Source organism: Verrucomicrobiia bacterium (genome assembly GCA_036405135.1).
GTDB lineage: Bacteria > Verrucomicrobiota > Verrucomicrobiia > Limisphaerales > JAEYXS01 > JAEYXS01.
Window position 1 is genome coordinate 173014 of record DASWYF010000037.1, and the last position, 43752, is coordinate 216765.

32 protein-coding genes are annotated in these 43752 nt (G+C 55.9%); 11 read left to right on the forward strand and 21 right to left on the reverse strand.

What is annotated here, in order from left to right; genetic code table 11:
- Window positions 1-56 precede the first annotated feature (56 nt).
- Together VGH19_18505 and VGH19_18510 are read left to right on the forward strand one after the other, a co-directional pair.
- Window positions 57-929 carry an adenylate/guanylate cyclase domain-containing protein gene (locus VGH19_18505; protein ID HEY1173367.1) on the forward strand — a complete coding sequence of 291 codons (873 nt, stop codon included), beginning with the start codon at window positions 57-59 and terminating at the stop codon, window positions 927-929.
- Between the two features lie 113 nt (window positions 930-1042).
- Window positions 1043-1846, forward strand: coding sequence for an IS5 family transposase (locus VGH19_18510; GenBank protein HEY1173368.1), 804 nt, complete (start codon window positions 1043-1045; stop codon window positions 1844-1846).
- A gap of 511 nt (window positions 1847-2357) precedes the next feature.
- On the opposite strand, the gene VGH19_18515 is transcribed toward VGH19_18510, so the two are convergent.
- Window positions 2358-3329, reverse strand: a complete 972-nt coding sequence (locus VGH19_18515; GenBank protein ID HEY1173369.1) for a hypothetical protein — start codon at window positions 3327-3329, stop codon at window positions 2358-2360.
- A gap of 63 nt (window positions 3330-3392) precedes the next feature.
- On the opposite strand from VGH19_18515, the gene VGH19_18520 reads away from it, so the two are divergent.
- The 3 genes from VGH19_18520 (at window position 3393) to VGH19_18530 (ending at window position 6048) form a co-directional block, all read left to right on the forward strand.
- Complete coding sequence (locus VGH19_18520) at window positions 3393-3695, forward strand: hypothetical protein (GenBank protein HEY1173370.1); 303 nt, start codon at window positions 3393-3395, stop codon at window positions 3693-3695.
- Window positions 3692-4363 carry a hypothetical protein gene (locus VGH19_18525; GenBank protein HEY1173371.1) on the forward strand — a complete coding sequence of 224 codons (672 nt, stop codon included), beginning with the start codon at window positions 3692-3694 and terminating at the stop codon, window positions 4361-4363. The genes VGH19_18520 and VGH19_18525 overlap by 4 nt, the downstream gene beginning before the upstream one ends.
- A gap of 383 nt (window positions 4364-4746) precedes the next feature.
- The gene (locus VGH19_18530; GenBank protein HEY1173372.1) at window positions 4747-6048 is read left to right on the forward strand and encodes a hypothetical protein; all 1302 of its coding nucleotides are present in this window, start codon (window positions 4747-4749) and stop codon (window positions 6046-6048) included.
- 6 nt (window positions 6049-6054) lie between these two features.
- On the opposite strand, the gene VGH19_18535 is transcribed toward VGH19_18530, so the two are convergent.
- The 12 genes from VGH19_18535 to VGH19_18590 form a co-directional block, all read right to left on the reverse strand.
- Window positions 6055-9204, reverse strand: a complete 3150-nt coding sequence (locus VGH19_18535) for a type I restriction endonuclease subunit R (GenBank protein ID HEY1173373.1) — start codon at window positions 9202-9204, stop codon at window positions 6055-6057.
- A 41-nt stretch (window positions 9205-9245) separates the two neighbouring features.
- Window positions 9246-10343 carry a hypothetical protein gene (locus VGH19_18540; protein ID HEY1173374.1) on the reverse strand — a complete coding sequence of 366 codons (1098 nt, stop codon included), beginning with the start codon at window positions 10341-10343 and terminating at the stop codon, window positions 9246-9248.
- Window positions 10344-10507: 164 nt separating this feature from the next.
- Window positions 10508-11455, reverse strand: coding sequence for a DUF1848 domain-containing protein (locus VGH19_18545; protein HEY1173375.1), 948 nt, complete (start codon window positions 11453-11455; stop codon window positions 10508-10510).
- Entirely contained in the window at window positions 11452-12408 is a 957-nt protein-coding gene (locus tag VGH19_18550; protein ID HEY1173376.1) for a hypothetical protein, read from the reverse strand. The genes VGH19_18545 and VGH19_18550 overlap by 4 nt, the downstream gene beginning before the upstream one ends.
- On the reverse strand, window positions 12405-13775 hold the full coding sequence (locus tag VGH19_18555) for a restriction endonuclease subunit S (protein HEY1173377.1): 1371 nt from the start codon (window positions 13773-13775) through the stop codon (window positions 12405-12407). Before VGH19_18555 ends, VGH19_18550 begins: the two co-directional genes overlap by 4 nt.
- Window positions 13765-15408: a class I SAM-dependent DNA methyltransferase gene (locus VGH19_18560; protein HEY1173378.1), complete on the reverse strand. Its 1644-nt coding sequence runs from the start codon at window positions 15406-15408 to the stop codon at window positions 13765-13767. The genes VGH19_18555 and VGH19_18560 overlap by 11 nt, the downstream gene beginning before the upstream one ends.
- Window positions 15409-16115: 707 nt before the next feature.
- Window positions 16116-20393, reverse strand: coding sequence for a DNA polymerase IV (gene dinB / locus VGH19_18565; GenBank protein HEY1173379.1), 4278 nt, complete (start codon window positions 20391-20393; stop codon window positions 16116-16118).
- A gap of 50 nt (window positions 20394-20443) precedes the next feature.
- Window positions 20444-21070 (reverse strand): transcriptional repressor LexA, encoded by a 627-nt coding sequence (gene lexA / locus VGH19_18570; protein ID HEY1173380.1) that lies wholly within the window; start codon window positions 21068-21070, stop codon window positions 20444-20446.
- 141 nt (window positions 21071-21211) lie between these two features.
- A complete protein-coding gene (locus VGH19_18575; protein ID HEY1173381.1) occupies window positions 21212-21646 on the reverse strand; it encodes a hypothetical protein in 435 nt (144 codons plus the stop codon).
- The gene (locus tag VGH19_18580) at window positions 21646-22980 is read right to left on the reverse strand and encodes a hypothetical protein (GenBank protein ID HEY1173382.1); all 1335 of its coding nucleotides are present in this window, start codon (window positions 22978-22980) and stop codon (window positions 21646-21648) included. Before VGH19_18580 ends, VGH19_18575 begins: the two co-directional genes overlap by 1 nt.
- 417 nt (window positions 22981-23397) lie before the next feature.
- On the reverse strand, window positions 23398-24351 hold the full coding sequence (locus VGH19_18585; GenBank protein HEY1173383.1) for a DUF72 domain-containing protein: 954 nt from the start codon (window positions 24349-24351) through the stop codon (window positions 23398-23400).
- 69 nt (window positions 24352-24420) lie between these two features.
- The gene (locus VGH19_18590; GenBank protein HEY1173384.1) at window positions 24421-25377 is read right to left on the reverse strand and encodes a universal stress protein; all 957 of its coding nucleotides are present in this window, start codon (window positions 25375-25377) and stop codon (window positions 24421-24423) included.
- A gap of 400 nt (window positions 25378-25777) precedes the next feature.
- Here VGH19_18590 and nirK point away from each other — a divergent pair, with 400 nt between their 5' ends.
- The 3 genes from nirK to VGH19_18605 are packed head-to-tail and all read left to right on the forward strand — an operon-like array spanning window position 25778 to window position 28765.
- Window positions 25778-27304 carry a copper-containing nitrite reductase gene (nirK, locus tag VGH19_18595; GenBank protein ID HEY1173385.1) on the forward strand — a complete coding sequence of 509 codons (1527 nt, stop codon included), beginning with the start codon at window positions 25778-25780 and terminating at the stop codon, window positions 27302-27304.
- 19 nt (window positions 27305-27323) lie between these two features.
- The gene (locus VGH19_18600; GenBank protein ID HEY1173386.1) at window positions 27324-28148 is read left to right on the forward strand and encodes a formylglycine-generating enzyme family protein; all 825 of its coding nucleotides are present in this window, start codon (window positions 27324-27326) and stop codon (window positions 28146-28148) included.
- Entirely contained in the window at window positions 28145-28765 is a 621-nt protein-coding gene (locus VGH19_18605; GenBank protein HEY1173387.1) for an SCO family protein, read from the forward strand. Before VGH19_18600 ends, VGH19_18605 begins: the two co-directional genes overlap by 4 nt.
- A gap of 141 nt (window positions 28766-28906) precedes the next feature.
- Here VGH19_18605 and VGH19_18610 read toward each other — a convergent pair whose 3' ends face one another.
- From VGH19_18610 to VGH19_18625, 4 genes are all read right to left on the reverse strand, one after another.
- On the reverse strand, window positions 28907-30034 hold the full coding sequence (locus VGH19_18610; GenBank protein ID HEY1173388.1) for a glycoside hydrolase family 99-like domain-containing protein: 1128 nt from the start codon (window positions 30032-30034) through the stop codon (window positions 28907-28909).
- A 290-nt stretch (window positions 30035-30324) separates the two neighbouring features.
- Complete coding sequence (locus tag VGH19_18615; protein ID HEY1173389.1) at window positions 30325-31245, reverse strand: sensor histidine kinase; 921 nt, start codon at window positions 31243-31245, stop codon at window positions 30325-30327.
- Between the two features lie 181 nt (window positions 31246-31426).
- Complete coding sequence (locus VGH19_18620) at window positions 31427-34030, reverse strand: PAS domain-containing protein (GenBank protein HEY1173390.1); 2604 nt, start codon at window positions 34028-34030, stop codon at window positions 31427-31429.
- Window positions 34027-35859 carry a PAS domain-containing protein gene (locus VGH19_18625; protein HEY1173391.1) on the reverse strand — a complete coding sequence of 611 codons (1833 nt, stop codon included), beginning with the start codon at window positions 35857-35859 and terminating at the stop codon, window positions 34027-34029. The genes VGH19_18620 and VGH19_18625 overlap by 4 nt, the downstream gene beginning before the upstream one ends.
- 240 nt (window positions 35860-36099) lie before the next feature.
- On the opposite strand from VGH19_18625, the gene VGH19_18630 reads away from it, so the two are divergent.
- Window positions 36100-36384: a hypothetical protein gene (locus tag VGH19_18630; protein HEY1173392.1), complete on the forward strand. Its 285-nt coding sequence runs from the start codon at window positions 36100-36102 to the stop codon at window positions 36382-36384.
- A 220-nt stretch (window positions 36385-36604) separates the two neighbouring features.
- Here VGH19_18630 and VGH19_18635 read toward each other — a convergent pair whose 3' ends face one another.
- The 3 genes from VGH19_18635 to VGH19_18645 are packed head-to-tail and all read right to left on the reverse strand — an operon-like array spanning window position 36605 to window position 40042.
- The gene (locus tag VGH19_18635; GenBank protein ID HEY1173393.1) at window positions 36605-37117 is read right to left on the reverse strand and encodes a hypothetical protein; all 513 of its coding nucleotides are present in this window, start codon (window positions 37115-37117) and stop codon (window positions 36605-36607) included.
- A 7-nt stretch (window positions 37118-37124) separates the two neighbouring features.
- Complete coding sequence (locus VGH19_18640; protein ID HEY1173394.1) at window positions 37125-38945, reverse strand: hypothetical protein; 1821 nt, start codon at window positions 38943-38945, stop codon at window positions 37125-37127.
- A 20-nt stretch (window positions 38946-38965) separates the two neighbouring features.
- Window positions 38966-40042 carry a hypothetical protein gene (locus VGH19_18645; GenBank protein HEY1173395.1) on the reverse strand — a complete coding sequence of 359 codons (1077 nt, stop codon included), beginning with the start codon at window positions 40040-40042 and terminating at the stop codon, window positions 38966-38968.
- Window positions 40043-40485: 443 nt separating this feature from the next.
- On the opposite strand from VGH19_18645, the gene VGH19_18650 reads away from it, so the two are divergent.
- Both VGH19_18650 and VGH19_18655 read left to right on the forward strand, forming a co-directional pair.
- Window positions 40486-41448: a hypothetical protein gene (locus VGH19_18650; protein HEY1173396.1), complete on the forward strand. Its 963-nt coding sequence runs from the start codon at window positions 40486-40488 to the stop codon at window positions 41446-41448.
- 108 nt (window positions 41449-41556) lie between these two features.
- Window positions 41557-42570 carry a hypothetical protein gene (locus tag VGH19_18655; GenBank protein ID HEY1173397.1) on the forward strand — a complete coding sequence of 338 codons (1014 nt, stop codon included), beginning with the start codon at window positions 41557-41559 and terminating at the stop codon, window positions 42568-42570.
- 617 nt (window positions 42571-43187) lie between these two features.
- Here VGH19_18655 and VGH19_18660 read toward each other — a convergent pair.
- The coding region (locus tag VGH19_18660) for a hypothetical protein (protein ID HEY1173398.1) at window positions 43188-43752 on the reverse strand (565 nt) is incomplete at its 5' end.

A 43752-nucleotide genomic window follows, 5' to 3' on the forward strand; every position in this document is an offset into this window, starting at 1 on the left:
TTCGCCCTCGATGATTGTTTCCTTTAGGAATAATTCAGGCAAAGCACGCTAAGGGAATGGCAAGCGGCTGGCTGGAAATCTCTGATGGCAGGAAAATTCCGATCGGGGTCAATTGTTCGATTGGCCGTGATCCAGGTAATAGTGTCGTGTTATCCAGCAATTTGATCTCGCGCCGTCATGCTATGATCCATTTGCAATCGGAAGGCGAGTATTGGCTTGTGGATTTGGGCAGCCGCAACGGGGTAATGCTCAATGGCCGTCGGGTCGCCCAGCCGGTGGCGCTAACCGACGCCGATGCTTTGGAGATTGGCGGCCACCAGTTCGTCTTTCGCCAGCCAGCCAGTTCCGGCAAAACGGCGCCGCCGTTTGAAGTGGGGCTTACGGCAGACCGGACAGTGGGCAACCACACCGCAGCCCAGCTTTGGATATTACTGGCGGACATCAAAGATTTCACCCCCCTTAGCCAGACGATGCCGGGTGACCAACTGGCCAAGCTGGTCGGAGTCTGGATCGCACAGTGCAAACAGGCGGTAGAGAACCACGGTGGCGAGATAAACCAGTATTTGGGAGACGGTTTTATGGCTTTTTGGCCGTCGCCTATGACCGAACAACAGGGCATTCTGGCCTCGCTGGGGGAACTGGAGGCATTGCGCAAGCAAACAACGCTTCAATTCAGGCTCTTGCTCCACTTCGGGGCTGTGACGATTGATCATTCCATAAGTGAAGGCAAAAACAGCTTGATCGGACCTGAAGTCAACCTGGCATTTCGTATGGAAAAGATTGCGGGCAAGCTGGGGGTTGATTGCATGGCCACGGCTGGTGCCGCCCGCAAGCTGGAAGGTTTTTGCCAGTTGATTCCGTTGGGTGAGTTCGAGTTGAAGGGCTTTGAAGGCAAGCATTCCACTTACAAAGTAGAGCTTGCTGGTTAGCCGATGCGGAAAATAGGAAGATACTGTAACAAGAGAGTTAGCTTAGAGCCTGTCATGAACTTTTGGGAGGAAAAGTCTGTACAATGTAAATACATTCTGAGCATAAGCTTGGAATGGCGAAGGAACGCAAAGGATATCCGAGTGATGTGAGCGATGAGGAATGGGCTTTTAGTGCGCCGTATCTGACCTTGATGAAGGAGGATGCGCCACAACGTAAATATGCCCTGCGCGATCTCTATAACGGTTTGCGCTGGTTCATCCGGGCAGGCTGTCCGTGGCGGATGATGCCCAATGACCTGCCGCCGTGGACGGCGGTGCAGCAACAGACCGAGCGGTGGCTGGCCGCCCAATGCTTTGAGCGCATGGCCGAGGATTTGCGGTTGCTGCTACGCTTGTGGGAAGAGCGCGGGGGGCAGCCGACGGCGGCCATCTTCGACAGTCGTACGTTGCAATCAACGCCGGAGAGCGGTGCTCGGGCCGGATATGACGGAGCCAAGAAGCGCAAGGGCAGCAAGGTGCATGCGGCAGTGGATACACTGGGCCATCTGCTGGCCTTGAAGGTGACGCCAGCCAACGAGCAGGACCGGGCCCAGGTGGGCGAACTGGCACAGGCCGTACAGGAGGCCACCGGTGAAAATGTTGCGATCGGCTATGTGGATCAGGGCTACACAGGTGAGGAACCAGCCGCCCAGGCGGAAGCCAAAGGCATCCGCTTGGAAGTAGTCAAACACCACGAAGCCAAGCGCGGGTTTGTGCTCCTGCCACGCCGCTGGGTGGTGGAACGGTCCTTTGCCTGGGCCGCACGTTTCCGACGGCTGGCGCGTGATTACGAACGGCTCGCTTCAACCTTGGCTGGCTATCACTGGCTCGCCTTTACCATGCTTATGCTCCATTCGCTGTTTATTCAAAGTGCATGACAGGCTCTAGAGCGATTGGGAAGCGAACTCAGTAAGTGCCTGAATTTGCTTTTCCGGCTTTCACTTTTTTATTTTCAGGCTGGTCCGGGAACCCGAAATGGTGTCCTTGGCGTAGTGCATCCCGCCACGGTTGCTCATCTTCACCAATCGATAACACGCTTTCATCGCTCTTGCAGTATGGCTCAAGAGCGGTTCCGGAACCAAAAGGATAGGGCTGACCTAAAGCCGGATTAGACCGGATTCGGCAAAACTAGGATTTTTGGCGCGAGTTTTGGTGTGAATCGGACCTCCGTTGCGTTTGTAACCTGCTAAGGCACAAGCACTTAACAGTTGGAGGCGAGGGTCGGAATCGGTGCTGAAACCGATGTTTTAACCAGCAATTTGCCACGGTACACCGCGGAATCAACTGGAATCGGCGTCTATCCGAAGGTGCCGGTTTTCAGGGTCGTGGTGTACGATTTGGTATGCGCTGTAATCGTCTAGATGAACTAGTTGTTTCAATCAGGCGTCTTCAATCGGCAACATGTGACGGAGGATAATCGGCGCTTTGGATGGCGATCGCAAAATCTCCGAAAGCTATGGCAAATCTGCGACGCCAAGTAGCTTTACGAGCCGCTGACTGAGGTATTGCCAATAGTGGTTTTCCATCATCCGATGATAAAGATTGAACCTCGCCAATCAATTCTTTGGCCACCGACTGCCACTGATCACGAGTGCGCGTAGAATACGGCTCCAATCCAGTGATTTTCTTCTGCATGATCACATCGCCATGCTCGTATTGCCCTGAGCGAATCAGTCTAACGTAGATGTTCAGAATATGGGCCGAACAATTTATATCCGTGTTAAGAACGCCTTTTTTCCCCCAGATTGAGGAGCCAAAACCAAGCCTCCTCAGATTCGCCAGACTCTCTTTGTCCATCTTTCCACTGAATCCAACGATGACCGGCCAAGAGATGTCGTGATTTAAGAACTCCTTTACTTCTTTTGGTGCGGCCATGAGTGCAGCGGCCAGTTCAACGGTCGCAATCTTTGCGAGAATCGCAAGAATTGCTAATGATCGTCCCTCCCCGCGTCTAGCTCGAGTTCCCAAATCTTCAAAAAAGCTAAAATGAGCGATGATCTTGTTGCGCAAGCTCTCGTGCTTCGCACCATTACCTAGGAGGAGCCATGGCATGCGATTATCCGAGAAAATCAGTTGCCGGGAAAAATCATCCCGTTGGGGTCCAAGAGAGGCCTGGAAGAATTCGCCAAAGCTCATCTTCCTGATTCGAGTGGATTGAATTGGAGCAGTCGGTTTTTTGCGTGCGGTCGGTTTAGGCTTTGAGTTTGCAACCTCTTTAAGTGGGGATTTCATGAAGCGGAGTTTCAACGTCAGCAACAGCGCAATACAACAAGAAAATGTAACCTGCGCGAAAGAGAATGAGGTTGTAACTGAATTTTTGAATGAGCAGCGGATATGACATTTTTTGAACATCGATGTCATAACGCACAGCAAGCTATCTGGGGTAGCTTCACTCGTGGCAAGCCCGTGGCAAGCCAGCTATTTATGAAATCCGATTACGATAATCAGATACCCGGCGTTCTGCAAATGGTGAGATTGCCAGCGCGCCTGACGACATCACAGGCGGCTATCGTACTCGGAATGCATGCAGATCACATAGGATGGCTAGTTGGCGCGAAACTGCTCAATCCACTAGGAGGTGTAGCACCTGGAAAAGCAATGTACTTTGCATCCAAAGAAATTGAGGAGCTGGCGCTGAATGTGCGTTGGCTAAACAAATCGAGTCGAGTGATCACTGCTCGAATCTCGATCAAGAACAAAAACTCCGACACTAGAAAAAATCTATGAAAGAAAAACTAGAGATCGCGATCATACAACTAAGCCGCATTGAATTGCTGCTGGGGCGCATGGGTAAAAGAGCACTGCTCTTCATTATGCTTTCCGCGCGCATCCTTTGCATGATGCGCATGACCTGCGCCCACGGTGAGTACACGAAAAACATCGAGCTGGCAGCAACAATCTCACCACGTGAATGCCGGAGAAGGTGTGCGGGGTTCAAGTTTCTGGTTGTTAACGTGATGCATAAAGAATTCTGTTTGGCCACTATTCAGTCATTGACGATCAGGGAGATCTCATTGGCGCTAAAACACATCAACTCTCTAAAGGCACTTACCACCGATTCACGTCATCCGAGGAAAACGTGCGATCGCAAATGCGACAGTAAGAAGCAGTTGCACGGGACCATCCGCGCCATTGCTCGGGCGATTCGTCGGCTGGATCCTCAGAATTCCGATGCGGTACTGATATTGTTTCAATACTTGCAAAGGCGAGGAACCAAAGGCCTTGAGCGGTTGGGTGCACCCTTCCATCCAAAAGTTCCCAACAGATTGCCTCTTGAAAAGAAGGAAACCGCTCGCAAGACGTCCGTTTCAACTACTGAACTACCACCAATACCGCGCATTGCGCTTGTGTTGGATAATGAACAGCAACTCTCGTTGCCAATCGAGAACAACTAGCCCGAACAACTAACAATAATCCGCATCCATGAAAAAGCGAGGTCGCCCAAAAACCCCAACCCCCAGATCTCATTCAGTGGTAATATACCTGACTGAGACAGAGCTGGGATGCTTGCAGAGTACTCTGATTAAAAACAAATCGCTTAGCGCCCAGTTGAGAAACCGTGTTTTGGGAAAGCAACCGAAGGCCAATGACCCTGTTAATGTTGCAGAGCGAATCTTCATGAGGGTGGGGACAATCAGAAGACTGTGTGCTGAGCTCTGCCTGGCCATCGAACTCGGCTCCTCCGGTGAGAGTGTCAAAAGCAACCTTTACCGAATGACAGAATTGTTGCTGCAGCTCCAAGAAGAAATCGTCTGCCGATCAGAATAGATACTACCGTGTGAAAGCGAATATTCATCTGACCCAGCAAATCGCCATTACATGCGACTATGTTTTCGAGAGAATAGGCGCCACTTACTTGCTCAGTAATATTGGCACCCAATCGATTTCAGAGATCAAGGGGTACCTGTTGGCACATTGCCGCTTGAGAGATGACTTGGCGGTGCAGTGTGTTCACATTTCTTTGCGACAACGTCGAGGAGAGGATCTAGAAGATAAGGGCTGGCGTTGTGTCAGTGCAGACTTGATACAACAACTGTCACTTACAGACTATCCATTTGTCGTTGTGAGGCACCCAGGAGAGCACGTGCATGTTGTAGCAGCAGTTTCTGGTTTCCATTGTCAACGTTGGAGAGATTCTTTCTCCCGATTACGCGCTATTGGTTCCACGAAAGAAATTGAGTGTCGTCATGACCTTACTGAGACGCCTGGGATTGGGAATGTGCCTCGAAATTCCCGACCATTGTTGGCACTAAGCGATGATCGAAAAGGCAAAGGCTCCGCTGAAAAACATTTTATCTCATCCGTCATAACACGTGCGTGGGAAACCAGCACCACGTTATCAGGATTTAGAACGGAGTTGTCCTCACAACGGGTCCGAATGAAGTATGTACGCCATAAGGGGCAGGTTTTCTGTGTATATGGAAGTTCTGACAAATGGTTCCCTGCTTACAAACTGTCCCGATCATTCACCCTGCAACCTCTCATCCAAAAAATCTCACGAAACCGCCAGAAATTGCATGAAAATAAAATCCTGTCAGCGCGCATCGAAAAACCGATCGCAACCGCTATTACCGGGGCTAAATCTTGCGGTCCTTCCGCAATTGTCGGCACCACCCCAACCGCCGTCGATACCCCCCGCAGTAGTTCCAGCCGTGAACAGAAGTCCACACGCGTGGAGGCCGGTGAAGTGGGCCAGATTGAGAAGACGGATGCTCACGTTCAGCCACGTCGTGACAGTCAGTCTTCTGCTGTACCTGCTGCAAGAAGTGGTGGTCTTGAGCAAGTCCATACGAAAGCTGAACCTAGAGTTGATCTCCCACATAAAGGACAACAGCACAAACAATCTCCGCCTGCACAACAACCAGTTGCTGCTGGATACAAAGATAGAGAGGTTGCAAGATCGCTAGAGGAAGCTTTGGAGCTGGCACTAAGCATTTTGCGAGACCCAGATTTTGAACAAAAATGGACCTTGAAGCGGTTGGCGGATCGCAGAAAGCAGGAAAGACTGGAGCGCTTCCAAGATTTGCGGGCTCAACGCATAGTTGAACTTTTGACCGGAGGGGCTAAATACGTGAGATAGAATCCCCTAAGCCCAGTCCCTGCACAGCAGTTCCGCCTGCTTGAGCACCGTCTGCACCGCCTCATCCTGCAAGTCCGGCGGATAGCCGTACTTGTTTAGGATGCGCTTCACCATCACTCGGATCTTGGCCCGCGCTGATTCGCGCAAGGTCCAGTCAATCGTCACACTGCTCCTCACCTGAGTGATGAGTTCGGCCGCGATCACCTTCAACTTGTCATCCCCCATCGCCCGCACGGCGGATTCATTCGCGGCCAGTGCATCGTAGAAGGCCACCTCTTCATCCGTCAGCCCCAGATTCACACCCCGCTTGGTGGCCGCGTCCATCTCCTTCGCCAGCTTGATAAGTTCCTCGATCACTTCGATCGTCGAGATGGCCCGGTTATGGTACGCGTTCAGGGTTTTCCTCAGCTTGTCGCTGAACATCTCGCTCTGCACCAGGTTTCGTTTAGACCGCACCTTCAGTTCATCTTTGAGCAACTTCTCCAGCAGTTCGGCCGCCACGTTCTTGAACTTCAATCCCCGCACCTCGGCCAGAAAGCCATCGCTCAAGATGGAGATATCCGGCTTCGCCAATCCTGCCGCCGTGAACACATCGATGATCTGGCCCTCCGTCGTGATCGCCTTGCTCACCAGTTGCCGCACCGCCGCCTCGATCTGCTCCGGCGTCTTTGCGTTCCGCCCGCCCTGCTTGCCCAAGGCAGACTGGATCGCCTGGAACAGCGCCACGTCATCCCGGATCTCCGTGGCTTCGTCACTGGCCGCGCACAGGGCAAAGGCGCGGGATAAATCCGTCACTACCTGCGCCCACCGCAGCTTGCCGTTCTCCTGTTGCAAGATGTGCTCTTGCAAGGCCGGCAGCGCAAACAGCGTCTTCTTCGCATCGCCCACCACTTTCTCCCAGTCTGTGCCATGCAACATGTCGCAGGCGATGCCATGCCTCTCCTGCATCACCGCGATGGCCTGTCGCGTGTCATACGTCGTGCTGCCCCGTCCGCCACTGTCGGTGTAATTCGCCAGCGCCTGCTTGAGCTGGTCGGCCAGGCCGAGGTAATCCACCACCAACCCACCCGGCTTGTCGCGGAAAACCCGGTTCACCCGGGCGATGGCCTGCATCAGACCGTGGCCTTGCATCGGTTTGTCCGCATACATCGTGTGCAGGCAGGGTGCGTCAAAGCCCGTCAGCCACATGTCCCGCACGATCACGATACGGAAAGCATCGGTGCTGTCCTTGAATCGGTTCGCCAGCTTGCGCCGTTTGTCCTTGTTGCGGATATGCGGCTGCCAATCCGGGCCATCATCGGCACTGCCCGTCATGATCACCTTCACCACGCAGGCTTTGCCTTCCTCGCCCTCGTCATCCTTGCCGCTGGCCCAGTCCGGCCGCAGTTTGATGATGGCCTCATACAGATCCACGCAGATGCGACGGCTCATGCAGACGACCATTGCCTTGCCGTCCATCGCCTCCGTGCGTTTCTCGAAGTGCGTCACCATGTCCTTCGCGATCAGCGCGATCCGTTTCGCATCGCCCACCAGCGCCTCCAGCGCCGCCCACTTCGTCTTGAGCTTTTCCTTCTTTGTCTGCTCCTCACCCTCGGTGATCTCGTCAAACTCGGCGTCCAGCTTCGGCAACTCGCTCGCGTTCAGACTCAGCTTGGCGATCCGGCTTTCGTAATAGATCGGCACCGTGGCCTTGTCCGCCACCGCCCGCTGGATGTCATAGATACTGATGTAATCGCCGAACACCGCCCGGGTGTTCGCATCGTTCTTCTCGATCGGCGTGCCCGTGAACCCGATGAAACTCGCATTGGGCAAGGCATCCCGCATATGCCGCGCCAGCCCGTCGATCAGGTCATATTGCGACCGGTGCGCCTCGTCCGCGATCACGATGATGTTCTGCCGGGGCGAAAGCTCCGGCATTTTCTCCCCGTTCGCCGGCAGGAACTTCTGGATGGTGGTGAACACCACACCCCCGCTGGCCACCGCCAGCAGTTCCCGCAACCGCTCCCGGCTCTCCGCCTGCACCGGCGTCTGCCCGAGAATGTCCATGCAGCGCTGGAACTGGCCGAAAAGCTGGTCATCCAAATCGTTCCGGTCCGTCAAAACCACCAGCGTCGGGTTCTGCATCGCGGGTTCACGGATCACGCGGGCGGCAAAGAACAGCATCGTGAAGCTCTTGCCGCTTCCCTGCGTATGCCACACCACCCCCGCTCGCCGGTCACCTGGCTTGCCCCCGTGCATCGGCCCGGCCCAATAGCTACCTACACTATCGTGTAGATGTCCACTGGGCGTCATCCCGCTCGCCCGCACCGTCTCCTCCACCGCCGCGGTCACTGCGTGGAACTGATGATACCCCGCGATGATCTTGTGGATCGCCCCCGTGTCCGGGTTCTCCTCGAATACGATGAAATGCTGCAGCAGATCCAGAAAACGCCGCCGCTCAAACACTCCCCGCGTAAGAATCTCAAGCTCCAAAGAACTGGCCGGAGCAGCTTGCTCCCCGTCGATGGTGCGCCAGACCTTGAACCATTCCTGATTGGCCGTGATGGACCCTATGCGGGCCTGCAACCCGTCACTCACCACTAGGGCGGCGTTGTAGCCCAGCAGACTGGGGATCTCCGCCTTGTAGGTTTGCAGTTGCTTGTAGGCCGCCCAGATGTCGGCCTCCTCATCCGCCGCATTCTTGAGTTCGATCACCGCCAGCGGCAGACCATTCACGAACACCACGATGTCAGGTCGGCGATTATGCTGTCCTTCGATCACCGTGAACTGGTTCACCGCCAGCCAGTCATTGACCAGCGGATCAATGAAATCCACCAGCCACGCCTTGTCATGCTTCGTACTGCCATCGGGCCGGGCGTATTCCACATCCACCCCATCCCGCAGCAACTTATGAAAAGCCCGGTTCGTCTGCACCAGGGAAGGCGTCGCGATCCGCAACACCTTGCGCACTGCCTCATCGATGGCCTCCTCCGGCAAGGCGACGTTCAAGCGACGCAATGATGAGCGCAAGCGCTCCACCAGCACCACCTCCGCAAACGAATCCCGCTCCGCCGCCGGTTCACCCGGTGCGATCTCCGGCCCGTGTCCAATGGCATACCCCAGTTCCCCGAACCAACTCAGGGCGGCCTCTTCGACAGTGGATTCGGTGAGTGGCATACTTCTTAAATCATCTTTTTTGCTTCGGAAAGCATCTCGTCTTAGGTGGAGAATATGTCGGGCAGGTGATCAAGGACTTCATCGTAAGCCATTTCACGAAGGAACAAGTCAGCGTTTTTATCTGCTGCTTTGTTAGCCACAAAGAGTCGTCGGTCATCAGGATAAGAATCGTCATCCATAATGAAACCAAGATCCGTCCGCTTTATAGTCTTTTTGACCATATGGGTCTCAACGACAGATATTGCCTCCAAAAACACCCGTTTGCGTTCTTGGACTATTCTGATCGAATGCAATTTATCAGGAATCAGGTCGCCAATCTTTGCCCTCAAATCATCCAGAAAATCTCTGGATGCAGGGAAACTACTTACAAACTCAGCCACCTGATCCAATTTACGGGTTAGGCGGCTGAATTCATCGGGCGAGCCATCGGTCACTTCCCCGTGGATGAGCTTATTGCGCAGACTAATACAACGATCGACGATGTCATGATATGGCGAAGGCAACTCATCGACTTGCTCTGCAAAAATCATCCAAGCTCTGGCCGCCGGCAGGCGAGCGGGCACTTGTTTATTCGCGCCAATGGATGCAAGACTAGCCCTCAACGCTTTTTCAAATGCAATGAACGACTGGAGAAACTCAGTTTGAACACTAAAAGAACGATCTTCAAGCTGCGGTTTCGGTGTTGATCTCGCAGGCGCTTGCTTCAAAAGCAGCTCGGCGTCTGCGCCGAATAGAAGCCCAAAGGTCCAAATTGCAGCTGATCGTGCACCTTCAAGACATTGCAAGTCGGGCACCGTGCCATTACCTGAGTGGTACAGTTCGTTGCGGATGCTGTGATAGTAAACAATTTCATCGAGGGAAACTTGGATAGGTGCCTTTTGCTCAGTTGTGAAATGCAACAAGAACTCCAGCTTTTTGTGATAGTTGGTTAACCACTCCTCCACCTTCTTACGTTCATAATTCTTCCCACCACGCTGGCTAGGGTGCAACTGCAGGTACGTGGTAATGGATAGTTCTACGGCATTGTCGAAACTGACAAGAGCCATTCGCTTGTCAAAATCAGATCCATCTTTGAAATGCCCCTCTGCATGGCGAATCAATTCAAAAGGGCCTGCTGCCCATGGTTTCAGTTTGCTCATGCGTTAAAATGGGAAAGGCCAACAACCTGGATAAATACATCCCGCTGGGAGTTGGTAACAAACACAACCTGCGGAACCCACGCGAATTTCCAACTCTCCACAAGCAGCTTCACAGGCAATTCTTGGGCTGCGAGTTTGACTATGGATCGAGTGAGGTTCATAGCTCAAATCGGTTCGTCATTTCCGAAAAGCCCGAGTTGGTCGTCATCCTTGGAGGCATCTACATCGCCTGGACCAAGCGGGAACAGTGTCTCGCCCTTGGGGTCATGCTGCTTGTATCTGGTTTTGGCTAAATCCTGGTTCCGCACGGCGTAGCAATAGACGCAGCCGTGCGGGCAAGTGTCGTATTCGCCGATGTCGCGGGACTCAAAGCAGCCGCATTCTTTCCGATTTCCTTTCAGGCACGCTTTGACTGGGCTGCCGACGACATCCGCTAGCCGGTCCGCATCCACGCAGCGTGCTTCGTAGCATCCGGGCATGATGAACTGCGGTTGGCTGCAAATGGTGAGGCGGATGCGATGAGCGGAGGCGATGGACGCTAGTTCGGTAGCGAGGGTTTTCTTCCATTCGTCACTAGGGTCAGACCATGTGAAGCCGTGCTCAATTGCGGCTTTCTCCATGTTCCGCAGTGTCTTTTGGTAGAGTTGTGCGAACGAAATCACCACCTCGTCCGTCGCTCCCTCCAATGATTTCGCGAGACGAGTGAACGTTTCGATGTGGTATTCGCGCGGAGTGAGCGATGAACTGATGATGGTGTCGTAGCGCCAGATACAAACCCGAGGGCCGAACTTTTCGGCGACTTGGTGCAGGTGCTCCACTGCCCGTGGCGCATCGACCACGGCTTGCTCAAGCGTCCTCGGATAGCCATTGATGGTATGCTGGAGGATGAACGGGAATCCTCGCTCTTTCACCTCATGCAGATGCTTTAGAAACGGCCCCACGTTCTTCGTCCAAAAGACGATTCCCTCGACCGTGTCCCGGTGAAGCGAAACCCGGATGACGTGCCGGTTGTAGGGATTGACCATCTTGCAGTAACCCGCCCGCAGACGGTTCATGAACCACTCTCCGTAGAAAGTGGGAATGTCCGTCTTGTAGCTGGCCGAGATGATCATGGTTTCGTTCCGATGATGAAAAATGCTCCCCGATTCGAATTGGAGCCGTAGCGACCTTTCCACCAGGAGCGCGGAAAACGATCAATGTCACCGGAGTAATCCTTTAACACATCAGGCTGCTCATCTGCGTCCATACGGCGGCAAACTTTAGTAATTGCTGAGGCCGTCAGACCGGCTTCTGCGAGGAGTTTCTGTGCGTTGATGACGACGTTATCCTGGTCTCGGTCCGCGATCACAAACTTGCTACCCGATTTGCACGCCTGTGCAGCGTGACGAACAAACTCAACGAATGAAGGCGCATCTTTGGTGATGTCAGCGCTGTTGCCCGAGATCTCTGACACGACGTAATTCAAGAAGAACAAATCCTGGTCGAAAAGCGTGGGCAGGTTCACATATTGGTGAGGATCTGTCATATCCCTGCCGTAGATGTTTCCTGACATCGAAAATGGATGGTTTACGAAACTGCCGTACTTACCCTCCAGCTTCCGAGTGATCTCTCCTTCAATAGCCTTCCACGATTCGATCCATTCATCGACCCGGTCGAGCAAATCAAACTTGAGTTGAAGATGGGGTCCGTTCGGTCGGGTCTTCAAAAGGTGTTTCGCAAGGGCCAGTAGTTCCGTTCCCGGTCCGCCGCCGAAAGCACAGATTTTCAGTTTCTTACTAGTAGCGGCTTTGTCGGTAATCAGCTTCACCACGTCCGGCGATTCGCGAATTGCAATTTCACAAAGGTTGGCATTCGCTGCCGTGTGCGAAAAGAGATATGCGAACCGGCAAACTGGATCTTCATATTTCACGTTCGCAGGCTCAGTCTTGAACCATTCTTTGTTCATGGCACCGAGTTCGGCCCTCACAAGCGCAGGGCCTTGCTCACGCGGGATTCCTTTGTGGTTACAGATAACCGCAAATGACGCATCGAGAGCGGCTTTGATTGTATCGAAGTATTTGATCATGACCTTGAAGTGGCGACTGAGAGTTCCCCGCTCAGCAGCTTCGGCAGCAGCGTGTCGCGGAGGGTGGCGAGGGTGCGGGATTGGTGGTCGTTGTCGGCCATCTTGAGATGAATCTGTCCAACCGTCGTATCGAAGATTTTCAGCAACGCGGGTGGCGGAACGACCATCTTCAACTGCCGGAGATAGGTCACGGGTTGCGAAATGGACGGCACGCCTGTGGATGAGGTGTTGGCGAGCAGGCGGTGCTGGCCTTCCGGCGTCTTGAAATACGAGGTGATGTAGAACGGTGAGACCAAAGCGCGATTGCAACGCATGTAGAATTGCCGCTGCGAAATGATGTAGCGTTCGTATCGAGATGCCTCCGGGATATAGGCGACCTGGCCGATGCTGCCGGCGTGGGTGAAGATGACATCGCCGCGTTGCACATTGGATCGTTTGAGGCGGTCGGCGTGCTCGACGCTGACGAAGTTAAACTCGGAGTCATCGAGCAATGTGCCGCGAAGATGCTGACCACTAACAACGGGAATGCCTTCGGGCACGAACGTGGAAACCTTGATATCGGAACCAAACGGCCCCATCGCGACACGCTCGGCGAGTTCTTCAATGGTCTTCACTTCCCAACCTTTTGGAATGTGTCCGAGTGGTGAGTCTTCCAAGTGCTCAGGGAAGAGAGCGGTCGTTGCCGCATCCAAGCCCACAGGCTTTCTGCCGTCGAGTTTAGCGCGGACGGGGTCGAAATCCACGAACCAGCTCTGGAACAGCGCCCGCGCCATCGCCTCCAGCGTCGCGTTCATCCGCCGATTCAACTCGATCTTGTCGTCCAGCGCCCCCAGTACAGCCGCTATGGCTTTCTGCTCGGCGAGGGGTGGGAGTGGAATCGGCAGATTCGCAACCTCCTTCAAGTTAAAGGTCGGCTGCGCGGTCGTGTTTGCCCAGTTGTCCAAGAACCGCCGCGTCAGCGGAGAACGGAGGCAAAACATAACGAACTGGGGATGCTCGAGAACGGGGATAATTCCGACTGCGCGGGAACAATTGAACCCCGCGAACGAACTTGGCGCGATTGCGACGCGGCCAAAGTTCGCGCCCACAAGCGTCAGCAGAACTTCGCCACCACGAATGGTTGAGCGTTTGAATCGTGCGTGAAGTTCCTTCGCGACTCGAAACTCAACACGCGAAGCGACCGTACCATCCAAAACGTCCTGCGAGTTCACCATCGGCACACCAGACTCGTCGTGCTTTCCCGGCTGCACGATTCCGTAGCAGATGCCCCGATTTTGATCCACCAAGTCACCGAGTCTACCCCAACGCCAGGAAGCCGGAATCTCAGGTAGCTCATCAGCGGTGAATTGCGCACCGTTACCCCCCATAGCCCAACCCCCTCAAGTTAGCTTTGATGGCCTTTTCCAGTTTCGCGGACTCGGCAAACTGGGCGTTCAATTCCGCAACCAGTCGCGGCATCTTTTCCTCAAACGGCTCGCCGTCGTCCTCCACTTCCTCCGCCCCCACATAGCGGCCAGGTGTCAGCACAAATCCATGCGCCGCAATCTCCGCCGAAGTCGCCCCTTTGCAGAAGCCCGGAACATCTTGGTAGGCTGGGCCGGTGATCTCCGGCAGTGTCCCGCCAGATTTCTCTGTCGCCTTGCGCCAAGCCCCGTAGTCTCCGCGCCAAGCATGGTAGGTAGAGACGATCTTCTCAAGGTCTGCCTCCGTCAGTTCCCGGTGTACGCGGTCAATGAGCGTGCCCATCTTCCGCGCGTCAATGAACAGCGTCTCCCGTTTCCGGCTCCGCAGGTAGTCCTTCTCCCCTTTGCCATGCTGGATGGTCCGGGCACCCTTGTCCCGCGTGAGGAACCACAAGCACACGGGGATCTGCGTGCTGTAAAAGAGCTGTCCCGGCAGCGCCACCATGCAATCCACCAGGTCCGCCTCGATCAAGGCCTTGCGGATCTCCCCTTCGCCGGACTGGTTGGAGGACATGCTGCCATTGGCCAAAACAAACCCCGCCATCCCGTGCGGAGCCAGGTGGTGGATGAAGTGCTGCACCCACGCGAAGTTCGCATTGCCCTTGGGCGGAACGCCATAAGCCCAGCGCACGTCATCGTCCTTGCGGAACCAGTCGGAGTCGTTGAAGGGCGGATTGGCGAGGACGTAGTCCGCCCGCAGGTCGGGATGCAGATCGCGCCGGAAGGTGTCGGCATTCTCCGGCCCAAAGTCCGCCTCGATGCCGCGCAAGGCCAGATTCATGATGGCCAGCCGCCGCGTGGTCGGATTGCTCTCCTGCCCGTAGATGCTGATGTCCCCCAGCTTGCCGCCGTGGGATTCCACGAACTTCTCCGATTGCACGAACATGCCGCCCGAACCGCAGGCCGGATCATATACGCGGCCTTTGTACGGGGCCAGCATCTCCACCAACAGCCGCACCACGCATGAAGGGGTGTAGAACTGGCCGCCGTTCTTGCCCTCCGCGCTGGCGAACTGGGTCAGGAAATACTCGAACACCCGGCCCAGCAGATCCTTGGACCGGCTGCCGATTTCCACCAATTGGATAGAGCTGATGAGGTCGATGAGTTCGCCGAGGCGATGCTTGTCCAGATCCGCCCGGCCATAGTTCTTGTTCAGCGCCCCCTTGAGCCGGGGATTATCCCGCTCGATGGCCACCATGGCGTCGTCAACGTCCTTGCCGATGCTGGGGAGCTTGGCCCGGGCCTGGAGATGGGGCCAGCGGGCTTCCTTGGGCACCCAGAAAACATTGGCGGCCAGATACTCGTCCTTGTCCTCGGGATTGGCCCCGGCGAAGTCACCCTTGCCGGCCAGCAGCTTGGCGTGGTGCTCATCGAAGGAGTCAGAAATGTACTTCAGGAAGATGAGGCCGAGGACGACGTGCTTGTATTCCGCCGCGTCCATGTTGTTGCGCAACTTGTCGGCGGCGAGCCAGAGCTTGGCTTCAAAGCCAAGATTGGCGGCGGAACTGGATTCCTTTGCTGCTGTTTTACGTCCCATGGCGGTAAATCTTTCCAAGGTAGATAGCCATTCTCGCGGGAGACAACAAGCCAACATTTTTGAAGGAGAGGCAAAACGGCCATCATGTCCGTTTTGGATCAATCGCCCCACCGATAGAATTTCAAAGACACCCTCTCACGCCACCAACCGAACACATGGTACCATTTGGTGATTTCGGAGGCTGGTGGGGCGAGGGGGAAAATTGTTCAAAAAGCTGGGAACGCAAGGAGTGTTGTTCACTGTGGAAAAATCCCCCCTGCAAAACTGGGCTGCCTCAAGGTGAGGAAGGGTTGGAGGGCTGGTGGAAGCTCCCTCCAGCCAACCCCGCCTGAGAACTCGACAGGGTAGCCATTCTGAATGCATGGCTGTCTTGAACAGGGAGGAGTTTTTCCTGATCAAACAGGAAATCGTTCCAGAACCGGTTTCCAAGCCTGGCGATCGTGCTGCCTACGAGGACGAGGCGCACTCAATCGAAACTGTTCAAAAAGTAGGGAACGCAAGGAGTGTTGTTCACTGTGGAAAAATCACCCAAGGAAGTTGAGCCCGTAGGCGGTCCGTGGCTACGTGGATAGTAGATCCATCTTCCTCAGCCTTTGGAAGAAGGTCTCGGTTCGATGGGCAAAACGGACATAATGTCCGTTTTGGACGAAGCCGGATACTGGCAACAGCCTCTGTATCAGACTAGTGAAGGGCCGTTCAATGCGCGGTCAAAGCGGTCGCGGCCTCCCCGCCCGCAACACCCTGAGACTAAACCCCCGCCCATTCTCATACCCCTCGACCGTTGCGCTGATCTCCAGCACCGGATAGCGCACCGTGGCGAGCCCGTAGCTTCGGTAGGTGGCCGCGAACAGTTCCGTCTCCACCATCCCCGTCCAGTCGCACAACGTCAGGAACTTCATCGGCTCACCCGTGATCTGATGATGCGTCCGCTGCTCGATGATCAGGCCGCACATCGTCACCTCCTGGCCCACGAACTCCTTCAACCGGTTCACCGGGCAGTACGTGTCCCACGCGATGTCCGGATACAGCTCCAGCGGATGCCCGCTCGCCGCGAAGTCCAGCAACTCCGTCTCCCACCGCAACCGCTCCAGCCGTGTCGGCTCCTGCAAGGCCGTCATCGGCAGCTTGTCCAAGGACGGCGGCGGCAACAGCCAGCCTTGGCCCGGCTCCGTGCTCCCTCCGAAAGTTCGCGTCAGATACTGCACCTCCCAGAACTGCTGCGTCCGCGTCTGTCCAAACTCATCAAAAGCCCCCACGCGCATCAGCGCCTCCAGTTCCTCCGCGTTCGGCTGCACCCGCAGATAAAAGTCTTTCAGGCTTCCGAAAGACTTCTGCTTACGTTCGGCCAGCACCCGCTCCTTCGTCCTGTCCGTCAAGCCCTTCGTCCGCATCGCCGGCACCCGGATCTTCCCGACCTCCACCGTGAACGCCGGTCCTGGCTGGTTGATGCAGGGCGGCAACATCGGAATGCCGAGCCGATGACACTCCAGCACATACACCAGTGGATGATAAAATCCTTTCCCGTTCGTCAGCACACCCGCCATGAACTCGGCGGGATAATACCGCTTCAACCACGCCGCCTGATATGCCTCCACGCCATACGCCGTGCTGTGCGCCTTGCAGAAGGCGTACCCGTTGAACCCCGTCACCAGTTCCCATACCTCCAGGATCTTCTCCGTGACATGACCTCGCGCCAAAGCATGCGTGGCGAACTCTTCGCCGATCTCATCCACCACATCGCGCTTCTGCTTCACCAACGCCCGGCGCAGCACATCCGCCCGGCCCGGTGGCATCCCGGCGAACGCCTCGCAGATTTGCAGGATATGCTCCTCATACACCACCAGCCCATAAGTGCTCCGCAGACAGTCCTCCAGCGAGGGGTGTGGATACTCCGGTGGCTCCATGCCCTGATACCGTCGCGTGAACGACATCTTCTTGTTCTCATTGGCCGCCCCGGGCCGGATGACGCTCACGATGGCCACCAACCCGTCGATCTCCTTCACGTTGGTCATCTTGCACAGGGACACCATCGCCGGGGATTCGATATGATGGACGGCCCGGGCACCACCCGAGGCGATCAGTTCCCACACCTCCGGGTCCGCCCATGGCTCCAGCGCGTTCAGGTCCACCGGGATACCCCGTTGCCGGAGGGTTTCTCTCGCATCCCGCATCACGGCCAAGCCGCCTTGGGCCAAGACATCCATCTTCACCAATCCCACCGCTTCCACGGCATCCATGTCCAGATGCGTCGTCGGCCAGCCTTTGTTGGAGATAAAGGTGGGCGTCAGTTGCGGCATCGGTTGCCGGGAGACCACCACGCCGCACGGATGCATCTTCGGATGGCGCGGGAACCCGTCGAGGAACGCCGCCGTCTCCACCGCCGTCTTGAAGGGCTCTTGGTCGAGCGGCAGATCCCGGCACTCGGGACTCTGGCGCAGCATCGCCAGCAGTTCCTTGCCCCGGGTGTTCTCATGGCCCTCCGGCACCCAGCCCCCGCCAAAGCTCCACGGGAAGTGTTCCGTGAACCGCCGGATCTGATACTCCGAGACACCGAGCACCTTCGCCACATCCGCCACCGCTGACTTGGCCTTGAACGTCGAGAACCCGCCCACCACCGCGCAGTGTTCCGGCCCGTACTTGGCGAAGAGCAGGTTCACCACGTCATCCTTCCGGTCATGGGGGAAGTCCACGTCGATGTCTGGCAGCTTGTTCAGCGCCATGCGGTCCTGGTTCAGGAACCGCCGGAAGTAGAGCCCGAACCGGATGGGGCACACGTCCGAGATGCCCAGGCAATAACACACCAGCGAGTCCGCCGCACTCCCGCGCGTGATCCACTCGATACCGTGCTCGCGGCAGGTCTGGAGCAGATCCCAGGTGATCAGGAACAGGTCCTCGTAACCCACGTCCGTGATGATGGCCAACTCGGTCTCCAGTTGGGCACGCACCTGCGATGTAGGCACTGCCGTGCCTACATCCGAGCGGATGATCTTGCCGTGATACCGTCGATTCATCCCTTCCACCGCCAGTCGGTGCAGGAAGGCGCGGGAGCTGAGTCCATCAGGTGCCCGATACGCCGGGAACTGCGGTTTGCCAAAGGGGAACGTAAACGTGCAACGCTCCGCCAGTTCCATGGTTAACGGTAAGCCAGCGGCAGGTAGCTCGGCAGCAATGCGGAAGTGATACTTGCCGCCCGTGCGTTTCAGCGGGTGGGCCTGGTTCAGCAGGGTCAGCGTGCGGATGCTCTGCACGATGTCATAGCAGCGCCGGTCCTCCGCTCGGGCGTAGTGGACGGCAGGACAAAGGATGTTTCCCGGTTGCCCGGCCGGATAGAACCGGTCCCCGAAGATGTTTCGCAATGAGGTTTCGGAACTGACGGCCAGCAGTCCTTCCGCATGTTCCTCCAAGGCACAGAGGGCGACCGGAGCTTGTTGCTTGGCGGCGACGGATTCATCCTCGGATCGGGTGCCTTGCTTCGACAACAGGCGGCACAGGTTCTCGTACCCCTTCGCGTTCTGCACATACAGGAGCAGCGGCTGGTTCTCCACGCGCAGTTCCACGCCCACAATCGGCTTCACTCCGGCTTTCTGGGCCGCTTGTACGAACTCCACCACGCCATGCAGGTTGCCGGTATCGGTCAAGGCCACCGCCGGGCAGTCGTGCTTGGCGGCCAAGGTCACGATGTCCTTGGGCGAGAGCGTGCTGTTCAGGAAGCTGTAATAGCTGTGCATCCGCAGGGGCACATAGCTCGTGGCTTTGCGCAGGCTTGGCTTCTTCGTAGTGAGGGCGACTATCGCACGGGAGGCGTCCACCGGAGGTTCTCTCAACGTGAAGTCATGGCCTCGGAAGATGACGAGCCGCCCCTTGGTCTCGCGCAGTTCATCCACCACCCGCGCCAGCCGTGACCGCGCTTCGCTCTGTGCCGCCTGCCGGTCCAGCGCCAGTTCGGTGCGTGTGTTCCCGCCGTAGAGGTTGGAGAGCTTGAGCGAGACCAGCCGCACACTCACGCGCCGTTTCCAGGCGGTTTGCAGCATCTGGTTCAGCCGCGTGTAAACGTCCGTCTCCAGGTCGGTGGGTTCCCGCAGGCTCTCGCTCACCTGATCCTCCGCCATGTCGTTGTAGCGGACGCGTACGGTCAACGTGCGGATGCTCCGGCCCTCGGCCCGGACCTTGGCGAAGAGATCATCCGCCATCCGGCGCAACACTGCCGCCAGATAAACTTCGTCGGTCACGTCCTGCCCAAAAGTCTCCTGCTGGCTGAATGTCTTCTGGGGTTCGCTGATGGGGATCAAAGGCCGGTCATCAATACCGTGGGCATGTTGCCGCACGGTCACCGCCTGTTTGCCCAGCACGAGTTCTAGTAGATCCACCGGGGTCTCCGCGATCTGCCGGATGCAAGCCAGCCCGGCGGAGTTCAAGCGTCCCGCCGTCTTCGGACCGATGCCCGGCAGCCATTTGCTGGCCAACGGCGCGAGGAACTCGGCCTCTTCGCCGGTAGGTATCTGCTTGAATGCCGCCGGTTTGTTGAGCTTGCTCGCGATCTGGCTCACCAGCTTGTTGCTGGCCACGCCTTCGCTCACGCTGATCTTGAGCTTCTGCTGGATGGCTTTGCGGACGGTCTGGGCGACTTGCTCAGCGGGTTTCGGGCTGGCGGTCAGTTCGTAGTAGCCTTCATCGATGGAGGTCTGCTCGACGTCCGGGGTGAAGTCAAAAACGTAACTGAACATCCACCGGGAGAAGTCCTCATACCGTTCGTAGTTCCCCGGCAGCACGATGAGTTTCGGGCAGAGCTTCCGGGCCTGGGCGGTCGGCATGGGCGTATAGACCCCGAACCGTCGCGCCTCGTAGCTGGCGCTGGCGATGATGCCGCGCTTTTCGCCCCCCACCGCGATGGGTTTGCCGCGCAGATGCGCATCCGCCGCCTGCTCCACGGAGGCGAAGAAGGCGTCGGCGTCCAGGTGGACGATGATGCGCGGTCGTTGCGACATACGGCCGACATACTAGTTGAGGGGGTAGGACATCCGCTGTCCTAGTGAAATTATTCCCGGGACTTTCGGATGAGCGCCCGGAACACCCCTTGGATGAGCAGTTCCTCGGCCGGGATGAGGTCGGGATACTTCGGGTTCTCCGCCTTCAGGTAAGGCTTCCGGTTGCGGACGAGGAAGGTCTTGAGGGTGCTCTTGCCATCGATCAATGCCGCCACGATCTGTCCGTGCCGTGGCTCCGGCCCGTGTTCCATCACCACCATATCCCCGTCGAGGATATGCCGCCCGATCATGGAATCGCCCGTCACCCGCAGGGCAAAGGTGTTCCGCGTGGGTTTGATGCCGATACTCTCGACATCCACGGAGACGCATCCCTCGGCCTCCTGCACCCGGTCTTCCCCATAACCCGCCGGGATGGAGCCGAACACCGGGATGTCCACGATGCGTTGCTTAAACCGTTGCAGGGGAGAGAGAACCCGGATGGACCGCGCCTTGCCATTGGTCTCACTGAGCTGGCCCTTCTGCCGGATGAGCCGGAGATGGTCCGTGACTGTGCTGCTGGTGGTGAACCCGAAATGCCGGGCGATCTCACGCACCGAAGGCGAACAGCCATGGATTTCCTGCTCCCGCAGGACAAAATCCACAATCTGCCGTTGTCGTTTGGTCAATGTGTCAGGCATACCGTGCATCTGCACGGTATGCTTTTAGCGAAAAGAGTCAAAGGAGAGTTATTCACAGGCAGGCAAGCTGACGAAGAAATAGGGATCAAATTAGTGGGAGCAACAGAGTCCACAAGAAGCGACTGCGCCCGGTATTACGCCTCAGGCGGCTTTCCCCCTTCCACTAACGATTTCCATCAAAATGATGCGGCCGGTGATTCCAGTGTACTTTTTGGTCACGGCGTGGATGGCATCCTCGGCAGCTTTTTTCCACAGGGGATTCTTGAGGTCCGCCGGGATTTCTGGACTTCCCTTAGGTAGGCGGACGGACACCCAGTGGCTTCCTTCGAAGAAGCTGTCATCCAACACGTCCATTGGGGTGCCGGGGGGAGCAAAATCTACCCTGAATTTTACCCACACGCCTCTTGGACGGCCGGCAAACCGGGAGTTTCTCCGCGCGGCGGCGATCTGCTTTTCCGATGCTGGCCCACGCGCTTGCGAGAGAATTTTGCCAGGATTTATCTCCTTACCGCAATGGGGGCAGGAGAAGGATGTTTTTTTAGGCTCTTTCCTGAGTTCAGTGCGATCGGTTTTCATCAAGGGCTAGATGCTATCGATTGCTGGCCGTTGGGGCAAACCGGAAGCTGGCCCTGCAAAGCAGCTTTTTCCATTTGGCGATGTCGGGATATTGCGGCCATGATCGCGCGGCGAACGTAGGAGAGGTAGTCGGTTCCAATGGCCAGTTGCAGGATGTGTTGGGCTGGGTAAAATTTGCTTTCATCCAAGTTAAACTTTTTCACGAATTCGGACGTCCCTTTCTTGCAATTGTTGGCCGCTATCGAATCGACCACGCCGACTTCGATCCCTTGAGCGGCTGCAAACTCTGCTGCTTGCGCGGCCTTGAACCGAAGCTGCTCAGCGTACAGGGCTTCCAGCTCAGTGATGAACGGTACAACTTTGCCCTTTCTCAAACCCTTCGCTGACAGGCGGAGAGCGCAGCTACTTTGAACTTTTCTGATCCATACGCCCCCGCTTTTGACTTCCCACTGGTATCCCTCTGGCAATTGAAGCGGAATCTCAACCTCATTCAGGACGTAGGACAAGTTGCGTTCGTCTACAAGGAGCGCGACCGAGCGGATTTGAATCTTGTGGTAAGCATGGACATACTCAGTCCCTTTGCTGCCGGGAACGAAACTGTATGCCTCTCTGCCGCTGTCTTTCCATACAAAGTGCCCATCGATATCCTGCACCACCTTGGTTTCCGCCGCGCCAATGACCTCCCATTGCTTTCCCTGAAAATTCAGCTCTTTAGCGAGGTCCTTGCTGACATCGGTGCGCGTGAGGTCAACGATTTCAACAGGCAGCAGCTTGAACTTGGCCTTGATTTCGCGTTGTTTGAGGACCTTCCGTTCTTCGTTCAACCCCTGAATCTCTTTTTCCAGTTCCTGGCGTTGCAGGAGGCGTATCGATGCTTCAAGAGCCGTCTTTGGCATTCTGTTCGCAGTCTTTGACAATTGATTGATGTGCTTGGCCAATTTTGCTCCCACTTCCCGCCGGAAGTTCAGATCGGTCTTCGCCCGTCGTGAATCGCGCTCCTCTTGAGAGAACTCCCGTAACGGTCTGCGCAGTTGCTGCGTTACCCGCGTCCCGCGCTCCTCCAATGGTTTTTCGTATTCAGAGGATGAGGTTGTGCTTGTTTTGCGTTGGAAAACACCTTCTTTGAGGAAGTATCCGAAGCTCTTGGCTCTGGCCCATAGTTCTTCCTGATATTCCCGCACTTGGGGCGACCCTTTGCAGTACAACGCATCGTGCGCAATCGCGGCAACCAGTGGTGTCATGCCAGCTGGGCAGTTGGCTATGGCCTGGCTGAGCTTTTGCCAAGCCGGTGACGTTAGGTTTTTGTCTTTCATTATCTCTGATCTTTTTTTCATATGTTTACTTTCTATAATCGCATCGTTGCGATTAACGTAAGTGAAAGTAACCAACGTTCTGATTAGTGACAATATAATTTTTGAAACAGGACCAGACAAATGACACGTAAACTCCTAATAAATAGCTATTTACACTGTTTTTAATATTTCAGAAAATAATCTAGGTTGCATTAATTAAAAAACGGGCAAAGGTGGTTTACTGCTCGCAAGTTGTTTATCTACAACATGTTACGATATTAACAAAAGTCATTACTCTACGCTGGAAGCCGCGAACCGCTAAGGGGAGCAGGCATTTCGAGGCCCATCTTTGGCTCAAACATGGCCCTTGAACTAAGTGGGTGTTGAGCTAGCGGGGGGGATTAATACCTGAAATTCTTGGGAGGGGGACCTGGGAATGACCTGGGAATGGAAGACTGGTTAGACATCTGGACAGAGAACTGCCTGAATGGTCCTCAAGGCATTCCCCTCAAGTCGGTTGTTTACATAGACGAATGCATTCCTCTTCTTTTCCTTCATCCGCTTGATCAAATCCGCCGCCGCCTGACGCGCCTCCGGGTAAACCTCCTTCGTTTCCTTGTAGGGGCTGAACGATTTCACCGCCGTTTCGTAATCCCGTCCCGGCTTCAAAAGGAAGCGAGCCGCCGTGAACTCCTCGCTCGTCTCGCTCTCCGGCATGGCCATCTGCTCATCTACCGGCGGCATCGCCGTCCAACTGTTGAAGATGTGGGCCACGCCATGCTTTCGCAGAATCGCAAAATACTCTGGGTGCAGGAAATTCTTGTTCCGCATCTCCACCCCATAGCGCCATCCGTTCGGCAACTTGCCCAAGAACGCGTCCAGCTCCGCAACGAAATCCCGCCCATGCTCGTAATCCGTCGGATAGAACCGCGAGAACTCGAAGATCAACACCCCGATGTTCTGCTTGAACTCCTCACATGGCTTTAGAAAAGCCGTCGCGAACAAGTCCGCATTAAGGTAGTCCCGATTGGGCTGCCCAGCCTTGGCCCCAAACCGGGGCAGATTGGTGAACTTCTTGATCGTGATGTCATCCGTCACCTTGAACGTGAACAGAAAATCCTCCGGCACCTGGCTCACCAGTCCATGCAGGTACTTCAGGGAGGGGAACTGGTAATAGGCCGCATCCACGCACACCGTTTTGAACGTCTCCGCATACTCTGCCAGGCAATTCCGCTCAAACCGCGACTCCGCAAACTTTCCCCGATACACATACCGCTGCTCATCATAGAGCTGCCCAAGCCATCCAGTGTACTTCCAGGACGATGTGCCGAGATAGATGCCTTCCTCGGATAGTCTTGCCAATGCGCCTCTCAAACCTTCCCGATCGAGATATGACGGAACTTCGTCAAGCATTCGTTGGCATTCTAACGCTTTCCGAGTATTCAAGACAGCCGGAATTTGCCACTCTTCAACCTGCACTCGCTACCGAACGGTCAGCACCGCACAATAGGCCTGCCGCACCACGCGCTCAGCAGTGCTGCCAAGCCATGCGTGCTTCAAGCCGGTGTGTCCATGGGTAGTCAGCACAATAAGATCTGCGCTCATCGATTCGGCGGCGTGGCAAATCACCTCATATGGCGTCCCCTCAAGCACTACGGCAGACACTTTCACCACCGATGAGTCGCTCAGTTTCCGCGCCATCCCCGCTAAATCCACTTCCGACTGTTTGATGAAAGGCATCACCGCATGACTCATAAGTTCACTTCCGAGCAGGTAAGATATCGCTGATCGATCAACCACATAGAGCAGGATAAGCTCGGCCTCGAACTGGGCGGCGAGATAGGCGGCCCAAGGCAGGGCTTTGCCGGATATTTCGGAGAAGTCCACTGGCACCAGTATTTTCTTCAGGTTGAGGCCGGATGCTTTGCCCCTCTGTTCACGAGTTTTCCGGGTTGGAATGGTAAGCACTGGACAGGGGGCATGGCGAACAACCCGTTCGGCAGTGCTACCCATGAGCACGCGCTTGGCTCCGGAATGGCCATGCGTGGCCATGACGATCATATCCGCCTCCAGTTCAGTGGCAGCGGTGCTGATCTCATGGAATGGTTTTCCGGTTCGGACCGCTGAAGAGATTGTCACCTTGCCTTTCCGTTCGCTTTCCGACAGGGCGGTCACCTTAGATCTCATTTGTGCCATCACCCCAGCTTCGTCCCTGACCAGGAGCAGGGATTCCAGTCCTGCCAAACGGGCAGGCGGCTCGACGACATGAAGCAAGGTGACGCCAGCTTTCAGTTTCTCCGCCAAAGCCGTCGCCATCTTTACGCCGGCCAACGACTCCTTGGAAAAGTCCGTCGTCGCGAGGATTCTTTGGACGTATAACGGCGATACTTTAGGCGATCCCTGGACAGATTGCCTGCCGGTTGCTTTCTTTGTCTTCATGTGGCCGAGTTTGTTTGGTGTATGGCGGTTAACTTATCCCATTTCGACGGTTGGACAAAGTTCATCTTCTATCCCGTGAAAGTATTTTTGGATGCAGCGACAACCACAGCAGGCATCTCTGCCCTATAAGGTTTCTTTGCGAGAGCATATTGGTGAAGATTCTCAAACCGCCGCTCTGCTACCCACCCTTTCCGGTGTTTCGGTGAGCCAAGAATTTGCTAATGACAGCCAAGATAGGTGTAGGCCCCGCTACCCAGGCTGGGCAATTATTGTCTGATTGAAAACAACAAAACAGGCAGGTTACACACATCTTAAAACAGCAGCACTGGCGTGGCTGGTCGCTCCAGCTCAAACCATAGTCGCTCAGCCCAGTTCCAAGCCAAACATAGAGTTATCGAGAATGAAAAATACGCTCTTCAAAGTTTTCTTGATCACATTGCTTATCTGGTCTGCTGCCGGCCCTGTGGATGCCGCCGAAGGCCAGACGGTGGCCACCAAACCCCGACCGGTGGACCTAAGCATCAAAGGCGAGGAGAAGGCGGTGCTCACGCAGGCACCATTCGTGCCTCCGCCCATCACACGCCAGCATGCCACCAAGGTCATCGTGCAACTGGAGGTGATCGAGGCCACCCGTCGGCTGGCAGATGGGGTGGAGTATGTGTTTTGGACCTTTGGCGGTGATGTGCCAGGCAGTTTTATCCGGGTGCGGGAAGGTGATCTGGTCGAATTTCATCTGCTGAACCACCCGACCAGCAAAATGCCGCACAATATTGACCTTCATGCCGTGACCGGTCCGGGTGGCGGAGCCACTTCTTCGTTCACGGCTCCCGGCCATCGGTCGCAATTCTCGTTCAAGGCGTTGAACCCCGGCTTGTATGTCTACCATTGTGCCACCGCCCCGGTCGGCCTGCATGTCGCCAACGGCATGTATGGTCTGATCTTGGTGGAACCCAAGGAGGGATTGCCCCGGGTTGACCGTGAATACTACGTGATGCAGGGAGAGTTCTACACCGAAGGACGTTATGGCGAGGAAGGGTTGCAAGCCTTCGACCAGCGCAAAGCCGAAGATGAACGGCCATCCTATGTCGTATTCAACGGCTCAGTTGGCTCGCTGGTGGGCGACAAGGCCATCAAAGCCAAGGTCGGCGAGAAAGTACGTCTCTTTGTGGGCAATGGGGGGCCCAATCTGATCTCTTCTTTTCACGTGATCGGCGAGATATTTGACACCGTGTATCAGGAGGGCGGTGTGCTGCCTTCCCAAAAGCAAGTGCAGACGACGATGATTCCGGCTGGCGGGTCCGCCATAGTCGAGTTTGGTGTGGAAGTGCCAGGCACTTATGTGCTCGTAGATCATTCTCTCTTTCGAGCCTTTAACAAAGGTGCCGTTGGCATGCTGAAAGTCGAGGGGCCGGAAAACATGCTGGTTTATACCGGCAAGGAAGTGGATGCCATTTACTTGGGTAGCCAGGCCGAAGGCGGCAGTGAAGCCGGTCGCAAGATCGCGGAATTGGAGGCCGCCCGAAGGAAAGCCATCCAAGGCGATGAAACCATCGCCGGGTTGACAAAAGAGATCCAGATCGCCAAGGGCAAACAGGTCTATCTGCAAACCTGCTTTGTCTGCCATCAGACTGAGGGGCAAGGCATCCCTGAGCAGATCCCGCCCTTGGCCAAATCGGACTACCTGATGAGCGACAAAGACCGTTCCATCCGTACGGTACTGCAAGGTTTGAGCGGCGAGATCGTCGTCAACCGCAAGACGTATAACGGCGTGATGATACCGATGAACAACCTCTCAGACCATGAAATCGCCAATGTGCTGACCTATGTGCGGAACAGTTGGGGCAACTCCGGTGACGCGGTCAGCGCCGAGGAGGTCAAGCGCATCCGCAGCGAACTTCCCAAGGCGGTCACCACCTCATTTGAATAAGCCAGAGCAGCCTAATATCATGGTGTCGCGTCATCACCCTCCCATGCATGCCTGGACAGCCGGACTACTGTTCCTGCTGGTGTTGCTGCGCCCCGCCTATGGTGAGGAGGGCGCAGCCAAGGAAAGTCCACCTAAAGCCAGCATGGTCGAAGTGCCGGCCGGCACGCACCGGCCGCTGTTTGTGCCACCGGGCGAGACAAACTCCGTCCAAGTTCCTGTCTTCCGGCTGGACCGCCACCCGGTGACGAATGGTGACTACCTTGAGTTTGTCTCTCAAAACCCCAAATGGCGACGTTCCCAGGTGAAGCGCATTTTTGCGGACGAAAACTACCTGCGCCACTGGGCGGGAGATCTGGAACCGGGCGAAGCTGCGATGTCCAACCAGCCGGTCACATGGGTATCATGGTTTGCCGCCAAGGCTTACGCGCAGTGGCAAGGCAAGCGCCTGCCCACGGTGACTGAATGGGAGTATGCCGCCACTCACGGATTTTCCACTTTGGATGGAAGCAAGGACCCGGAATTTCAGGCCGCCATCCGGCGCTGGTATTCCACTCCTTCGCCCACTTCGCTTCCGTTGGTTGCCCAAGGCCGTGCCAATATTCTGGGGATTCATGATTTTCACGGGTTGGTCTGGGAATGGACCGCGGATTTCAACAGTTCGCTGGTTACTGGGGATGCTCGCGGTAATTCCGGCATCGAACGCCAGTTGTTTTGCGGAGCCGGCTCGGCCGGCAACCGCAACCCTTCGGATTACCCGGCTTTCCTGCGCTACGGCTTCCGCAGCAGTTTGAAAGCATCCTATTGCATCCACAATCTCGGTTTCCGCTGTGCCGCCGACCTATGAAAGCAATCCTTACCGCCAGCCTTTGCTTGTGCCTGTGTCTGGCTTTCGCTGGCTGCCGCACCCGTCCGGTCGCTGCGAGTCCTCCTTGCTGCCGGGAGTTGAAGGCCGGGCAATCATATACCGACAGCTCGCTTTACCAGTTGGATTCCTTGTGGTCGTCTGACGCGGGAAAGCAGATCTCGCTCCGAGTTCTCCGAGGGCGTCCACAAGTGGTCGCGATGTTCTTCACCCGTTGCGAGTATGCTTGTCCGCTCATCGTAAACGACTTGAAAAAGATCGAGGCGGCATTGCCGGAAAAAGTCCGTCAGCAGACCGATTTTCTGTTGGTCTCCTTTGATTCGACTAACGACCATGCCGAAGCCTTGCGGGCTTACCGGCTGCGCCAGAAGCTTCCCATGCAACGCTGGACGCTGGTCAGTGGGAAGGCAGATGATGTCCGGGAGTTGGCCGCCTTGCTGGGGGTGAATTACCGTCTGGATGCCCGTGGGCAGTTCGCCCATTCCAACCTGATCACCCTGCTGAATGTCGAAGGGGAGATCACCGCCCAGCAGCAGGGGCTCAATCAGTCTCCGGAGGAAATGGCCCGTAAAATTGTACTTCTGGCAGGTCAGCGATGAGCGCCTAAGCATAGGTATTGAGCTGGCTGCGCGGAATAATTATCGAATGGCGGCCAAAATAGTTCTGACCGATCGAAATTCTCGAATGTGCTGACGCTAGCCCGTCCCGTGGTGAGCAACCTGATGGAAAGCAGGCGCGATTCAGGGGAGTTTCTTTGGTGAGGCTGGTCGCAAAACCTGGCCCAGCGCGTTGATACGATCCTCGTTAGCACGACCGTCCGGACCGAGGGTGGGCTGGAGCCAGCCGCCTTCGTCGTGCTCATTCCAGCCGTATATGATGATGGCGTTGGCAGGATTTAGGTCCCGGTTGGCTTTTGTCCAGTCAAGCGCTTCACGGATGTGGGCGGCGAGTTCTTCCGGTGTGGCAGTCACGGAATCAATGAGTGGCTTTTGCTGCGCAGCCGGGGTGTTGTCTGGTGTCGCGCTGACCCATGTGACCCAAGGCGGTGGGCGCTCGTTGCGCGGCCGAGTGTCCCAACCGGCACTGGCGAAGGTAATGTTCGGGAGGCGTAATGCGCGGCACTTTTCCCAGCGATCACGCCGGATCAAGGCGCACTGCTCGGCGTAACTAGGCTGTGTCATGCTGTAGGTCCCGCCTCGTGCGTACGCGGAGATGGCATCGAAGCCGAGCGTCACCATGTCTTTCGCATCCTCCTCTGGATTCCAGCCCATCAAGACAAGATAGGGCGGCTTCATGCCCGCGTTGATGGTTTGACGCTTCAATTCATCCCAGTCGCGCTTCGCAAGCAGCGTCGGCTTCACGAACACAAAGAGCAATGGCCGACCGCCCAGCACAGTCTGATAGTCGGGATGCCGAAAATGCTGCACCAGCCTGGGCCAACCTTGCGTGCCCACTTTGTCGAGTCGCGGACCTTCTTCCACGAGGCAATAACGGATGCCCTGCTTGTCTTTTGCCGAGAGGTATCGATTCAAAGCGATGTGCATCTCTGGTGCCTCTTCCCAGTAATGAACGAAGGCCCAATAATTCAGCCCGGCTCGGGAGGCGAACGCAATCTCCTGCTCCACGACAGCCTGAGAGTCGCCATTGATGCTCACCTTGTCTGCACTCAACACGCGCGCGAACCATGGCAGGCGAAAGTGATACTTTGGCTGCCCGAGCGATGCCTCCACGGCCTTGGCCACGCTCCCACTGCCATACCAGCCATCCCAGCGAATCGCCCCAACTGCCGGTGGGGAATCCTGCCCGGCGGGGAATCCCGCCAGCGGAGCGAGTATCAAAACCGCAAGTAGGATGAGAATAGGGTTCATCAGCAAATGGTGTCCGCCGAAGAGCTTATGGAAAACTTCTTTTTCACAGAAACATTTTTTAAAAAATGAGAGCATTTGCCCGGGATAGGTAGCGCACTCGGAAAAACCGCCGAACTGTATCTGCAAGCATATCGTAGGAATTCCCATTTATTCAATTGACCAATGCTCAACGCGAACAGCACGGGACAAGGATTCAGAGTGCTTTGTTAAAGACATTGATGTGCAATCCAAAAAAGTTAACCGAGCAAGAACTCGCACTGTCGAAGTGAGGCTTATGAGTGCGCTCCAAGCTATTCCAGTCGTGGCACTTCGATGATCACCCTTGTGCCCACGTTGACCTGTGACCGCAGCCACATGCGTCCACCAAACTGTTTAGTGGCCGCATAGGCTTTGGTGAGTCCAAAGCCTGCCCCCTTGGTGGGTATATCGCGAACATTACTGGCCCGATAGCCGAACCCGACTACCTTGGACAGTTCATCCGGCGGTATCCCCCGACCGGTGTCTTCCACGGCCAGCCGGATACCATGGTTGTTGTCCACCAACCCCGCGATGATAACGCCACCCGGTGGGGTATATTTCCTGGCATTGGCCACAAGATCACGGAACACATCTTGAAACACCGGCGGCATCAGAATTTGCCCATCCGAACCCGGTTGAAAATCTAGGCTGACGACATAATCACGTTCCTCTTGAGCCGCCAGGTTGCGCACGATCCGGTAGCGGCCTTTGCTGTTCTTTTCCACCGCCGCAAAAAAGTTGGTGAAGCTTTCCTGCAACAAAGACAATGCGTGCGATACCCACTTGTTGCCCAACTCCCTGCGATCGTGCCATTCCCGAATACGCGGACGCAGGATAGTTATCACGGAACGGATGTTGTCCGCGGATTCTTGCACTGCTTCATCCCGGTCAAACTCAGGATGACGCTCGATCATGGCCTTGAACTCGAATTCAAATTTCCACCCCAAGGCTTCGAGATCCAAGGCCACTTGTTCACTGGTCCCAGCATCGGCCAGTTGTGCCGCTAGCACTTCCGCCATCCGGCTGCTCTCCGCCATGTCGTCTGGATGCCCGGAGTTCAGCCGCAGGAGGTAAAGCTCCCCCAGTAACACATTCAAAATGTTCAGGAAGGAATGCATGTCCAGCATGCGGCGGTCCTTGTCCGTAAGAGCAAGGTTTTCCGTGATCTCTATTTCTTTGGACAGCGATTCCATAAGCGGCAAATGGTGAACTAAAAGTGGAGTGCCCGTCGCGTAGACGCCAAGGAGGTGGGCCTGAGGAAGGCCGCTGAAAAAACGTGCTACACGACAGGCAAGTTGTTTATAGCAGATTCTTTGGCTCTGTCACGCATGGGTTGGCTCAAGGTTGCGCCGCCCAGCCAAACAGTCTTGATTCTCATGGTATAACGCGGACGGCTGACTCACCCAGTCTTTCATCCAGACATTCCCGAACCTTGTTGAATAACTGGGGCAGCTGATAAGGTTTCTGCAAGAAATGCTGGCCGGCAGCCAAGTTGAGATCTTTGCCGAATAGATCAACACTATAGCCGCTGACGAACAGGGTTTTCAGATCAGGTCGTTCCAGCAATAGCATTTTGGCAAGTTCCAAACCTGTTATTTGTTCGGGCATGACCACGTCGGTCAGCAGTAACTGGATGTCCTGATGGTGTTCTCGCCAGATGGCCAGGGCGGCCACGCCGTTCGCGGCTTCCAAAACCCGGTATCCCTGCCGTTGCAGTGCCAGCTTGGTAAGGCGCCGCACCACGTCCTCATCCTCGACCAGCAAGATGGTTTCCGAACCGCCCCGGATGACAGTTGGAATGTTGGGCGTAGTGTTTTCATGGCTGGCCGTTTTGGAGGCCGGCAGATAGACCTCGAACATGGTGCCTTTCCCCAGTTCGCTTTTCACGGTGATCCAGCCATGGTGTTGCTTTACTATTCCATAGACCGTGGCCAGCCCCAGGCCAGTGCCCTTGCCGACTTCCTTCGTCGTGAAAAATGGATCAAAGATGCGGGAGAGGATTTGCGCTGGGATGCCGCATCCGGAATCTTCGACGCTCAGGCAAACTGTCAGCCCGGGCATTGCTTCCGGGTTGATTTTCGATTCATCCACAGCCACCGACATGCATGATGTCCGAATGCGCAGACTTCCGCCTTTGGGCATCGCATCCCGTGCATTCACCGCCAGATTCAGCACCACTTGCTCCATCATGCCAGTGTCGGCGTACACCCTCGGCAGGCCAGCAGTCGACTCGACCTGGAGTTTGATATCTTCGCCGAGTATTCGATGCAGCATCCGGGTCATTTGACTCACAACCTCCCTTAGGTCGAGGTCCACTGGTTGCATCAACTGTCGGCGGCTGAAGGTCAGCAGTTGCCGGGTCAAGTTGGCCGCCCGTTTGGATGCCTCCGCAATCTGGCTGACCGACTCCTGGATTTCTTCAGGCAGCTGCTCTCGCATTTCCAGCATCGAAGCATGCCCTTGGATTACTGTCAGGATGTTGTTGAAATCATGGGCGACGCCACCGGCCAGATGGCCGATGGCTTCCATTTTCTGGGATTGCCGCAGTTGCTCCTCCAACTGTTTGCGTTCGGTGATGTCCTGCACCACTCCGATCATCCGCAACGGCGTCCCATCCGCCGCCCACTCCACATTCGCCTGTTCATGGACCCAGCGGATGCTCCGGTCAGGCCGGACAATGCGGTGCTCGATATTGAATTCGGCCTTGCCGTCCAGTGCGGATTTCGAAGCGGCCTCGACAGCCTTTCGGTCATCCGGGTGAACCATCGAAAAGAATGTTTCCACCAATATTCTGGTGGCCGGGTCCAAGCCGAATATCCGGTAGGTTTGCAGGGACCATCGGAGTTCTCCCAACGCGTCCGGGGCCGAGATCCAACTGCCGATATTGCCCACTTCCTGGGCTTTCTCAAGAAAATGCCGGTTCTCGCTCAGGGCTTGCTCGGCGAGTTTGTAGTCGGTGATGTCCTGCGCGACGCCGATGACTTGGATCAGTTGCCCCGAGGATTCCTTAACTGGGAAGGCCCGGTCTCTAATCCATCGCAGACTGCCATCCGGCCTTTTTATCCGGAACTCTACATCATAGGCGCCAATGACTTGCTTGGTCTGGGCGGCCAACCTTACCCGCTCCCGGTCCTCCTCATGCACTGAATCCAACCAAGTATGGGGTTCCAAGTATAAGGAAGCGCAGGTGCGGCCCCAAATGGGTTCATAGGCCGGACTGACGTAGATTATCCGGTCTTTATTGGGGGACGTGATCCAAAACACTTCTTGCACCGTTTCTACCATCAGGCGGAAGCGCTCTTCACTTTGCTGCAAGGCACTTTCAGCCCGCTTCTGATCCTCCAGCAGACTAAGCAAGGCCAGTCGGGCGCGGTCGGCCTGCGCGAGCTTGTCGCTGGATTCCCGAGCAACCAGAGCCAGCTCTGCACTGCGCTTTTGGACTCGGTTCTCGATCTTGGCTGCCTGGCCTTCCGCGAGGGTGGCCAAGTTTTTGCGCAGTTCCATTTGCGCCATCACCTGCCGCCCCAGAACTTTTAAGGCGCGCAGTTGATGCGGCTGCAAGTCCCTCACCACCAGGTCAATGACGCAAAGTGTGCCCAAGGCCAACCCATCCCGGCCAACCAAAGGCATGCCGGCGTAAAAGCGGATGTTCGGGTCACCTTGGACGAGCGGGTTCCCGGCAAAGCGCGCATCTTCCCGCGCATCCGGGACAACCATGATCTCTTTGCTCTGGATGGCATGGGCACAAAACGACACCTCTCGCCCGGTTTCCTGGATCTCCAGACCAACCCTGGACTTGAACCATTGGCGGTCTGCGTCAACGAGTGAAACGAGTGCCACCGGGGCATCGCAAATCTCTGCGGCGAGCTGTGTAAGCTCATCAAAGCAGGACTCAGGGGGCGTGTCCAACAACCCATATTCCCTCAGGGCCTCAAGACGTTCCGCTTCCTGTTCCGCTGAAAGCATCAAGTTGCTCATGTGGATGATCTTTTCGCTGGAAGCGCACATTCATAGCGCTTCTCTTCACGCAGTCGGAGCAGCAGTTCATTCACTTCGCTTTTAAGTTCCATGATGCGCTCTTCCCGTCCCAGAGTGGCTTCATGCCAGCGCTTTAGCTCGTCCAACTGCTTTTTGATCCGTTCCTCTGCCTCCTTCTGAGCCGTGATGTCCTGCATAAACCCAATCACTCTGTAGGCTTTTCCTTGGTCGTTTAGCAAGAAGTGCCCCATATCCTTCACCTTGATGTAGCTCCCATCCTTGCATCTGACCCGGTATTCCAGCTGGAAAGCAGAGGGTGTTTCGGTGACGCGCTGGAGTTCCGCTTCGAAGCAGGCACGGTCGGCCGGGTGGATTAAGCTGATCCAAGATTGTAGATCGCCCCCAAGTTCATCCACGGTATAACCCAGGATTCTCGGGGTGTCTCCCGCATAGTTCAAGGTGGCTGCATCTATGTCCCAGTCGTAAAGAATCTGGCCGCTGACATGAACTGCGGCTTCGTAGCGGTTACGCCACTCGAGCACTTCCGCTTCGGCCCGTTTATGTTCCACTTCATCCCGGCTGACCTTGATCGCGAAACCAATGTCCGCCGCCAATTCACCCAACAATTCGAGCTCGTGCTCATCGAAGAAATCTGGTTCTTCAGCATACAAGTTGAAGGTGCCGATCACTCGTCCAGACACTTTGATCGGTAAAGCAGCCATCGACCGAATGTTTAGACGCCTGGCTTCGCTCTGCCAGGAGGCAAGCTGCGGATCATTCAAGAAGTCATTGCTGACGGACACTTTTTCATCAAGGGCGGCCTGGATGGTGATCTTACAGGCGTCCTCTGTTTGCAACAGGTTGCGCAACCACTCCAACCCGCCATCCTCGATGCCCGCCACCGACACTGGCACCATTTTACGGGTTTCTTCCGCCCACAATCCTATCCAGGCCATTTTGAAACCGCCTTTTTCAACCGCAATGCGGCACGACAGCGTAAACAGTTTATGGGGATCGCGTTCCCTGACAATCACCTGGTTGATGTCGCTCAACACGGCATACACGCGGTTGAGGTGCTGAATCTGAACCTCATGGTGATGCAAGGTGGTGATGTCGGTCACTGTACCCACGTAACCTTTCACACTCCCATCCTCCCTCCTTTCAGCCACTCCTTGGCCCAGCACCCAGGTCACCTTTCCATCCGGCCTTTGGAATCGGTATTGCGCGTGGAACTCGGACCCGTCACTCAAGCACGATTTCCACGCCTCAGTCACACCAGCGATGTCGTCCAGATGCAGCGCCTTGGTCCATCCGCTCCCCAGTGCCGCCTCGAGGGACATGCCTGCAATCTCGCACCAACGCTGGTTTACGAAACTGCATTCGCCTTTCAAATTGGCCCGCCAAATGCCGACCGGGGATATGCGTGCCAGCGTCTGGAACAGCAGTTCACTATCTCGGCGCGCAAGCTCGGCTTCGTGCTCGCTGGTAACATCTTGGGCCAAAATCAATTCGGCGGCCCGTCCCTGAAAGGTCAGCCCATGTGAGGTTATCTCGACCAAAATGCTGCTCCCGTCCTTGCGGATGTGATGCCAAACGCCCGCTTTGTCGATGCCTTTTATCCTGCCCACCGTCGGCATAAGCGCGGCAACCTCGTCGCTTGGGCGAATATCCTTGATGGTCAGTTCCAGAAACTCCTCACGGGAGTATCCGTAATGCAGAATGGCCGCCTCATTCACCGCCAGAAACCGGAGCGTGGCCAGATCGTACACCCACATCGGAAGGGGATTGCTCTCGAATAAAATACGGAAATCCGCATCAGTCTGGTACATGGCACCAGACCTCCCGCTCGCCTCCCCGCTTGACGCAGATTGTTGCACAATGCCCTTTTGGTTTCAACGCTAGGTCAACGGCATAAGTCTGCCAAGGGCCAAACCGACTATTTGATGTGCTAAAATTGGCGCGCTATAATGGATTGGCATTAACATTTTTTGTCTTTCATAATCAATAGGAGGAGACTTGCTTGATGCGCTTGGCAAGCGTATCAACATCAGCGCGTCTTAGTCCTATCCATGAGATCCACAGAAAAACGCTTGCCACCGAAGGCTGCGGAGCTTTTCCAGAGAATCCATCTGGCCCATCGCAACCGTGGCAGCAACCCTTTAATCAGCGAAAGGCTTACCTGGTTCGAGTTCCTGCGGGCGGCGCATGCAAGCAGCAATCTTCGGCTGACCGGGGGAGAGCTGTATGTCCTGTTGACCGAAGAGTACGGTTGGCGCAATGACCTGGCGCAAAGTTTGGCCGCCGAATACGACTTTGCCATGGAGTTCATGGATTTTCTGGCTCCACATGGTTGATCGTTTGCCCGCCCGGCGCCAGCGAGTTCGGCAAGAGCCAATGCACGATAGTCCATATGAACTTTGAGTCGTCCCCAAGTAATTGGCCATCCGGTCGAGCTTCTAGCAAAGGGACCAAAGCGGAGCTCTTGACGAGATTGATTGAAAGTTACCCGCCTGTAACTCCAATCCCTGCCTAGTTTGAGGTTTAGCGGGACAGAACGGTCCACGTCGATGGCCATCATCTGTCCATTTTGAACAAGAATTCTTTCTTGGCTTCCACCATGAACTCCAACTGCTGATGGATCTCGTTGCGCAATTTGGCCGCCGCGATTGCTTCTGGTTCCTTGGGATACTCCAGTATGAGTGCATCGCAGATGTCCCGGGCTAACACCATCAGGATAAATTGCTGGGTCTGCCCATCTGCCACCCGGAATCCCCGTCGCTCCATATGATCCATGGCTGGCGCCACCATCTCTTGAGGTGGGGTTCCATTCGCGTAGGCGGTGGCCTGGCGCAGAAGTTCATGGGCTGAACGTTGTCGTTGCTCCTTGAAGCCCTGCTCAACAAACTGGAACACCTCTTCGCGCCGGTCCGGTACGGGCGGTTTGGTTTCCACCACAATGACCTGAGGCGGCGACTGTTCCTTCATCTTGGCCACAGCCCGTTGCAGTACCTCATCGGTGTTTTTGTTCGTCTGTTCTGTGCAGCCCACCACAGCCACCACCGGCAGCAGATAGTAGATAAGCTTCATGCGGTCCTCATTTGATGATCAACCACCCCTTGCCAAGAAAATGGTTGATGTCACCACGCAGACTCCCCTCGACATCCAAACTCATAACATACTCGATTCCGATGGCTACGCCGAACTCATCTCCTTCATGCATCCCGGTCTCCATGAGTCGGACCGTGCTGCCCTCTATGCTGCCGGAAAGCTTTTTGCTTACCTTCAAGGTTGGCCATTCCACAATGCCGGTTACGCTGCTGCCGTTAGCTGGTTCCAACTTGAACACCAAAGGAAAACGTTGCAGTTCGTTGTGGAGGAACCACGCTAATGTACCGCGCCAGATCCGGGCTTTGGACAGGTTCTTTTCCAGTTCAGCCGGAGCCTTGCTAGCCCATGCAACGATGGGCGGAAGTGCTGACAACTCCTTGGTTGAGGCCGGGTCCAGTTCGCCCGTCCAATCCGTCGCCCAGATTTGGGTGGCCGACTCAAAGCGCGCATTTCCGCCCAGGCGAAACTTATCTTCTGGTCTGCGTTGCCCGAGTGAAAATTCCAACTGGCCCTTGCCTTCAATGAGTAGCGGCTCGTTCTGTTCCAGCATGATGTAGGGAAGCCCGGGCCTTTTGCCCACCTGCTGGAAACTTAACGTCAGCTTGTCGGGACCGCTGCGCTGCCCGCTCAGGACTCGCTCGACTCCGAGGTCGGGCCATTCGATTAGGCCTCGAACGCTTCCACTGGCGTCACATTGCACCGCCAGCCGGACACTGAGGCGACGGCCTCCCAGGTGGGTTCCAATCAGGTATCCTTGGAGGCTGATGCCCTTGACTAGTTTCTGGTTGAGCGACTGCAAAGTATCAGCCCGCCAGATCTCCTGACGCTCCGTTTCCGAATCATCCCGGGCGGTTGCCATGTCGAAGGCAATGGAACTGGTGCGCCCGTTCATCGTGCAAACACCGATCAACTGCGTGCCCGACAGTTGGTTGAAATCAAACGAGTAGCTCACCCGCCCGGGCACCTCCTGGTTCTCTACGTTTTCCTCTACGCTAGTTTCGTCCATCGTCAGCAGATTGCCATCCAAGCGGCCAGACACGCGGCGGGTCAGCCCACGAGTATGCCAACTGATGGTTCCACTAAGCTGGCCGTCGGCCGCCAGTTTCCAGCTCGCGGCGGCACCACGCCCGCCGGAGATGGCCGTTCGCTTGGTGAACTGGCTGATAAACTCGGCCCTCGCCTTGGCGACCTGTTCCTGCCGGTGCTTTTCATGGGCAGCCACCGCCTCATCCGCGGCGGCAAGAGCTGCGTTCAGTTTCGTGCGCATCCCCGCGATCGCTTGCGCCTCCGGTTCACCCGGCTCCACCGCTTCCGCCAGCGCCGAACGGGTTTCGCCCGGAAAAGAGAAATCCCCAGACACCGGGCCAATTTGAAGTTTGAAACCTTTGTCCAAGCGGACAGCGGCATAAGTGCCCGTAACTTCTTTTGCTGTTCCTTTGGCTGTTCGCAACACGAGCACCTTTGGTTCCGGGATGCGAATGCTCTGGAATCGCTCACGATAAACGTCCGGCAAAGCGTTCACCTTGTCCCCGGCAGCCTGCAACTTGACCCATTCCTCCGTCGAGATGCGCTGCCGTAGAGATTCTGTCGTATAGAGGTTGTCCTTGCAGGTCACTTCGGCGGTGAAGTCGACCCGGATGAATCCCTCCGGATCATCGGTAGCGGTCACTTGCGTGACCTTGAGCTCGCTGCCTGGAGGCGTGCGTGTGCCAAGGTCGCGTTGGATGTCGTCCACTTTAGGTTGTGGTTTGGCGCAGCCCGTGGCCAGTGCCACGAGCAGTGGGATCATGAGAGTCAGTTTGTTCATAGGCATGGGATGATTCGGGTTTAGGAGTAGAGCAGTCGCTCGCGCCAGCTATCGATCTGGGCATCCAGCTGTTCGACCAGGCTGCCCAAAGTATGGGCGGATTCGGTGCCGGAGACCTCCAGTCCCAGTTCGCGAAGTTTGGCAGCGAGTCCATCGGCCTCGCGCTGCCAGCCCTCGGGCGTGCAGTCGATGGCCACATTCCAGTTCACTTCGGTAAGGATGTTGGCGGCAGCAGCCGGAGGCGGAGGTACATAGGCCAGCTCGGCTTCGACTTGCGCCAGCTTGCGGCCATAGGAGCGGTTGAGAAAGTAGAGCGCGGCCCCAAAACCACCGATAAGAAGGATGCTGCTCCCTCGCAACACTGCTTCGGCGATGGTCCCGACGATCACGGCAACAATAACGGTAAGGCAGCCGGATTGCATCATGCCGGTGGCCAAGCCGTTCACCATTCCGCAAATTTTGGACAGCCGCTCACGTTGGCGGCGATACTCGGCATTAAGCTGCGGGTTTCCAGAGGGCAGGCTGGATTTGAGCATCCACCATGGCCGCAGATGTTCGAGGGTCCGTGCCCAGCACCACAGCTTGAACAGGAGTGCCCGGCTGTTCTGGGCGATGACGACGAACTCGATAGCCTCCGCCTCCTCGGCGGACAGCAAGGCCCGGGCTTCCTGCCGGACCTGAAAGCAAAGCTTGAGGGTGGCATCCCAGTATTCCTTTTCGTTGATCTGCTCGAACGTGCGGGATGAAAGTCCTTCCCGCTGCATGTAGGCTTCAAAGCCAACCGCAAGATAGTAGGCGCGATGAGGGGCTGAACCCACGGCCCGTTGCCCGGCTTCCAAACCCTTGCGGATGACGAAAATGTTTTCCCGCCAGAAAGCCTGGAGATTCTGCTGATCGCGCGCCAGCGCCATGGCGTCGGCGATGGCCCGGACTTCTTGCGCCACTTGGGACAGCCCCTGATGCACGCCCGCCAGCCCTGTTTCCACCCGGCTCATCCCGGTGCGAACGGCCTCCAGCTGGCCCGTGATCACCCCTTGCTGATAGTGGTTCATGGCCAGTGAACTGGCCACCATTCCCCGGAAGAGTTCGTCGCTCATATGCCTCCTTGGCGAGCTGAACAACGACAGTGCCCCACAAAAAGTAGGAGCGTGACCCATCACACCCTCGACAGAGGCACCGCCAAGTGCCCGAGAAAGGAATGCAACAAGCCACGCCCGATTGCGGGCGTGACTGAGGCAAGGTCCCTTATCGTGAAAAGTTTGGCGGTTTTCTGTCGAGACCTGTAGCCGCAGCTACGCGAAAATTATGGTTTGGTTAAGTAAGTAATTTCTTCAGTTTTTGTTCCTCACTTGGAGGACTTCATTGCGGTTCTGATGCTGCTGAATCCCGGCGATTCAGCAAGTCTTTTGTCCGCCAAATTGGACAGACCCGACGGTTGGACGTCACGAGGAGGAGGGAAAATTCAACTGCTGAGTGAGGGAAGGAAAAGCCATGGCCACTGCGCGGCCTTGCCCCGGCGGTTAATGGGGCCTGGAAGTGCATGACATATTCAAATGTATTTTTCCTAACCGAAGCCGAACTAGATGATTTGGATCTCAGCCGATTTCATGAACAGTGCAACCCAACGAGGTATCGGAATTGCCACAATTTCATCGCCGAACTCGGCCGGGTCGAACTGCACGCTGCCGGTTTGATTGCACTGCCTCCAGATGAGCTGATACCAAACCCAATATTTCGCGTTTACGTTAAGCAACTAGTAAGTGAGTGGCCAACATACTGGCTCTTTCTTCGCCTCGATCCTCCGTACGCACTCTACCACCTGGCCGCCCAGTGCCAACACGTCCTGATCACTAACAATGATGCGGATGGCTCGTACTGCTTCTCAATCCCAGCAGAGGAAATCGTCGCATTGCTTTTATCACAATATGAGGGGGCAGTCGCGGAGGCGGCAATCTGTGGTGCGCCTTGGGCGGTAGTGATCGGGAGGCTTTGGGATGTGTTGAAATCTCTGAACATCCAACTGTTCAGTTTGGTTGAGCCGGAACTGGCTACAGAGCATGAGTTGCCTTATGTTCATGTAGTGACGGAGGAGGAAGTTTGCAACGGGAACATTTCCAAACTCAGATCCCTGTTCGCAGCCGCTACCAGCGACACCAAGACAGCCAGTGTCATGCGTGGCAGCATTCGGCTTCAGTACGCTGACAATTCAGCACTACGCGACGCACCTGGACTAAAAGCGTGGGCGGGTAAAATCCTGACAGAACTTCCTGAGAGCCTCTTCCTGCTAACACTTGATGAGCACGGCTTGATCCCGCTGATCAAGTGCTTCGTCCCAAAGAATGAGACTGTGGATCGGTTGGAGGTCACGGAGCTCTTCCATTGCCTAATGACTAGCTATCCGAAGCTTTTGGAACTGGAGAGGTTCTTGGGCAACGGGGAGTGTGGTGCAATTGCACACCTGCGATTGGTCTTCAAAAGGTTGGGCTACGCTTTCTGTTTCTGAAGCAAAAGGGGAACTCCCAAGGGCGTCTGGATCGCTACGCGCTCCTGCCCGCCGGAGGCAAAAGTTGGAAGGGGCTCAAGAACAGAGCGAAACAACAAAAAGGAAAAAATGACCATCAAACCAACACCCAAAAGAGTATTCAACTTCACGAAGGAAGAATTCACAAACATGGAAATGCAACGATTTCGGGACGAAGTAGCCGAGCTCAGGGCGCTGCCAGTCAGCGAGAAAAACAAACTACTCGGACGGTACATAATCTACCCGCGAGTGCTTACAGGCACATTGAACTACACACAAATCTTGAGCGATGGACGGATGCGGGAATTCATCAAGGCGGTGAGCAGTATTTTTCCAGAGTGGTTTTTCTACTTTCATGCCACCAATCAATTCAGCCCCGTCCATCTCTATGCACAACTAAACAATTTGACCATCATCGAAGGGCCGCCAGCCATTCGCAGTCGGATCGTCAGTTCACGCGCCGCTGTCATGTTGATGCTCCTCGATGCATACGCGGCGGCGAGGGTGGTGGCCGATGAATGCAGAACTCGGGAGACGGCATTCATGACCCAGGTCCGACGGACTTTTGCCGTGGCGAATTTCGAGCTATGCGCAACCGATGATCGGCTGATTCCAGATCAAAGAAAATCGAGGAAAGTTATTCTCATCTCGGAGGCGGAACTTGAGGAACAAGGAGTGGTAAAAGTTAGGCAGATATTCGCGAAGGCTGATTTGAAGCGGGACCGCGGGGCTTTCGGTTTTGCGATGCTTCCCGACATCGAAGGGGAAACGCCAATTCTGTACTATGACAGTATCACGCGGTTTCTGCGGAGGGTTTGGCTCGAAATTCCCGAGGCCGCATTTTTCTTGAGGGCCAATGCAGCGGGCGCACTTAGTGCAATTGGAAGTGCTCTGGAACTTCGGGAGCTTCAAAATTCCCCTGATAACTTGCAGTGGCACCTTATCGTCAGTGCAGACGACGTCATTCAAGTCGTGCTTAAAAACTATCGCACTCTTCGCCGCCTCGATGGACAGGCTGGAGTAGCTCCCGAAGAAACCATTTCACATCTCGAAAGCATTTTCGCAGCCTTCGGCCTGCTGTTTTGTCCAACCAAAAACCAATAATCTTATGACCACCAAGCAATCCTGCCATCGCCACCGCTTGCCGCGCCCACGAGCCTCGCTTGTTTACAAACGACTCAGCAGATGTGCAAGCATGACAAAACCAGAATTTTATCAACGTGTCGCGTCCACGACGATGAATAACCAACCTCGACGCTGAGAAAACAAGAAACACATATGCCAGTATCGCATAACCAAAACCCTGAACTCCCAGATCATTCACCATACCGGTCCCCTGACGGCCTAGTGGAAGTTGTGATCAAAACGACCACGGCCAAAAGATGGCCGCAGCACACTTACCCGGTGGTCTGCCTTTTACTAAAGGCAGAGGCTGCCACCCGAGTCCAAGTCGCTAGTGATGGCAGATACGACGTGATGCTGACGAGTCGTGAGATACACGCACTCTTTCACGCTTTGCGTCAGTGTGATCCAAAAATGGAGCAAACACTTCGCGGGCCCGCCGTCGATAAGTGCGCGTTCCGAAAAAAGAGGTGGGATGCGATCAACCGCAACCGATACAGGAAGTCGTAAAATAGAAGTGACCAAGCATGCACCACGTGCTTGGCCACTCCTGTTTTACAAACGCCACCTACTACTTCGTAGCGGTGGCGTTGTCTTGGCTACACCGCCTGTTCCGAAGCAGTGGCTACCATCTGTGCGGAGCCTGCGAATTCCACCCGCAGCAGTTTCCTCTCCGTGACAGCTTCGTAGTCCTCCAAGGAGGGCACCGTCGCCTGAGCCCGTTTAGCGTAGGAGCGGTGCACAGCCTTGCTGTTGTGTCCAAGGGATTGCTGGGCCTGCCGTTCGGGCATGCCGCCTCGAGCGGCCCGCTCGGCCCAAGCGTAGCGGTAAGAATGCAGCGTGACCCCGGTGATGGCCAGACCGTCACACCTTTGCTTAAACTCCGTCGCGCGATCTCCACAGCGCACAGCGCGCAAGTAGGGGAATAGCGGCCCGGCGGCAGGCAGTTTGCGCAGGACGGCGGCGCATTTCGGACCAAACTTGATCAGGGGCGGCTTCACGCGGGTGTCGTCCAGTCCCGCAAGTTTTCGACGCGAGTAGCAAATAGTGGAATCCTCCCAATCTATGTCTTCAGCCACCAAGTTGGCGATATCCGTCTGGGAACCGCCCAAGTGCCAGCATAGCTCGTAGAACGCGCGCCGCTCGGGATTGCCTTCCCGTTCG

Coding starts and splice junctions, on each gene's coding strand:
- VGH19_18505 (HEY1173367.1), top strand. CDS start 57: ATGGCAAGCGGCTGGCTGGAAATCTCTGATGGCAGGAAAATTCCGATC.
- VGH19_18510 (HEY1173368.1), top strand. CDS start 1,043: ATGGCGAAGGAACGCAAAGGATATCCGAGTGATGTGAGCGATGAGGAA.
- VGH19_18515 (HEY1173369.1), bottom strand. CDS start 3,329: ATGACATCGATGTTCAAAAAATGTCATATCCGCTGCTCATTCAAAAAT.
- VGH19_18520 (HEY1173370.1), top strand. CDS start 3,393: ATGAAATCCGATTACGATAATCAGATACCCGGCGTTCTGCAAATGGTG.
- VGH19_18525 (HEY1173371.1), top strand. CDS start 3,692: ATGAAAGAAAAACTAGAGATCGCGATCATACAACTAAGCCGCATTGAA.
- VGH19_18535 (HEY1173373.1), bottom strand. CDS start 9,204: ATGCCACTCACCGAATCCACTGTCGAAGAGGCCGCCCTGAGTTGGTTC.
- VGH19_18540 (HEY1173374.1), bottom strand. CDS start 10,343: ATGAGCAAACTGAAACCATGGGCAGCAGGCCCTTTTGAATTGATTCGC.
- VGH19_18545 (HEY1173375.1), bottom strand. CDS start 11,455: ATGATCATCTCGGCCAGCTACAAGACGGACATTCCCACTTTCTACGGA.
- VGH19_18550 (HEY1173376.1), bottom strand. CDS start 12,408: ATGATCAAATACTTCGATACAATCAAAGCCGCTCTCGATGCGTCATTT.
- VGH19_18555 (HEY1173377.1), bottom strand. CDS start 13,775: ATGGGGGGTAACGGTGCGCAATTCACCGCTGATGAGCTACCTGAGATT.
- VGH19_18560 (HEY1173378.1), bottom strand. CDS start 15,408: ATGGGACGTAAAACAGCAGCAAAGGAATCCAGTTCCGCCGCCAATCTT.
- dinB (HEY1173379.1), bottom strand. CDS start 20,393: ATGTCGCAACGACCGCGCATCATCGTCCACCTGGACGCCGACGCCTTC.
- lexA (HEY1173380.1), bottom strand. CDS start 21,070: ATGCCTGACACATTGACCAAACGACAACGGCAGATTGTGGATTTTGTC.
- VGH19_18575 (HEY1173381.1), bottom strand. CDS start 21,646: ATGAAAACCGATCGCACTGAACTCAGGAAAGAGCCTAAAAAAACATCC.
- VGH19_18580 (HEY1173382.1), bottom strand. CDS start 22,980: ATGAAAAAAAGATCAGAGATAATGAAAGACAAAAACCTAACGTCACCG.
- VGH19_18585 (HEY1173383.1), bottom strand. CDS start 24,351: ATGCTTGACGAAGTTCCGTCATATCTCGATCGGGAAGGTTTGAGAGGC.
- VGH19_18590 (HEY1173384.1), bottom strand. CDS start 25,377: ATGAAGACAAAGAAAGCAACCGGCAGGCAATCTGTCCAGGGATCGCCT.
- nirK (HEY1173385.1), top strand. CDS start 25,778: ATGAAAAATACGCTCTTCAAAGTTTTCTTGATCACATTGCTTATCTGG.
- VGH19_18600 (HEY1173386.1), top strand. CDS start 27,324: ATGGTGTCGCGTCATCACCCTCCCATGCATGCCTGGACAGCCGGACTA.
- VGH19_18605 (HEY1173387.1), top strand. CDS start 28,145: ATGAAAGCAATCCTTACCGCCAGCCTTTGCTTGTGCCTGTGTCTGGCT.
- VGH19_18610 (HEY1173388.1), bottom strand. CDS start 30,034: ATGAACCCTATTCTCATCCTACTTGCGGTTTTGATACTCGCTCCGCTG.
- VGH19_18615 (HEY1173389.1), bottom strand. CDS start 31,245: ATGGAATCGCTGTCCAAAGAAATAGAGATCACGGAAAACCTTGCTCTT.
- VGH19_18620 (HEY1173390.1), bottom strand. CDS start 34,030: ATGAGCAACTTGATGCTTTCAGCGGAACAGGAAGCGGAACGTCTTGAG.
- VGH19_18625 (HEY1173391.1), bottom strand. CDS start 35,859: ATGTACCAGACTGATGCGGATTTCCGTATTTTATTCGAGAGCAATCCC.
- VGH19_18630 (HEY1173392.1), top strand. CDS start 36,100: ATGAGATCCACAGAAAAACGCTTGCCACCGAAGGCTGCGGAGCTTTTC.
- VGH19_18635 (HEY1173393.1), bottom strand. CDS start 37,117: ATGAAGCTTATCTACTATCTGCTGCCGGTGGTGGCTGTGGTGGGCTGC.
- VGH19_18640 (HEY1173394.1), bottom strand. CDS start 38,945: ATGAACAAACTGACTCTCATGATCCCACTGCTCGTGGCACTGGCCACG.
- VGH19_18645 (HEY1173395.1), bottom strand. CDS start 40,042: ATGAGCGACGAACTCTTCCGGGGAATGGTGGCCAGTTCACTGGCCATG.
- VGH19_18650 (HEY1173396.1), top strand. CDS start 40,486: ATGACATATTCAAATGTATTTTTCCTAACCGAAGCCGAACTAGATGAT.
- VGH19_18655 (HEY1173397.1), top strand. CDS start 41,557: ATGACCATCAAACCAACACCCAAAAGAGTATTCAACTTCACGAAGGAA.